The sequence below is a fragment of the Spirulina sp. CCNP1310 genome, from assembly GCF_034932185.1.
GTDB lineage: Bacteria > Cyanobacteriota > Cyanobacteriia > Cyanobacteriales > Spirulinaceae > Spirulina.
Window position 1 is genome coordinate 1 of sequence record NZ_JAYGHW010000039.1, and the last position, 57,523, is coordinate 57,523.

Here is a 57,523-nt window from a genome sequence, read left to right on the forward strand (position 1 = left end):
ACTGGGAGATTGGAGAGAAACGGATGGTGTGAAGAGAGGATAAGTCACAAAAATAGAACTGATTTACTTCTGACAAAGGGTTTTGAACGAGTACTTTGCAAACACAATCTTTTTTTCGAGGTTCCCTAATAAAATATGAGCAAATATGATCGCGTCATTGAAAAAGTTTTCTTTGAAAACTACGTTGAGGGTGCAGCTAAAGTTGGCTTTTCACGAGAAGAGCTAGCACAATCATGCAATGATCTTGGTATGTCTAGGATTAAAAACTTAGGGGATATTCCCTACACCTATAGATTTCGTAAGGAGCTTCCCCAGAGTATTAAAGAAAAATGTCCAAGCCATTCAGAGTGGATAATCATTGGCAAAGGAATTGGTTTTTATGAATTCAGATTAGCATCACCCGGAAAAATTCAACCATCAACCAATAGACAAAGAATAAAAGTACCAGATGCAACTCCTGAAATTGTCAAAAGATATGCTCCTGGTACTGATGAGCAGGCACTCCTTACAAAGGTGAGGTATAATCGTCTGATTGATCTGTTTTCCAGTCTAACCTGTTACTCAGTACAAAATCATCTCAGAACGACAATACCAAATGTTGGACAGATTGAAATTGATGAAATTTATTTAGGCATGAATAAAAGAGGAACTCATTTTGTTATTCCCTGCCAGGCAAAATCACCAGGTGATCAATTTGGAATTGTACAAATTATGCAAGATATTGAATTTTGTAATTTTAAATATCCTAACGAAATTTGTAAGCCAATTGCATTACAATTCTTATCAACAAATGATGTTGCAATTTTAGAATTAATAGTTGAAGAGCGTAACGATATATTTCATCTTTCAGTTGTTGATGAACATCATTACAAGTTGGTTAGTAAAGATGAAATTACTGATGATGAAATCAAATTAATGTCTCAACTTGATGCATGAAATGACACTCGTCTGAATCCTGGATTGAACCATGGTCAACCCCATCGATTTATCCAAATTTGATCGCCTCATCCGGTAGGGGCGAAAATTTTTCGCCCCCACACCCATCTATTCTACAAACGGATTCCCCCTTACAGTTGATCGCGGCGGATGATATGGGCTTCAACAGTAGATCGCTCACGCCAAACCTCCCGCAATTCCCCCCGACGATACAACGCCAATTGATCCCCCCGATGGGGAGAACCCGGCTGCGTCCCATTGCCATAGGCATTTAACACCAAAGCACGAGGGGAATCGCCAAACTCAAGGGCCAGAATAAAGCCATCCCCCCCCACCGCCGTAAACGGTTCCCCCGGTTCCCCCCCCGCCAAATCAATCACCGCAAAACTCCCCAACGATCCCGGCGCACCCTGGCCCGGCTCCTCCACATTCCCCACCCGCAACCGCGTAAATTCCCCCCAAGGCAGATCCAACCGCCCCCAATCCCGCTCCATATCCTGCGCCACCCGCTTTAACGCCCTTAATGCTGCCGCAGGATCGGCTAATCCCTTCGGGGTCGTTAAGGGTTCGCGGGCATTCCAAGGGGTCGCCCATTGCTGACCCGGCGGTAACGACCACCACCATTGCACAAACAGCGCCGCCCCCTTACTTTCGGCGTTGGTGTGGCGATCCCAAGCGGCGAGGACTTGGGCCGCTTTTTGGATCAGGGGATCGCTTTCCCCTTGGGCTAGGGTGAGCAACTCCGGCAGGATGCGATCGCCCAAGGCCAACCGCGTTGAAAACTTCGCCTTGACTAAACTTTCCAAATCCCATTGGTCTTGGGATTGGATCAGTTGGAGCGATCGCTGACTTCGCAATAAATTCAATGCCCCGGTTAAGTCCGGCGGCGTGAGATAGGCGGGGAAATCTTCCGGCTCAAAAACTGGGGGCAACGTCACCGTCCAAGGGGGATCATTACTGTTTTGCAACCATCCACTGGGGGGATTTGCCACCTTGGGCAGATCGGCATAGGGATGGTATTGATGCCAAATTTGATCCGCCCTGTCCCCCGGTTGCGGTTGCTGCTCACTGGCCCAATTCCCCTCAGAACGCACCGGAACCAACGCATTAAAAACATAGAAAATTTCCCCGTGGCGATCAGCGGTGAGGAAATTAAACATTGGCAATTGTTGCTGGGCAATGGCGTTTTCAAAATCCTGACGGTTCTGGGCGTTGGCCATGGCCCAAAGTTGTTCAAAAATGTAGGGACGGTCAAAACCAGCAATCCTTAAAGCTGTGGCGGTTTGCTCCGTTTTACTAATAATGGGGCCATGGGCGGATCTTTCCACCGTGAGCAACTCTTCCCGGAATGTGCCATCCGCCTGCTTGATCTTTATCCGCACCTCCTCCGTTTCAAAAGCCGCCACACCTCCTTCCCAACGGTAGCCCCCCGGTGCGAGGGTCAAACGGTAATCTGTCCAAGCTTTTTGCGGGTTCACCGTTGCTGTCCAGCCTAGATCAGCATTAAACCCAATGGACAATAAAGGCATCCCCACCAACGCCGCCCCGTAGAGATTGACATCCCCCGTATTGAGGTGGGCTTCATACCAGCGGAACAAGCCCCCCCAAGGGAGATGGGTATTGGAAAGCAGGAGGCTATGGCCAGAACGGGAGCGGGAAGGGGCGATCGCCCAACCATTCGACCCCGCCAACGTGGGGCCGACGAGGAATTGTAAATGGATGGCCCGCTGGAGATGGGCGAGAACATCCGTGGGCTGGATGGGTAAGACGACGCGACGACTGGGGGCGATCGCCTCTGGGTGTGCCATTGCATATTCATTCATCCCCGCCACAAAAGCCTCAAGATAGGCCCGCATTTCCGGCGTTTGCGCTTCCGCCCAGGCTTGGGCGCGGGGGGGGATGCCCATGCGATGGAGGAGGCGATCAGTTCCTAAATATTCCTCCCCCCAATATTCCGCCCCCCGACCCCTGGCCAAGCCATAGAGCCGCAGGATCAAATCCCCATGGCTCTCCATCTGGGCATAGCCAAAGGCCCGGCCCAAGGAGACAAAATCCGGTGCATAAATATGGGGAACGCCCCAACGATCCCAAAGGATTTCAGTGGAGGGGTGAGGAGGCATCGTCATGGCGAATCCTAGGGTAGCGAACAATGTACAAAGGGCCAGCAAGGCCCAACGGAACCCTAAGCGTAACCGCCCCCAAAAGTAAGATGAAATCCGCTGAGTCAGATCCTGCAAAGCTGTAGGTGATGTGGGGGCGCAAATTTTAAACCTTTCGCCCCTACGCAGATCAACGCTACAACCACATTTCGGATCATCTCTCATCCACAACTCCCCCATCTTTAAACCGCTCCACCATCCAAAGTCATCACCCGTAATTCAAGTCCTTACTCTACAAGGATCACCGCAGAAATTTAAATGACGATCAGCTTATTACATCCTTAAAAATTACGCAATAATGCCACAAAACCCGCTTGCTCAAAGTGGCGATCATAAGCTAGTGCTTCAAGAATATTTCGTTCTTGCATTAAACAAAAAGACGCACAATCAGTATGGCTCCATGCTTGATCAGGACGCTGACTGTAGAGTTCTAACGCATTTTTAAATAACTCAGTGGTTTGCGGAATAACCTCAACCATTTTATCCTCTAACAAAGAATCAATCAAATCCACTGCGGCTTGTCTCAAATTTTCACCTCTTCGCGAAAAAGCATTAAGAAGTTCCGTTAAAATTAACTCCGTTGTCACAAAATTAGCCGATAAAATTTTATCGGTGATTTGTATAGCGCGATCATGCATATCATCATCAGGGGAAATGAGAGCAATCCAGTAGCCTGTATCTACAAAAACTGTTTTAACTGTTTTCATTCCTCTACTTTTGGCGCACCATATAGGTAATGATCTAAATTTTTAGCAAAGTCAGCGGGCAACTTTTCTGTGTGATGCTCAGATAATTGTTGGCTGATTTTTTGTGCCTTCTGCAAAAAAGTGGGTGTACTGTGAGCAGAAGGCGAACTAACAAATTCATTCAAATTGTTGCGTTCAGATAATCTCAGTTTAAGAAATAGAAAGAAGTTTAACACTTCTTCAAGGAGAAAATCTGGTGCTTGGTCAATTTCTTGAATGAGTTGATCTTTAGTGCTCATTTTTTTAGATCCTCGATTAATTGAGATGAATAACGCTACAGTCCCTATTCCTCCACCATGATTAAAATTAACGGGTTTAAGGGGGCGATCGCCTTCGATCACCCCCTTCCATTCATCAGAATGCGAACCCTATTCGCGGGGACGGGCCGGGTTAACCTTTAACACGCGCCCCATCCATTCCGCCCCATCCAGTTCAGCGATCGCGGAGGCTTCCTCCGTTTCACTCTGCATCTCAACGAAGGCAAAGCCCCGCATCCGCCCGGTTTCCCGGTCTGTGGGAACATGAACCCGTTTGACCGTGCCGTATTCGGCAAAAACTTCAGTAATCTCGTCCTTGGTCACGTTGTAGGCGAGATTACCAACATAAATCGACATTGAGGAACTATCTCCTAGATCAGTAAGTGGAGAGCCAAGATTTCGGAGCGATGCTTATCAAAAATTGAGAAAACCGATCAGGTTGAAAGCTAGCTTGAAATACCGATTCTTATACTCAGCCGCTATTGTAGCACTGCTTTTCGAGATGGCTAGGGGCCAGGTCTAAGGCAGGGGAGATTCTGGCGTGAGGGGGCAATGGCAATGACCCTGGGCTAACCACTGGGAACCCACCTGATGGAGGGCGGCCATCACCGGCTGAAGCTGGCGACCCTTGGGCGTGAGGGCATATTCCACACGGGGCGGAATTTCGGCATAAACGCGACGCAGGACTAAGCCTTCGGCTTCTAACTCCTTGAGGCGGATGGTTAGGGTTTTGGTGCTAATCCCCGGTAGGGCGCGGCGCAGTTCGTGGGTACGGCGATCGCCCCCGAATAACTCCCGCAAAATCAAAATCGCCCATTTACTCCCCAACAGATCCACCACAAACTGAATCGGGCATTGAAATTGAGGATTAACACAGGGGTTTGCGTCGGCCATGGCAAGGGTGAGTAGGGGCTTGAGAAAACTTTAACATTTCTTTAGCAATGGCTAAAGTCACCACCCCACCCTAATGGTTTACTCCGGGTAACTGAGGGGTACAACCAGAAACTACCTTGTGCAAAGCCAGTCTTTCCGGTGCAATGGGACTCATTCAATCTTAGTCTGTCCTAATCCTTTAATATCCTGATGGTTACAGCCCTCCCGAACTCCAACGCTGATCTGTTGCGCCCCGGTATTAAGGCCCCCGTTAAAGAAACCCTGTTAACTCCCCGGTTTTATACGACGGATTTTGAGGCGATCGCCCAGATGGTGCTTGATTCCCAAACCGAGGAATTAGAAGCTTCCCTCAACGAACTTCGGGCGGATTACAATCGCCATCACTTTGTCCGCGATGCCGAATTTGAACAAAGTTGGGCCCACATCGACGGCGAAACCCGCGCCGCCTTTATTGACTTCCTCGAACGGTCTTGCACCTCGGAGTTTTCCGGCTTTCTCCTCTTTAAAGAACTGTCCCGCCGCCTCAAAACCGCCAACCCCACCCTTGCCGAAGCCTTCGCCCTCTTGGCGCGGGATGAAGCCCGCCATGCTGGGTTTATCAATAAAGCGATGGCAGACTTTGGCCTTTGTTTAGATTTGAAATATCTCACCAAAAAACGCACCTATACATTTTTCCCCCCTGAATGGGTGATCTATACGGTTTATCTCTCGGAAAAAATCGGCTATTGGCGCTATATCCTCGTCTTTCGCCATTTAGAAAAACATCCCGAACACCAAATTTATCCCCTGTTTCGTTATTTTGAAAGTTGGTGTCAGGATGAAAACCGCCATGGCGATTTCTTTAAAGTGCTGTTGCGATCGCAGCCCAATTTATGGAAAACCTGGCAATCTCGCCTTTGGAGTCGGTTCTTCTTGCTGACAGTATTTGCGACCCATACCCTAACGGTGTTTGAGCGGGCCAATTTTTACGAATCCATTGGCATCGATGCCAAGGATTACAATACCGAAGTAATTCGCCAAACCAACGCCACCGCCGGCCGCGCCTTCCCCGCCATCCTCAACACCGATCACCCCGACTTTTTCCGCCGCCTCGAAGCCTGCTCCGAAGCCAACGAAACCCTCACTGCCATCAGCAACAATAACGCCCCCAAATGGGTGCAGTTCATCCAAAAAATCCCCTCCATGCTCACCATCCTTTGGCATCTTCTCTGCATCTATTTGATCAAACCCATTGATGCCGAAGCTCAACGGGCCACCGTCCATTAACTCTTGCCAAAACCTAACCGCAACCTTGGGACTATCTCCCCCAATTTCTTCTTTTAAAAACCTCCGATCCTCCTCTCGTGACTCGGCTCTGCCGGGTCACGTCCCCCCGGAGGCTCTGCCTCCACCAGCGGCGGAGCCGCCCATAAACCGCGCCACGGCGGAGCCATGGCACGAGATAACTTCCCACTTCCCACTTCCCACTTCCCACTTCCCACTTCCCACTTCCCACTTCCCACTTCCCACTTCCCACTTTTAAAAAACCCCTATGCAATGCCTCTCCCAATCCGTCGAATTCGACGCAAAACTGCTCCAAAAATATAACCAAGCCCTGCCCCGCTACACCAGTTATCCCCCCGCTACCGAACTGCGCCCTGATTTCTCCCCGGAACAGTTGCAACGGGCGATCGCCCAAGGCAATGCCCAACAAACCCCCCTCTCCCTCTATTGTCATCTGCCTTTCTGCGAACAAGCCTGTTATTTTTGCGGCTGCAATACGATTATCACCCGGCGCAAAGCTGTGATTCAGCCCTATCTAGAGGATTTGATTCGCCATATTAACCAAGTGGCAGATTTAATCACACCAGGGAGCGGCAGTGATGGCATTGTCAATGCCCATCGGCCTGTTGAGCAAATGCATTGGGGCGGCGGCACACCGAACTATCTCAGTATTGAACAGGTGGAATATCTTTGGGATGCTCTCCATCGTCGCTTTGTGTTCAGTCCTGATGCGGAAATTTCCATTGAAATTAATCCCTGTGCTGCGGATCGGGATTATATTTTTGCCCTGAAACGGATTGGGTTTAATCGGATTAGTTTTGGCATTCAAGACTTTGATCCCCAGGTGCAAACGGCGGTGAATCGGATTCAGCCGGAGGCGATGTTATTTGATGTGATGCGCTGGATTCGGGAAGCGGGATTTTTAAGCGTCAATGTGGATTTAATCTATGGGTTGCCTTTTCAAACCTTAGAAACGTTCCGCACCACCGTTGAAAAAACCAAGGCGCTCAATCCCGACCGCGTTGCGGTGTTTAATTTCGCCTATGTGCCTTGGATGAAGCCGATTCAAAAGAAAATGCCAGTGGAGGCCATGCCCTCGGCGGCGGAAAAGTTGGCGATTTTGCAAATGACGATCGCTGAACTCACCGCTGATGGCTATGTGTTTATCGGCATGGATCACTTCGCCAAACCCAATGATGAATTGGCGATCGCCCAACGGGCCGGCGAACTCCATCGCAATTTCCAGGGCTACACCACGAAGCCAGAATCGGATCTCCTCGGGTTTGGGATCACATCGATTAGTATGGTGCAAGATGTCTACTTGCAAAACCACAAACGCCTTAAGGATTTTACGGAGGCGTTAGATCAGGGGGAATTACCCCTGGCGAAAGGCGTGCAACTGAGTCATGATGATCTGATTCGGCGCACCGTGATTATGGAGTTAATGTGTGAATTCCAAGTAACGGCGGCGGATTTAGTGGAGAAATATCATCTTGATGTGGATTTGAATTTTAACGAGTATTTTGCGCAGGAATTGCCGGCCCTCGATGCCCTTGAAGCCGATGGTTTAATTCACCGCTGGCGGGATGGGTTTGTGGTGACACCCATTGGCCGGTTGTTGATTCGCAATGTGGCGGCGGTGTTTGATACCTACCTTGCTCAACGCAATACGCAAGTGTTTTCCCGCTCCATTTAATCCCCAACTTAATGCCCAACCTCTCGTTACTCGGCTCTGCCGAGTAACGTCCCCCCGGCGGGCTTCTGCCTCCCTAACTAACGGCAGAGCCGCTGATCATCCGTGCCACGGCGGAGCCATGGCACGAGTAATTGCCCAATGCCTTGTAGGGGCGAAAAATTTTTCGCCCCAATCTTAAAATTTGTGTGAGGCTTTATGACTGCTCAAACGATTTCCCCCCCGCTACGGAATAACCAACTCAATTGGGTCGCGGTGGGCTTTTTTACCGCTGTTCATGGTTTAGCACTCTTGACCCCTTGGTTTTTTTCCTGGTCAGCCCTGGGCGTGTTTTTGCTCCTCCATTGGCTGTTTGGCAGTATTGGCATCTGCCTGGGCTACCATCGCCTCCTGAGCCATCGGAGTTTTCAGGTTCCCCGCCCCTTGGAATATGCGATCGCCATCATCGGCGCGTTGGCCTTGCAAGGGGGGCCGATCTTCTGGGTGGCGGGCCATCGGCTCCACCATGCCCACACCGAAGATGTCACCCTCGACCCCTATTCTGCCCAACGGGGTTTTTGGTGGAGCCATATGCTTTGGCTCCTCTATCCCCAGCCGGAATTTTTCAAATATGACCAATACGAGCGGTTTGCCCCGGATCTCGCCCGCCAAGGATTTTACCGCTGGCTAAATCGCTATTTCCTCTGGTTACAATTGCCCCTGCTCCTGCTGCTCTATTTAGGCGGTGGCTGGTCTTGGGTACTCTACGGCGGCGTGTTGCGGGCCGTGTGCCTCTGGCATAGCACTTGGTTTATCAACTCCGTCACCCATGTTTGGGGCTATCGCACCTTTGATGTTCCCGATAACTCCCGTAACCTCTGGTGGGCAGCGATCGTCACCTATGGGGAAGGCTGGCACAACAACCACCATGCCTATCCCCATGTGGCCAAAGCCGGTTGGCGGTGGTGGGAAGTGGATGTGACCTGGTGGGCGATCGCCCTCCTCCGTAGCCTCGGCCTCGCCCAAAAGGTGAACCTTCCCCCGGTGTAGTGGGTAGTGAATAGTGGGAAGTGGGAAGTGGAATTTTTCTTCCTACTCCCTACTCCCTATTCCCTACTTCCTACTCCTCTCCCCTAAACAATTGGATGCAGTTCCGCCCCAATCGTCGTCGCCGTCCCATCACTAGGGAACTCCGCCGCTAACGTCCCCTCATAGGCATCTAACAACAACTGTTTGAGGTCGCTAATCAGGGGATAGCGGGGATTAGAGCCAGTGCATTGATCATCAAAGGCCTGATCCGCCAACTCCTCTAAACGACCGTGAAATTCAAGGGCGCGATCGCCTAACACTTCCTTTAAGCTCCCCGGAATTCCCACCTGCCGCTTCAACTGCTCAATGGCTGCAATTAAACTGTTCACCTTTGCCGCTTCATCTTCTCCCGGTAAGCCCAAATAACTGGCAATGCGAGCGTAACGCCATTTAGCATTGGGGTATTTATATTGGGAGAATGCCGCCTGTTTAAAGGGGGCATCGGTGGCATTGTAGCGGATCACATAGGTAATCATCAGGGCATTGGCTAACCCATGGGGAACGCCAAACATTGCCCCCAATTGGTGAGCCATGGAATGGCAAATTCCCAGAAAACCATTGGCAAAGGCCATCCCCGCAATCGTGGCAGCATAGTGCATTTTTTCCCGTGCTTTGGGATTATGGCTCCCTTCGTGATAGGCAGAGGGCAGGTATTTAAAAATGAGGCGAATTGCTTCTAAAGAAAGGCCATTGGTATATTCCGAAGCGAGGACAGAAACGTAAGCCTCTAACGCATGGGTGAGGGCATCCACACCCCCAAAGGCGGTTAAAGATTTGGGCATATTCTGCACCAAATCAGAATCAATAATCGCCATCGTGGGCGTGAGGGCATAGTCTGCCAAGGGGTATTTAATTTGGCGGTGGCGATCAGTCACTACCGCAAAAGGAGTCACCTCTGAGCCGGTTCCCGATGTGGTAGGAATCGCCACCAGCATCGCCTTACTGCCCAAGGGGGGCAACTCATAAACCCGTTTACGGATATCCATAAACCGCATCGCTAAACTTTCAAACTCAATCTCTGGGTGTTCATAGAGCAGCCAAATAATCTTAGCCGCATCCATGGGCGAACCGCCACCAATGGCAATAATCACATCAGGGTTAAAGTTGCGAATCCGACCCAAGCCACGATTCACCGTTTCTAAAGAAGGATCCGGTTCCACATCGTAAAAGATGTCATATTGCAGTTCAATTTCATCAAGAACCTCCTCCAAATTAGCCGTCATCCCCAGATCATAAATGGGCTTATCGGTGATGATAAAGGCCCGCTCTTTCCCGGCCAATTCCCGCAACGCCACCGGCAAAGAACCCGGTTTAAAATAAATCTTGGGGGGAACTCGGAACCAGAGCATATTTTCCCGCCGTTCCGCCACGGTTTTAATATTCAATAAATGGCGGGGTTCGACGTTTTCACTGATGGAATTGCCGCCCCATGTGCCGCACCCTAAGGTGAGGGAGGGATCAAGGCGGAAGTTATAGAGATCACCAATTGCCCCCTGGGAAGAAGGCGTATTAATCAACACCCTTGCGGTTTGTACTTGGTCTTCAAAGTGGCGAATATGGTCGGCATTATCGGGAGAGGTGTAGAGAACGGCGGTATGGCCGCGCCCCCCCAATTGCACCAAGGCTTCAGCGGTTTTTACGCCAGCCTCAAAGTCGGGGACACGATAAAGGGCGAGGATGGGGGAGAGTTTTTCATGGGCAAAGGGTTCATCAAGGCTGACGCTTTCCACTTCGCCAATCAGTACCCGTGCTTCGGGGGGAATTTCTATCTCTGCCAAGGCCGCCAATTTTTCCACCGTTTGCCCAACAATTTCAGCATTAAGGCGGCCATCAATGAGGATTTTAGCTGCGAGGCGATCGCGCTCCTCAGGACTCAAAATATAGGCCCCCCGATGGCGAAATTCTGCCTTCACCGCCTCATAAACGGCATCCACCACCACCACCGCCTGCTCACTAGCGCAGATCATGCCATTATCAAAGGTTTTACTGAGGATAATTGAGGAAACCGAAAGTTTTAAATGGGCAGTTTCATCAATTAACGCGGGGGTATTCCCCGCTCCCACCCCTAAGGAGGGATTGCCGGAAGAATAGGCGGCCCGCACCATGCCGGGGCCACCTGTGGCCAGGATTAAATTAATATCCCGATGTTGCATCAACGCTTGGGAGAGAGCCACCGTCGGCTCATCAATCCAACTGATAATATCCGGAGGCGCACCGGCTTCCACGGCGGCATTGAGGATGATTTTGGCGGCTTCAATGGTGCATTCTTTGGCGCGGGGATGGGGGGAAAAGATAATCGCGTTGCGGGTTTTGAGGGCGATCAGGGCCTTGAAAATGGCCGTTGAAGTGGGGTTGGTGGTGGGGACAATCCCGGCCAAAATTCCCACCGGCTCGGCAATTTTTTGAATGCCAAAGGCTTTATCTTCTTCGATAATGCCGCAGGTTTTTTCCTGTTTGTATTTGTTGTAAATGATTTCAGAGGCAAAGTGATTTTTAATCACTTTATCCTCGGTCACGCCCATGCCGGTTTCCGTGGCCGCGAGTTTGGCCAGGGGAACGCGGGCCGCATTGGCCGCCAGAGCGGCCTGTTTGAAGATCTGATCCACCTGCTCTTGCGTGAAGTTGGCGTATTGCCGTTGGGCGGTCTTGACCCGTTGGATCATCGCTTCGAGTTCCGGCAGGGTGGTAACGGTTGTAGACATAGGGAGAGATGGAGATAGAGCTAACGCCTTGGATCGTGACGCAGCCGGAGGGGTTTCGGCAATATTTTCTAGATGGGCTTAAGGATTGGGGAGATTCGGCCCCTTGGCAGGGGGTGGGGTGATTTTTAGGGCGATCAAGGAGCGATCGATGTCCTCCAATACGGCTAAATCTTCCGGGGGGTATAGGGGATCATGATCGGGATCGAGGAATTGGAACGCTTCCCGCCATTGGTGGGGGGTGGCGGTGAGGGGGGCGGCAAAATGGCAGGGAATGATCCGCTCAAAGGGCCAGAGGGCCACCCGCTGCGCCCAAGTCCGTACCTGATGCGGTTGGCGATTTAAAATCAGGGTTTGCAAAATCGGCGCAACCCGGAGTTTTTCCCCCTGGGAAAGGTGGGCGAAGGTGTCTCGCCAACCCGGTTGCCAGGCGAAGGGGTAGAGGCCGAAGTAGTTGCGAGGGGTGCGATCGCTCCCCCCCTTGGCCGCAGCCCAGGCGGGGCCTAGATCAATCGTGGTGAGGGTTTGGGGGCGGAAATAGAGGGCAAACAGGCTGATGCGTTGCCATCCCTTTTGGCGGTTGCGGGGGGTATCGGTGATCGGGTCGGCGGGGCCGTCTTTGGCGTGGAAAAGGAGGGGGTAGGGGTTGAGTTGGATAACTTCGGGGGGATCGGGGGGAACGGAGAGGATCGTATCGGTGACGAGGAGCGTGCGCGATCGCCGATGATAAAACACCACTTCCCCAAATTTCCCCAACCCCAACCCCAAGGGGCCTAAAATTTCATAGTCAAATTCCGCCGCGAAGGGGGTAGCAGCCCTTTCAATGGGGAGAATTTCCGTGCGGCCGAGGGGATAGCCCAACCAGGAGAGGGGGAGATTGAGGGGAAAACTCCATTGGCCCGGCGCAACCCAGACCTGAGCTTGGGGAAAACGGCGGGCAAAGGGGCCGATAAACACTTTATGCTCAATCCCTGATACGGTGGGCTGGATGATGTAGCGCACAGGGCCATGGCGATCGCTCAATTCTGCCAATAAGCCTAAACATTCCCTGGTTGGGGCAACGGGGGCATAGACCAACAGCCCCCCCGCTTCAAGGCGAATCACCGTCATCCGAATCGGCACAACCACATAAAAAATCCCCTGCACCTGCTCAAACACCCAAATCCAATCGGGGATAATTTCCCGGCGCAGGGTTTGCCGTTGCCCATAGGGATAGATGGGCAAAAGGGGCCAATAGGGCCAGTGGCGATCAGGGGAGGTAGATGCGGTCATGGGGGTCAGATCTTGCTTTACACTAAAATTTAATCGCTGATCAATGGGATTAGCTTGTGGATTGGGGGGAAGTTATGGCAGAAGATCAACAAACACCATCGAATTTATCGAAATCTGAGGCGATCGCCCAGATTCAATCGTTAATCAACCAATTGCAGGGGGTCGCGGCTCAACTGGAAGCCGATCCTGCTGAGGATTGGGGGCAGACGCTCCCCCTGGATGAGCTAACAGAGACAGTGGCTCAACTGACGGCGGCCATGGCCCCGATAGATTCAGCCCCGATAGAACCGGAGGCGGAGCCGCTCCCCCCCACGGAAACCCCTACAGAGCCGGAGGATTGGGGATTAGAACCGGCAGAGGATGATGGCGAATTTACCAATGAATCGGCAGCACAGTCGCAATTACCCCCCGATGAGATCCCCGAACCCAAAGGTTTAGATAAACTGCTCCCCACATTCTCACAATTTTTGCGGATGTGGAATCAGGTTTTAGCCTGGGTGCGCGATCGCCTCCCTGCTGGCCTCAATGAGAAGCTTTCCGATTGGGCATTAACGGGGGTAATTAGTAGCACATTAGTGCTATTTCTCCTCACCACCGTCCTCCTCACCAACGGCCCCAACCCCTCACCCATCGCTCAAACCCCCCCTGCTCCCCAAATTCAACCCAAAGCAACACCAACACCTAAAACTTCCCCCACTCCCACACCGCAACCCAAAACCCCCCCCGCCCCACCTAAACCCCTACGCCTCACCCCAGAACAACGGCTACTCGCCGCCATTCAAGACCAAGTGGCAGAAATCACCAACCAATACGCCGACGGTCTGATCCGCTCCATTCAAGCGGATTTCCTCGGCAGTCGCCTCGTCGTCACCCTCGGAGCCGGTTGGTATGACCTGGCGGCTAATAAACAAAATCAGGTGGCCAATGAAGTTTTAGAGCGATCGCACCGCCTCGATTTCACCAAAGTAGAACTCCTCGATGAAAACGGCGATCTGGTGGCCCGTAATCCCATTGTGGGGAGTGAAATGGTGATTCTTCAGCGGGAAGCGGCGATCGCGCCTATTTTATAGGGGCAATAAAGTCCCTCTCCCCTTTGTGGGAGAGGGATTTAGGGTGAGGGACAAAAGTGGAATTTTAGCCCTGTCGCGGTCGCCCTAACGTCGTAATATAAATCACCGCCTCATCGGTGGGGATGCCCAGCACCTCATTAACCTGATCATCAAAAAAGCCGCCAATGCCACTCACGCCTAAATTGAGGTAAATCGCTGCTAAATTCAGCCGTTGCCCTAGATGACCGGCATCTAAATGGAGGTAACGGTAGGCGCGATCGCCATAGGTTTGTACCGCTCTTTTTAAGTCGGCGGTATGAAACACCACTGCGGCCGCATCCCGGCCTAGATCTTGACCAAGACAGAGGAAATGTAATTCGCGGCGGAAATTTTTAAAGCGAATTTGTCGTAACTCCTGTGCTCTTGGGGCGTAGTAATAACAGCCCGCATCTAACCCTTCCACACCAGAAACAACAATAAATGTTTCTAATAGATTGCAATTGCAATAATCCGGATCGGGATCTAAGCCCAAATCAGCATACTCTTGGGGTTGATAGGTGAAATGGAGGAGCGATCGCACCTCCTCTAAAGTTAAATCTGCCCCCGTATAGGCACGGGTGGAGCGTCTTTTTCCCAAGGTTTGAGCCAACCCCCGTAGGCCTGTATTAAAGGGGATAGGATCCGTCACCATTGAAATTTTCGTACAGAAGGGAAAATTATATTTATCATCTAAATTGGGCGCGGTGGCTGGCTGTGATTGCACCAGGGTTTTAATCATCGTGGCGCGGTGTAAATAATCCAACAATTCACCATCTTCAACAAAGTTATAGGTGGGATGACTCTCTGAGGGTAAAGCGGTAAATCCTGAACGCTGGAGAGGGCGCTGCCGTTCCTGGTCAATGAGGGGCATAATGCTCACAACCCCCTCCTGGGTGGGTTCAAAATACATCAATTCATTGATGCGCTGATCCTGAAATCCGGCAATTAAACAGGGGCGAAAACTGGTTAAGGCTCCCGCAATTTCCAAATTGCCTAATAAATGACCGCTATCGAGGAAGATGCGACGATAGGCGCGGTCTTGGTATCGCCAAGCGGAACGATAAAACACCGCTGAGGCCACGATCGCATAATCCACGACCCCTAAGGCCGGATGTTGAAAACAGCATTGCTCTAGCTCGGGCCAAACATTTTGATCCCAGAAGCGGATCAAGGTGTGGTCTTGGACTTGGTAGTTATAGAGGCCGGCGGGTAAACTTTCCGTTCCCCGCGAGAGTAAATAGACTTCCGCCGGATAGAGTCCTCCGGCGGAGGGGGCAGCCCGCAGAAATACAGGGGGCCCCATCAACGTCACCATTTTGGCAGTTACACCATAGGTACAAAAAAACAGTTGAGAAAGTCGCTGCCACAATCGCCAATCTCTCGACTGAGATTCCTGTTGCTGGGCGTGGAGATAGGGTTTGAGATCGTAGCGCTGACCCACTGGATACTCTTTAAAGGGAACCGGCTGTTGGGCAAAATTCAAACCCTTGCTTTTGGCAGCGATGGTTTCTGGGCTGTATTTGGTGCGCTGGTGGTAGTGGAGAGCGAGGGAATCCATAGTTTGACTCTAAAATCTGAGGCTTGAATAGCTGAAACAGGGAATAAGCACAGTCTGCTGTGAATGACTGAAAGTTTTTGTAGTTCAGAAGTTCTATTTGTATAGGCATAATGCCCGCCATCCTGGGTGAATCCCCATGGATGATTCCAACAGTCGTGAATTCCCGTGATGCTGTTCAGAATGAGCCAGCATTTTGTTAATTTTGGTTACAAGGTGTTGTGATCCCATAGCCTGTTTTTTCAAGCAATGACCAAGATCACGACAAATTACAGGGAAGTATCACGAATCTCCTCCTATGCATATCACTGCTGAATCTTTATCATCGCGCTAAACGTATAATTCCTCACAAATTCGTGAAGAGTCGTAATTTAAAGCAACATTCCTGGATGATGGCGCTTGAGGGAGCGATCGCAAAGTTGGAGATCATCTTGATCCTGATTGATCCTGCTCCCCCCCAACCCATTGATTTTGGGTATAGCGTGGGAGATCTTCGGGATCAAGCTAGGGGGATTCCTCCTCTGCCTTCCTGTGTCGGAAAGGAGAGGGTTAGGGGTTCGGGATATTAACGGATTAATTCTGGTGCAGCCAGTAGGGGCGGGAGACGGCTAAAAGGTGAGAAAGTTGCCGCAGTTGCTCCGCTGTACCCATGCAAATCAGTAAATCTTCAGCATAGAGATAGGTATCCCCCATGGGGCCACCGATGAGCGTGCCATCGGCGCGGCGAATGGCTAAAACGAGAGCGCCGGTTTTGCCCCGTAAATTGGTTTCACTGAGGGTTTTGCCAATGCAGGGGCATAGAGTCTCCTCTAGAAAAAACTCATCCAAATAGAATGACCGATTCGTTCCCGTAATAATGCCATCGACGAAATCCATCACCCGAGGGCGCAGGGCGGCGGCGGCAAGGCGGCGGCCGCCGGTAATGTAGGGGGAAACGACGGCATCGGCTCCGGCGCGGCGTAGTTTTTTGATGGCTTCTTCGTTGTTGGCCCGGGCGATCGCCCGCACCTTAGGGTTCAAGGTTTTAGCAGACAGGACGGTGTAGAGGTTTTCGGCATCGGATTGGAGGGAGGCCAGCAGGCAATTGGCCCGCTCTACACCAGCGGCTAGGAGGCAATCATCCAGGGTGGCATCCCCCTGCATGGCAATAAACCCACTTTCCTCGGCTTCGGCGATCGCCTCCGGTTGCAAATCGACAATCACAAAGGGGATATTTTCCGCTGCAAATTCGAGGGCAATCTGGTGGCCCATCCGTCCGTAACCGCAGAGAATGTAGTGGTGTTTGAGGGTTTCGATCAAGCGTTGGCGTTGGCGGTAGCGAAGTCTATCCTGAAAATACCCTTGAATCAGGGCTTCCGTAAAGCGGTTGACAATATAACCAATGTTGAACACGCCTAAAAAAATCAAGGCGATCGTAAATAACCGTGAAGATTGACCCAAGGGATGGGTTTCCCCAAACCCCACCGTGGCGAGGGTGATCGTCGTCATGTAAGCCGCATCAATCCAAGACCAGCCCTCAAAAGTGGCATACCAAACCGTCCCGAGGAGAAAAACGCCCCCAAGGCCAGCAATCCCCACCAATAATTGTGTCTGGAGACGTTGATAGTTTTGCTCTGTATTCATGCAAGGGTGAATTTTGCGACTACCATCGTTAAATAATCAAAATTTGTGATCATCTTCAGGAGTATGCTTGTGAGTCCAGAAACCCTCCTTCCCCCTTTGTCCACCGTTGAACCCGCTGCTCCCTTTAGTCCTGCGGATTTTGACCGTGTGGTGATGACAACCTATAGCCGCTTTCCTATTACCCTGGAGCGCGGGGCTGGCTGTCGGGTTTGGGATACTGAGGGTAAAGTCTATCTTGACTTTGTGGCGGGGATTGCCACCTGTACCCTGGGTCACGCCCATCCTGTTTTAGTGGAAGCTGTCACTACCCAAATTCAAAAGCTCCATCATGTGTCTAACCTGTACTATATCCGGGAGCAAGGGGAATTAGCACAGTGGATTGTCGATCATTCCTGTGGCGATCGCGTCTTCTTTTGTAACTCCGGCGCAGAAGCCAACGAAGGGGCGATTAAATTGGCTCGCAAATATGCCCACGATGTCCAAGATATTCAATACCCTGTGATTCTGACGGCAAAGGCCAGCTTCCACGGCCGCACGATGGCGACGATCACCGCCACAGGCCAGGAAAAATACCAAAAGGGCTTTGACCCCCTCCTCCCAGGGTTTGAATATGTGGAATATAACGATATTCAGGCGTTGGAAAATGCGATCGGCGATCTCGATGAAGGCAATCGCCGCGTTGGGGCGATCCTCCTCGAACCTTTACAAGGGGAAGGGGGGGTACGGCCCGGAGAGTTAGAGTATTTCCTCCGGGTGCGGAAAATTTGTGATGAGAATAATCTGCTGCTGATGCTCGATGAGGTGCAGGTGGGGATGGGCCGCACCGGCAAGCTCTGGGGTTATGAAAATCTGGGGATTGAGCCGGATGTGTTCACCAGTGCCAAAGGGTTAGCGGGGGGCATCCCCATTGGGGCTTTAGTTTGTAAGGAATCCTGCAATGTGTTTGGGCCGGGGAACCATGCCAGCACCTTTGGGGGGAATCCCTTTGCCTGTGCTGCTGGGTTAGCGGTGGCCCACACCATTGAAAAAGAAGGGCTGTTGCAAAATGTCCAGGCCCGGGGGGAACAATTGCGCAAACAGTTGCGGGCGATCGCCAACCAATTCCCCAACCTATTCACCGAGGTACGGGGCTGGGGCTTGATCAATGGTATTGAACTGAGCGCCGAGACGGCCATCACTTCTATTGATGTGGTTAAGGCCGCCATGGAGCGGGGGCTGTTGTTGGTTCCTGCCGGCCCGAAGGTGGTGCGGTTTGTGCCTCCCTTGATTGTTTCGGCGGCGGAAGTGGATGAAGCGGCGGGGATTTTTGGGGAGGCGATCGGGGCGATCGCTTCCCTGCCTTGATCCGGAAGGGCCGAAATCTTAATTTTTGGATTGTGGCAATCCTGTATCAATTACCCTTAAAATCGATACAAGACTTAACAATTGGGATCTCTTTATGGCACTCAACGTTGAAATCTACACTTGGAGCAGTTGCCCGTTCTGTTTGCGAGCCAAAGCTCTCCTCAATCAAAAAGGGGTGGACTATCAGGAATATGTCATTGATGGGGATGAAACGGCTCGGCAGCAGATGGCACATCGCGCCCATGGCCGTCGTTCTCTGCCGCAAATTTTCATCAATGAGCAACATATTGGTGGCTGTGACGATCTCTACGACCTCGAAGCCAGCGGGGAATTGGATCAATATTTAGATGAACGGGCTGCGGCTTAAACCCCATCCGCCAGCAGAAGGGGCGAAAACCTTAAAGTTTTTGCCCCTTTGATCTAGCATTCCGCAGGTTGCTCAATCCATGGTGCGTCAGCCGTTAAGCTACGCTTTTGCCTCATCGATTAATCGGTCTAAAGCACCCTACGATTCAATTGTAGGGTGCTTTAGACCGGGTTAATGTTGATATTCGTGCTTCAATGGTGTCTGACGCACCGTTCACTCGCATCATTGGCCTTAACCTGCGGAATGTGAGTTAATTACAAAGACAAGATTTACAATTTTCGCCGTTTTCATCGCAACATTGGCAATAGGGAGCCGATGCCACCGCTGTATTGAAGGGCGTTCGGCAATAGTTCACCCCAAAAACAGCCATTAACAATAAAAAATTGCTCACCATTTTGAATTGAATCTTCATCATGCACCCAGACGATTGATTATCGTCTAAGATACTTTGTCCTCAACGTTTGGGGATGGGGGGTGAGACAGGGGGATCCCCCCTGTTTCTACGGTATTTTTAGGCTAGGGAGAGGCGATTCTCCGATGGAGATGCAACACCAACGCTCCCTTTCACCCCCCAAACCTGGACAACACCGTCAAGATTGCCACTGACAATGGCATGATCATTGTGGGCAGCAATCAGGGCAACGACGGACTTTTTCGGCCCCAAGATCGTATGTTGAAGCTTCTTGGTACGAAAATCCCAAATATTAATCGCTCCATCCGCACTACCACTGATCATTGTTTTGCCATCCTGGCTAAAATGGACAGCATTCACCCCCTGAAGATGTCCAATAAAGCGGTGTTCTAGCCTTTGGGTTTTCAAATCCCACAAAATAATCGTTTTATCTGTACTACTACTGATTAAATAGGGTTGCTGGGGATGCCAAGCTAAACCCGTCACCATCTGTAAATGACCCTGTAAGGTAAACACGGGTTGGCCACTGGCCATTTCCCAGATGATCACCACGCCATCGCCGCTACCGCTGGCCACAAAACGGCCATCGGGACTATGGGCTAGGGCTTGGATTACGCTCCGTTGACCTGTTAGGGTTTGTTGAACTTGGCCGGTGGTGAGATCCCAACAGGTTAAACTGCCATCTACGCCGCCACTGATCAGACTGGTTCCGCTGGGGCTGAGGGTGAGGGCTTTGACAAAACTGTGGGGGGTGGTGAGGATGCGTTGCAGTTGGGGACGGGTGAGATCCCAGAGTTTGATGGTGCGATCCATGCTGCCACTGATCAGGATTTTACCATCGGAGCTAAGGGCGATCGCCGATACCCAATCAGAATGTCCTAAAAGCGTATGGCGCAATTCCCCCCCCGGTAAATCCCACAGCTTAATCGTTTTATCTAAACTGCTACTGATCAGGGTGTGGCCGTCGGGACTGAGGGCGAGGGCGGTAATCGGTTGGGGATGGGCGGGAATGGTGAGGAGGGGACTGAACAGGGGCCAGGGATTGAACGATCGCAGGGCATAGAGGGTTTTGACAAAGTTGCGATCGCGCTCTAGGGTATCGTGAATCGTTGCCGCCCAGCGTTGCAACAGTTGGTAGGCTGTCCATTGCACCAGGGGATGATGATCCGATAACCCCTGCACCACCAAGGCTAACCCCTCCTCGCCATAGTTCATCGCTTCGGTGAGGGCGGCACGCCGGATCACTTCCTGGGGACTACAGAGGCGCGTTTTCACCCCAGCTAATCCCCCCAACACTAACCCTGCTGGGGGGAGGCTATGGCCCCCTAAAACCAGATCATGATGTTCAGGTTGATGGTGGGATTGATTCATGACGGGGCTGATGGAGTGGGAAGTGGGGAGTGGGAAGTGGGAAGTGGGGAAGTTTGGGTAACTTAAGGCTGGGGGACTGGGGTTTGATTTATCTTCACACACCTTGCGGCGGGCTGTGTAGGGTTGGCGTTAATCTCGTGAGACTGCAACAATTTTGGCCCTGGGGCCGTCACCATCGGCCTGTGGTGATTGATTTTGGAATTTTGCTATGAAATTGGCTTGGTCGGCATTGTTAATTCCCCTCGGTGTGATTTGCGCTGATCCGGCGATCGCCGAAATCCTGATCACCCCCCAGGAAGATCCTTCGGAAATCACCACTTTGGCCTTGGGGACACCGACGGCATTACCCCCGACGGTGTTTGCGGTGGGGGAACCTTTACCCAGCGCCCCGGAACCCATAGAGGTGACTCAATCCCTTGAGACTGATTCCATCGGGATTGATCCCGATGATGCCCTAGGGACTCCTCCCCTTGCCTTGGAGCTTGAGCCTGTGGCCCCTGCACCCTTGATCGCCCGTGAGCCGGATCTCGTCGTTGATAGCGAGCCAGAACCCCCCGCTCCCACCGTTGCCGAAGAAACAGAAACTGATCCCGAAACACTCAATTTCCCCGATAAAGCCCCCTCTGGTTTTGGTGAAATGGGCTTTGGTCGGCTCCAGTTTACCCCGGAACAGGCGGCGCGAAATGCGTTGTTAATCCAGGGCGATCGCGCCCTTCTCGATGGCGATACCCTCACCGCCATCAGCTTGTATCAGGAAGCGAAAACCCCCTTTGCACTAGAACAGGAAGGGTCAGCCCTACCCCCCGCCCCTCTTTATGATCCGGCAGGCTTGGCCCCCAATGCAGCGGTCTTTTGGCGACATCATCAGGAAGGGGTGGCCAGCAATCTCAACAGTAAAATTTTCGGGCCGCTGGATATGCTGATCGAAACCCAGCCGGAATTTATCCCTGCCTATCTCAGCTATGCCGAGCAACTCCAAACCCGCAACCAAAACGAAAAAGCACTGGAGATTCTCACCCAAGCCGTCAGTCGCTACCCCAATCAACCGGATTTAATCACCACCACCATTGCGGCCCAAAGTGAAGCCAATCAATGGCTAGAGGCTTCCCTCTTGGCGCGACAGTTTGCCCTGTTAAACCCGGAACATCCCGAAGCCGCCGCTTTCAACGTTCAGGCTGATGAACTGTTTGAGCGCTATGAACGCCGGTTGCGGGGGCAAATTCGGGGGAATGCGATCGCCAATATCCTCACCGGCATTGCGGGGTTTGCCCTGTTCGGCAATATTTTCGGCCCCATCTCAGCGGTGGAAACGACGATCATGATGTTGGAGGGGGAAGAGCGGATCGGGACGCGCATTGCGGATCGGGTGAAAGAAGCTGCGCCCATGGTAGAAGATGCAATGCTGCTGAGTTATGTGGATGAAATGGGGCAGCGGTTAGCCCGTACCACCGGCCGGGATGAGTTTACCTATGAATTCAATATCATCATGGATGATAGTTTGAATGCCTTTGCTCTACCGGGGGGCAAAATTTTCATTAATGCGGGGGCGATTGTGGAAACCAATTCTGAGGCGGAATTAGCGGGGTTAATTGCCCATGAAATTGCCCATTCTGCCCTTTCCCACGGCTTCCAATTGGTGACGCGGGGGCAGTTCACCGCTAACTTAGCCCAGTATGTCCCCTTTGGCGGTTTGGCGACGAATTTATTGGTGTTTAGTTATAGTCGGGGCATGGAGCGGGAAGCCGATCGCTTTGGAACACGGATGCTGGCCACCAATGGTTATGCGGCGGATGGGGTGCGCAATTTAATGCAAACATTGGCGGATCAGAAAAAGCGCAGCGGCCCCCCGGCTTGGCTTTCAACGCACCCGGATACGAGCGATCGCGTTCAATATTTAGAGGGCTATATCCTTGAAAATGGCTTTAACCGCTACAACTTTGAAGGGGTGGAACGTCATACGCGAATGCGGGAAAGGGCGCAGGAGTTAATTAACATCTATCGCCGCAGTGCGGATTATCAAGAACGCCGCCGTCGTCGTCTTTAAGGGGATTTTGCCCCCTCACCCTAAATCCCTCTCCCAGGGAGGGAGAGGGACTTTAAACAAGATTCCCCTTCAGAAAAATTTTTCGCCCCTACGGGTTTTGATGTTGCCAAAATTCAACAATGCTATGACCCAATTCGTTGAGCATTTCATGGAGCAGAGGCAAACTTAAACCAATCACATTACTATGGCAGCCTTCTAACCTTTCCACAAATAGCCCCCCCTGGCCATCGATGGCAAAACAACCGGCACAATTCATCGGCTCCCCGGTATCCACATAGGCTTCAATAATTTGATCACTAATCGGGGCAAACTTCACCCCCGTGATCCCACAACGGATCACGGATTTACCCGTTGCGGTATCAAAGAGGGCATGGCCGGTATAAAGCTGGCCCACTTGGCCGCGCATTTGTTGCCAACGGGCGATCGCCTCTTCCCGATTGGCCGGTTTGCCATGGATTTCTCCCCCCAAGGCCAGCACTGAATCACAGCCCAACACCAAGGCCTGGGGATAACGGGGAAGCACCTGCTCCGCCTTACAGCGGGCCAAGGTATTCACCAACGCCACCGGGTCGTTCAATGGCACCAAAGATTCATCAAAACCACTCTTAACGGCGATCGCCTCAATCCCCGCCTGAGCTAACAATTGTTTCCGAGCTATCGAAGCCGAAGCCAAAATAAAATCCATCTTCCTACTTCCTACTTCCTACTTTCTACTTCTTACTTCTTACTTCCTACTTTCTACTCCCCCAACTCCACCCCATAGGTGCGCCCCGCAAACGTAACGCGATCGCCCGTCACCAACTTTTTCCCCCTGCGTGTTTCCACCTCCCCATTCACCAACACCTCCCCATTTTGAATGATCAGCTTGGCCTCGCCGCCGGTTTGGGTGATGCCTTGCCATTTGAGGAATTGATCGAGCTTAATGGTGGGGACGGGGGGGGTCATGGGCGATCGCCAAACATTCAAAAACATTCCCCATTGTGCCATAGGGGATCAACGCAAGGGCCACCAAGCCACCTTATCCCGCGTTGCGCTGTAAACTTCCTTTAAGCCGTTGGGATTCACCACATACACCCCATCCTCACTGGTGGCATTTTTCGGCGGTTTCGCCAAATAACCCTGTTGCAATAATCCCTTAAGCACCTGCTCCACGGTGCGGGGGTTGAGTTGGCAGGCGCGGGCGATCACATCAATGGGCAGGTCGAAATGATAGAGGCCGTCCCCTTGGGGTTGGTTGCCCAGTTCCCGCTCTTGGTAGATTAGGCCCCGCAAGAGGGCGGCGACGGCTTGGGGGGGGTAGGTGCTGCAATTGAGCAGATGGTATTGAAATTTGGTGCGTAATTCAAATAGAAACTGATAGCGATCGCGCCAGGCCGCATCCTCCTGATAGAGAGCTTCTAGGGCCGCCAAGGGCAATTTGACAACTTGGGTGGTTTTATAGGCTTCCACCAAACTCGGAAAGGCCCGTGCTGCTTGGCCATGGCCTAACAGGAGGTTCCGCATCCCAAAACAGCTACCGGGATAAGTGAGGGCCACAATGCGATCAAGGGGCGCACTGCGGGCAATGACCAGGCCCTCATTAAGGATGACGTAGAGGGCATCTAGATATTCATCGGGGAGAAAGGCGGTATAGACGGGGCGGTTGGAAAAGAGGGTTTCCAAGGTGAGGGAATCCGGCGGGAAATAACGGGCTAGGGTATCGACGGCCATGCCCCGAAAGAGAAAGGTTTGTTCACAGAGGGCGGTGAGGAGATTGGGGGGGGGAGTTTTCGGCATGGGGATTCCTCCAGGGGCGATCGCTCTTTCCATGATCCCACAGCCGTCCAGAGGGTCGAAAAAAATTAAATTCGATTTGTATTTACATTTAGTCTGTATTCAAATACAATCAGAATACAGACCCAAAGAATTCAGGATTTCAGCCATGACTATGATCCGCCGCCGTTCCCTTGCCCTCGGTTTTGCCGCCCTCTGCCTGAGTGCGATCGCCGCCTGCGCCTCCACATCCACCCCCCCCACATCCAACGCCAGCGATAGCGACAGCGCCACCCCCGAAACCGTCGAATTAACCCTCGTTTCCTACGCCGTCACCGAGGGAGCCTACCAAAACATCATTCCCAAGTTCGCTGAATACTGGAAAGAAAAAACGGGTCAAACGGTAATTTTTGACCAAAGCTACGGCGGTTCCGGCTCCCAAACCCGCGCCGTCATTGATGGCTTAGAAGCGGATGTGGTGGCGCTGGCGATCGCCCTCGATACCCAAGAAATTGAAAAGGCCGGCCTGATCGAACCCGGTTGGGAAAAAGAAGTCCCCACGGGCGACGGCATCGTTCACCGCTCCGTTGCAGCCCTCGTCACCCGTGAAGGCGGCCCCACGGTGAAAGGTTGGGAAGATTTAGCCAAAGGCGATGTAGAAATCATCACCGCCAACCCCAAAACCTCCGGTGGCGCGAGATGGAATTACCTCGTTCTCTGGGGAGCCTTAACCGAATCTGGTCGCACGGATGCAGAAGCAGAAAAATTCGTCACCGATGTCTTCCGCCATGTACCAATTTTGCCGAAAAATGCCCGTGAAGCCACGGATGTTTTCTATCAACAGCAACAAGGCGATGTATTAATTAACTATGAAAACGAGGTGATTTTAGCCGCCCAACAGGGCAAAGTTCAACCCTACGTTATCCCCACAGATTACAATATTTCTATTGATAATCCTGTAGCTGTTGTTGATAAAAATGTCGATGCAAAAGGGACAAGAGAAGTAGCAGAAGCATTCGTTGAATTTTTATTCACACCGGCAGCCCAAGAGGAATTTGCTAAAGTGGGTTTCCGTCCCGTTGATCCCGATGTTGCCGCTAAATATGCCTCGCAATTCCCTGAAATTGACAACCTGTTTACCGTTGATGATTTAGGGGGCTGGGCAGCAATTCAAGCCAAGTTCTTCGATGATGGCGCAGCTTTTGATAAAATGCTTGCCAAAATTGGCCAGGGTCAATAAGTTTTGAATGAGAAACCGGGTTGTTGAAGGTTTTAGACTAACGGCTAAATTCTTACCAAAAACCCGGTTTCTAAGCTGAAATCAGAAACCGGGTTTTTAATCAAACTTAATCCAACAAGCTAATGTCTCTCGCAACCCGGTTTCTTAGCTCACTTATCAATTTTTACTCACCATGAACGCTTTTCTAACCCCCCCCAAATGGCCCTCCATCCTCAGTCGGATCAGAGCGGGATTGTCTTTCCCCTGGGCCTTCACTTTTTTCTACCTGGGCATCATGCTTTTGCTGCCTGCGGCGGCGGTGTTTACAAAGGCGATCGCCCTTGGCCCCGCCGAATTTTGGCGCATCGCCACCGCCCCCATGGCCCTTTCCGCCTATAACGTCACTTTCATCACTGCCTTTGCTGCTGCCGCCCTCAATGGCGTAATGGGAACCCTCATCGCTTGGGTATTAGTGCGTTATCAATTTCCTGGCCGCAAAATCGTCGATGCAGTGGTAGATTTACCCTTTGCCCTCCCGACCGCTGTCGCCGGTTTAGCCCTCGCCACCGTTTACAACGATAAAGGTTGGGTGGGACAATGGTTTGCACCCTTTGGCATTCGCATCGCCTTCACCCGCCTAGGGGTTTTTGTGGCAATGGTGTTTATTTCTTTACCCTTTATCATTCGTACCTTACAACCCGTTTTGCAAGAATTAGAACCGGAAGTGGAAGAGGCAGCCCGTTCCCTCGGTGCAACACCGCAGCAAATTTTTAGACGGGTGATTTTGCCCCCTTTAATACCTCCCATTCTCACCGGCGTAGCCCTCGGTTTTTCACGAGCAGTAGGGGAATATGGCTCGGTCGTGTTAATTTCTTCTAGCATTCCCTTTCGAGATTTAATCGCCCCAGTTTTAGTGTTTCAACGCTTAGAGCAATACGATTACGGTGGTGCAACGGTGATCGGAGCAGTGCTACTGGTGGTTTCCTTAGTTTTGTTATTCATGATCAACCAACTGCAACAATGGGGGCGACGTTATGCAATCCGCTAATTTTGGAAAATCACAAAAATGGCTATTAATTAGCATTGCTCTTGTTTACCTTGCTCTTGTCCTCGTAATTCCCGCTTTAGTGGTCTTTGTGGAAGCTTTTCGCGATGGCATTGGTGGTTTTTTCACCGCTTTGCAAAGTCGCAATTTTCAAAAAGCGATGGAATTAACGCTGATTGCCACGGCGATTACGATTCCCATTAATACATTATTTGGCCTCTGTGCCGCTTGGGTGATCGCCCGCAATCGTTTCCCTGGTCGCGCTCTGTTAATTAGCATCATTGATGTACCCTTTTCGATTTCGCCAGTGGTAGCGGGTTTGATGTTGGTGCTGCTTTATGGGGAGCGGATGGGTTGGTTGGGGCCATTGTTTGCAAGTATGGGGATTAAAATTATCTTTGCATTACCGGGGATTGTGTTAGCCACCATTTTTGTAACGCTGCCCTTTGTAGCGCGGGAAGTGATCCCGGTGTTGGAAGATTTAGGGCCGGAGCCGGAGGAAGCGGCCCGCACGTTGGGGGCCAATGATTGGCAAACGTTTTATCGGGTAATTTTGCCGAATATTCGCTGGGGTTTAATTTATGGTATTTTGCTCACCAATGCGCGGGCATTAGGGGAGTTTGGCGCGGTGGCAGTGGTCTCTGGGAGTATCCTAGGCCGCACTTCCACTTTACCGATTTTCGTTGAGCAATCCTATCAAAATTATCAATCGGTGGCGGCATTTAGTGCGGCGTTGGTTTTGGCAGGGTTTGGAGTGTTAATGTTAATTGGTAAGGCGATTTTAGAGAGCTATTACCTGAAAAAATCTCCATCCCATTAATCCCTCACCCTAAATCCCTCTCCCAAGGAGGGAGAGGGACTTTGAGAGTCCATCACGATTGCGATCAAAACGTAAACTTTCACTTTTTGCACGGAGCATTATGGGTATTGTTGTTGAAAACATTTCTAAACAGTTTGGTAAATTTCAAGCCCTCGATAATGTAGGCCTAGTCGTTCCTGATGGTAAATTGGTGGCTTTGTTGGGGCCTTCGGGGTCGGGAAAATCGACATTGCTGCGGGCGATCGCCGGTTTGGAATCCCCCGATCAGGGCAAAATCTGGATCAATGGTCAAGAAATGACTAATCTCAATGTTCAAGAGCGGCAAATTGGTTTTGTATTCCAACATTACGCCCTGTTTAAACATCTAACGGTGCGGCAAAATATCGCCTTTGGCCTGGAAATTCGCAAAGTTAAAGCCCCTGAAGTCCGTCATCGGGTCAATGAATTACTGGAGTTAATTCAATTGGAGGGGTTGGGCGATCGCTACCCCGCTCAACTTTCTGGTGGACAACGGCAACGGGTCGCTTTAGCGCGGGCATTGGCAGTACAGCCGCAAGTTTTGCTATTAGATGAACCCTTTGGGGCGTTAGATGCCCAAGTGCGCAAAGATCTACGTCGGTGGTTGCGAGATTTACACCATCGAGTCAATTTAACCAGTGTCTTTGTCACCCATGATCAAGAAGAAGCGATGGAGGTAGCAGATGAAATTGTGATTATGAATGAGGGGCGCATTGAACAGGTGGGTACACCCCAAGCCGTTTATGATCAACCCGCAACGCCTTTTGTGATGAAGTTTGTGGGGGAAGTGAATATTTTACCCAGTTTCTTAGATCGGAGGCAACGTCAATCGGGTTCCTCGGTGTTTGTCCGTCCCCATGCGGTCAAAATTCAAGAAAAACCAACTCCCACCAGTTTAGCGGCTACGATTTCCCATGTGGTTTATCGCGGCTGGGGGGTTCATGTGGAACTGATGTTGCCGGATCGCATTTCCCTAACGGCGCAGTTAGATCGCCCAGAATGGGAAAAATTAGGGGTGCAAACAGGGGAAACAGTACAGGTAGAGTTAAGTGAGGCGGTTTCCTTTACCGATGCCCATGAATTGGAATACTACCACCCCAATCATATTTTGCAGTAAAAAGACTCCCTTCCAAAAGGGGAAACTTTGGAGAAGAGGAAAATGACTATTTCACGCACAGTTGAAAAACAAATTCGGCTCCGGATTCCTCAGGAATACCATCAAGAACCAGTTATTTCTAATTTGGTTTCTAAATATCAAGTGACAGTAAATATTTCCGCCGCAATTTTAGGAGCAAATGCCAAGGGTGATGGCTGGTTTCACTTAGTCCTGAGTGGGAACAGTGAACAGGTAAAGGATGCTTTAGGGTATTTGAATGATTTGAATTTGGAGATTTTAAAGCAATCTGAAACGGACGGCTGGTGAAGTACGGGCCAAAATTTGCAGTGGCAAAAAACTGGTAGGGGCGAAAAATGTTTCGCCCCTATTTTTTCTCAAAATATTTACATTTCATTTGCAAATGTTTTGCAAATGTATCACAATAAAGGAGACGGACTAAACACATCCATACATCCCCATGGCCTTATTTTCCCTTCTTAACCTCAAAAGCACTAACCCACAGCCGACTGCGCCCATCTCCATGAGGCAACGACTGTGGGGATCAACCCTTGTGGTCATTGGTTATTTACTGTCGCCCTTGTGCTGGTGGAACGATTTGATCATTAATCTACCGTTGGCTTTGGGGTTCGGCTACCTTTTCAGCCGTCCCTATCCGGATGCCTTCATTCCCCTAACGGCCTTGGGTTACTGGTTATCTAATGTAATTGGGTTTATGTTGATTCAACAGGGGTCGTTGACGGCCTTAAGTCATCAGTCTCAGAATTTTCGCCAAGGATTACGGAATGGTTTGCTGACTGCAACACTCTACACAGCGGCGATCGCGCTCTTACTGCAATGTCATCTCCTAGAAACGCCGACCGCTCTCCTTGATGGGGATCTGTGGCAAAGCCTAAGTGCCATCCTCCCGATTCATGGGGGAACCGAATTACCAACCCAAAGCTAACGCATAGAACAATTCATGACTGCGATTTTCCCAGACAATTGAGGAACCCAACCAAATCAGCACAAAAGGAAACGCCTTACGTACATAGCGGGACATCACTATTGTTAATTGGGGACGACTGGTTAACTGATAAGAGAGAAAACACCAGAGGGCGATCGCCCCATAACACACCGCCAGAATAATTCCTAAACGAGGGAGGGTACAACTGGCAAACAATGGAATGTAAATAGCGATGTTATTGCCGCCGTTGGCAATGGTGACAGCAGAAACACGGTAGGTTTGAGGGTCAAACAGCGTTGTCTGGAGGGAAGTATTTTGGGAGCGAGTCTTGCGTGGGGCGGGACGAGTGGAACCCGTCTGGATTTTTTCTTCTTCATCATTACCGGCACGACTGAGCAGGTGGTTCACACCAATGGCAATGGGGAGAAAGCCCAGTAAACCAATCCAAGCATGGGAAACCATCAGACCTCCCAAAAACCCCAGTAAACTGATACTCACTAAGACCGTGAAACCGATGAACTCACCCACAACAATATGGCGTGGGCGAAACCGACTGTTAATCTTACTGAAGAAGAGGGTGAGATAAAGATTATCGTCGAAGGTAGTGGCGATCGCTGTCATAAGCCCAAGCATTACAGTCGTTGCAATCCAGTCCATAATCTGATTTTGTGTGTGATGAGAGAACACTTTCAGCTTATAGACTGATCAAAATACATTCAAACGTTCTTTTGAATCGAATTTATAAATAGATTTTATGTGGTCGTTTAGCCTAAAATTACACCCCAAAATCGAATCCGTAAATTTGAATAATCAGCCCTTTCTGGAGATCATTTATGATGTTTTGATGACAAATATTAAAAACCCCCACAACGGGGGGCGGCAAAATTGCACTCAAGATTGATTCCGAAAATGCTTAATCGACAGGAGCGGTAGTCGGTTGGAGGGCAACATCTGCCTGAGTTAAAGCAGGCAGTGTGACATCAGGAGCTTGAAGGAGGCCATAAAGCGGTGCATCAAAAGTAATCGCTCCTGTGATGGGATCTTGACTAATCGTCAGGCGAGTGCCATCAACAATGGTGGCAATGGCTGCTGACCCTTGTAGATCCAGTCCCGTTGTTACTGCATCGGTGGGCAAATAAACCCCCGTGCAAGCCCAATCATCATCGGTGGTTTGTCCGGCTCCTAAATAGGCTAAAACTGGTGTGGCATTTTTCGTATCCGGATCATAACCGTAGACCCCAATCGTAGCCGCCGTTGCATTCTTGCAAATGCCCAAATCTTCGGTTGATTCCATGATCAGTTTTTGTAAACGCAGATCACTGATCTTCTGATTGAGACTTTCGAGCGTATAGCCAGCGGCCTCAGGATCAGCTTGAGCGGCTTCCAGGGTGGTCAGGGTTTGGGTGATTTCGCCATATTGGGGACTTTTTTCAGCAATGGGATCAGCGAAAGCCGTCGGGGCGATCGCCATCGTTAGCCAAAGCATTGCAACCCATAGGAGTGAAAAGAATCGTTTTTGCATGGTACTTTTTGAGTGTTTAGTGAGTGAATTAACGGGTGAAAAGACGATAGGTTTCGTTTTCCCACAAAATGAACAGCCCTAGGCCGATCAAGAGCGGCGGCACAAATCGGTGTCCAATATCCCGGACTTTTTGACCAATCACAGGGTGTTGCACTAGAAGATGGGCAATACCGCACCAGATCCCTACAAAGACAAAAAAGGTGAATAAGGTTAAAAACAATCCTGGGATCGTTTGCCCGGCAAAAAGAGAGACATAAATTGCAATATTGTCACCGCCGTTGGCAATCGTCAAAGCTGCAATGCTGACAATTTTAGGATCAAGAAACAAGAAAGTTTTTCGGTTTGCTCCTGTTAATTCTAACGCAGATTCTTCCTCAGATTCAACTAGGGCATGAATTCCCAATAAGATCGGAATAATCCCCAACAATCCTAGCCAAGGTTTTGGTAAGAGTAACCCACCGAAAAAACCGGGTAAGCTTAAAAGGATCAGCACCACAAAGCTTAAATAACGGCCCCAGAGAATTTGAGTAATGGAAAAACGCTGGGGAACCTGAGCAAAGAGCCAAATGAGCAGGAGAATGTCATCAAGGTTAGTGGCAATAAAGGCGATCGCCGCTGTGGTCAGGGTGGGAAAGATCCAAGTCATCGGGTTTAAAAACTCTACCCCTTTAGATTCTCAGTTCCTGGGGCCAATGGTGCAACCGCCGCATTTCGCATCAGGTGAATTAGGCAAATGCCGATGATGCTCAAAGCCAGAGCCGTTAAGCCTCGGTATTCCAGTGTGTGACTATCGATCAGAATTAAAACGCCTAAACCAATGAGCACAAAGGGAACGAGCAAATCACCATAACGGGTGAGCAACTTGGCGATCGCCTCTAACCGCGCCAAGCGGTAGGCCCCATAACACCATAAGCCGACTAAACTCAAAAAGACTGCTAAAATAACCACTAATTTTACCCCATTGACGCTGGCAAATAAGGGTAAATAAATGCCCACATTATCCCCACCATTGGCAATGGTAATCGCTGCTATACTTAAGGTCTGGGGAGCAAAAAAACCTGAACTTCTGGATTGATTAATCTGGGCAGGTTCTGAATCATTGTCCCCATCGGGGCTGAACCATTGACTGAAACCAATCACAATGGGCAAAATCCCTAACAAACCAATCCAAGGCCGAGGCAATAAACTGGCTCCTAAAAACCCCGGTAGGCTGATTAAGATTAAAGCTACAATTCCCAGATATTGACCTGCCACAATTTGCCGGCCATGTAAACTTACCCCAACTTGGGAAAAGAGCAACATTAAAATCACAATATCATCGAGATTTGTCGCTGTAAAAGCAGTGATTCCTTGAATCAAGGCTGTGAATAATTCAATCATAGGTTGAGTTATCTCTTAAATACAGTGGGTTAATACGGAGAACTTGAATCTGACCCATTCCGAAGATTGGCGATCGCATCCTGTCGCTGTAGCCCTATCCTAGGGTTTAAAGCATAAATAAATCAAATGTCCTTTTCTATCGAATTAATAACCAAAATTTATTAAAATAGAATGCAACTACTCACTTACCCCATTCAACTCTTAATTCAATCTTAAGAAATTGCCTAGAGATGAAAATTGACCAACTCCGTATTTTTCTGGCAGTTGCCGAACATTTGCACTTTACAAAAGCAGCGGATTCTCTGTATTTGAGTCAACCGGCTGTGAGTTCAGCCATTCAGAGCTTGGAGAAAAAATATGCAGTTAAATTATTTCACCGTATTGGTCAACGTATTGAGCCAACCGATGCAGGAAATTTGCTTCAAGTTGAAGCTCAAAAAATCCTTAATCAGGTGGAATTGACAGAGCAGGGTTTACGGGAACTGAATAATCTTCAGCGTGGTGAGTTGAAAATTGGCAGTAGCTTAACCGTGGGTAACTATTGGCTACCACAAAAAATTAGTCAGTTTAAACAAACCTATCCCGGTATTTCTATTCAATGCACGTTAGCGAATACGGAAGAAATTTTAACCGGCACAGCAGGGGGAATGTTTGATTTAGGTTTGGTGACAGGTAATATTAAACCAGTATTGAGTAAAAGCTTGGATATTTCTGTGATTGGTCATGATATGGTTTCGATTGTGGTGGGACGATCGCACCTGTGGTTTGATCGAGATCACATTGCGCTACAAGAATTGACGAATTCAACTTGGGTGATGCGTGAACCCGGTTCAGGATCTCGCGATATCGTTGAACAGTCAATGCAAACGTGGGGGATCAACCCTCAAGATTTAAAAGTTGGTTTGGTGTTAATGAGTAGTGAAATGATTAAATCTGTGGTAGAGGAAGGTATTGGTGCAACGGCTTTGCCCCGTTCGATTGTACGACGAGAGTTAGAATTAGGTACATTAAAGGCCATTCCAGTGGTAGATGTAATCGCCGCTCCAAAACGAATTTATAAAATCACTCAACCCGTTATTTTATTGCGCCATCAAAAACGATTTATCACGAAGATTTCTAAAGTTTTTGAAGAGTTGTTGATTGATAAAAGTTCCTAAGGTCAAACAAGCTGTAGTCAGTTTAAAAATCATCGCTTCGCTTCGATTAAATCATCTAACTCCACGAAACTATTGTGATTATTATCGGTAATTAAGGGCAAACTGCCATCCCAGCGTTGAATGGTTTGGTAGTGCAAAATATTGGGGGTGAGGGTTGATTGTAAAATTCGGTGGGATTCCGCTTCTCCTTTGGCTAAATTAATCTGAAACTCTGCTAGTTGAATCGCTTTTTTTGCCATAAATTCTGCTTGTTTTTCTTCTTGTTGGGCAATTTGTTTGCTTTCCACTGCCTCCCGAAATCGAGGAGAAAACTGTAGATCTATCAGGGCAAGATCGTCAATTATTATAAAATAAGGGGCAAGACGTAGGTTGATTTCCTGTTCAATGGTGGCTTTCAGTTGATCTCGATGGATGATTGTCTCTTCAGCCGTGTAACGAGAAATGACTGCTTTGACAACTTCGGTAATCGCTGGATCAATAATGCACTCTACAATTGCTGACTGGGAGCCAATTTTTTGAAAAATACGGTTAACTTTTTCAGGCAAAATATGCCAATTAACGACGATATTGGTAAAAATAGATTGCAAATCTTGGGATGCGGCTTCTGTGGTAGTTTCCTGTTTTTGGATGCGAATACTCAAATTTGTGACCCGATCAACCAACGGAATTATAAAATGTAGTCCCTCATCCAAAATGAGGGGTTGAACTCGCCCAAATCTTGTCCAAACACCGCGATCGCCCACAGGAATGAGCACCCAAAAACTGGCGATGAGCATCAGTGCTAACAACAGCAAAATTGCCAAGGGTGCGGCACGGAGGCGATCGCCCATCATAACCCTAGTCCCCCTTTCACATTAGCCGGGGCGGAAAAGAGTACATACAATACTCCTGTTCCCATTAGCAACACCACTAAACTAAATAGGATGACCCAGCGGCTGTTGGGTTCATAGGTGTTGGCTTCAATGGCTTTGAGGACAGAAAAATAATGCCAAGTCGAGAGCAACACCGTCATTAAACCAATGCAAGCCAGCATTAACCCTAAAGCCCAACCTTGGCCCGTCCCCATCACATTGGGGGAAACGAGATAACGGAGACGGGCAATCAGTACCCCAAACCCAATTAGGGCGATCGCTGTACGCATCCATGCTAAATAGGTGCGTTCATTAGCCAGGTGATCGCGGGTGCGAGAAACAGGTTTAAATTTGGCCTCAGGCGGAGTTTGGGCTGGAGCGATCGCTCCCTCTGGATGGGCCACAGAATTAGAGGTTTGGCTCACAACGGTTATGGATGAAGAGTGTTTTGTCAGTATTGAGAGTCAGACCTAAACCCCGATCAAGTTGTAGTCTTTGTAACTGAGCGGGGTTGTATCGCAGGTTGTGAATCGCTTCGGTGTGATACATGGGATGGCGTTGAGGATTGATCATGGCGATTTAGGAGAGAGTGGCAGAAAGGGCAAAATGCCCTCTCCACCACGGAAAAACAGCACTTTTAGCGATGTTATTGTATGCTCCAGTATTGTATATGTATTTTAAATAATTTTCAATACATCCAAAATCATAGACGATAAATCTGCCCTCTCCAGATCTGCTGGCGGGTTGATTAACCCCGCACCACGGTGATTTTTCGGCCTGTGGCGGTGACGGCCTCTTCGCGGGTGGTGCGCTCCTCAATATCCGGCAAACCGGAGCGGCGATCGAAAATCACTAACCATCCCCAATCCAATCCCAAACCCGCTAAATAATCATCAATCTGCTCTAACCCTTCTGGTAAAGGATCACGCCGTCCATCCCGCCAGACCTTGAGTTCAATGGCGATCGCCACCTCCCCATAGCGCAGATATAAATCCATCCGCCGGGAGGCAATGGCATATTCCCGTTCCAACGTCCCCCCACCATTCACCACCCGATGCAAAAACGCCATCATCACCAAATGGGGGGCAATTTCATGATAAGGCGCACTTTTAAGCAAGGGCTGACCATGTTGTCGCCAAAACTTTAAAAATGCCGTTAACAATGCCTCTGGAATTAACCTGCCCTGTTCATCTAACCAAGTGGGGGCGATCAGGGGCAAACTATCCCTTGGGCCGCCTGCTAACATTCGGGGCATGACTTCCCGATAAATCGGATTCGCAATCACCAAACCCCCCGCCGGATGGCGACGCACTAACCCTAAATCAACGGCAAACTGACGATCATCAGGGGGGATTTCGCCCAAATCTTCCCCCGCTAACATCGGTTCTAAAATGCGTCGAATACGTGGCTCTCGCAACCGTTCCGCCAAACTATCTAAATGGGTATCATTGCGTTGAATCAGATTTTCTTTGGCTTGGAATAAATCAGCAACGGTAATGGCTTGACTGGGATCTTTAATCAACTTTTGGGTCATTTCCCGCGCTAAGGCATTGACTAACCAAGGTTGACCATTGGTTAATTCAAATACAGATGTTAAAACATTTGGTTCAAAGATTTGCCCGGTTAAATCTGTATGTTGTTGATAAAGTTCTGCCACTTCTTCAGCGGTAAAATTCCGCATTGTGAAGGATTCAACTTTGATATTAAAGGGGCTAGCTGTTCCTAGTCGTTCACTCCCCCCTGAGGCCACTTTATAATCTCGGACATCCCGCAAACCAATTAAGGCTAAGGATTGCGGAAAGGCTTGGGGGCGACTGGGATAGCCATCCCGCAGTTGTCGTAAAACGCCGATTAAGACTTCATTTTGGAGGGCATCAATTTCATCGATAAAGACCACAAGGGGGCGGGGGGATGCTTTGGCCCAAGCACTGAGGGCAGCACCCAAACGGCGACCGGCATCGGCTTCGGGCCAGGGAGGAGGCTGAAGTTCTGAAGGAAGGAATGCCTCGGCAGAACCTCGCCAAGCATTAAGCATTGCTTTTTCGGCTTTGCCTAAATCATCGGGGAAGGCGGCTCCGACTTCAGCGGAAACCATAACGGCGGTATAGGCTCCGCTGGCGGTGAGTTCTTCGCCAAGGGCAATCATGGCGGTGGTTTTGCCTACTTGTCGAGGGGCATGAATGATGAAGTAGCCTCGCTGATCAATCAGTTGCATCACTTCAGGGAGTCGCGCTGTGGGGGAGAGCATATAGTGAATATCTGCTTGGCAGGGGCCGGCGGTGTTGAACCATTTGGGCATGGTGGCGATGAGGAGGGGGGACAACTCTTAGGATAGAGGGTTATAAGAAACAAATGAACGGCTGGGTAACAGAAACCGGGTTTCTGTGAGGATGCTAGGGCAGAATGAGCCAATGCAAGAAACCCGGTTTCTAGGTTTGCGCTGAGTGGGGATGAAACAGTTGTAGGGGCGAAAAATCTTTCGCCCCTACAGATCTTTGTGCCTCTGGCAGGCTTACGCCAACACCCCTACAGTTTGATGGGTTTTATGGGAAGGTTGGGTTATTGATAGAGGGAGAGGGTGGGGAAGATGCGGGAGACGATGCCGTTGGGTCGGAGGTTGGCGTTGGGGGAAGGGGTGGGAACGAGGGGGGTGCGTTCTTCCCAGTCTTGGGTGGTGAAGGTGGTGGTGGTGATGCCGGTGGTGTTGGGTTCAAGGTTGAACACGGGAGCGGGGAAGGGGTCGGTGAAGTGGAAGCTACCCGGTGCGAGGCTGACGGTTTGGGATGCACCGCCAATTGTGCCGCTAATGCTGCCACTGGTTCCAAACTGACCGCTAGTGACGGTTTGGCGATCAACATAATTGAAAGTAAAACCAGCCACATTTTGAGGGCCAACGCTCACGTCAACTATACCTGTCAAGTTGAGAGCAACCGGAATATTCGTGAATAAAACAGGGCCATTGGGGGTAAATGCCGAACCGGTAGCCAGTAGATTTTTTGTGTTGCTGTTCCAGTTTGGGGTTCCATTAATCCGTAAAAGCACCGGCACAGCCCCCGCTGTGATATTGCCAAATAAAGCGGGGTTAGCCACCAATTCAGCATGAGTATAATTCCCCGATTGAATCCGTCCTTGGGCCGTTTCCAGATAGCCTGCCACTGGAGAGAGATTGGGAGCATTATTTCCATTCTCCACGAAAAAAATTTCGCCGCCGGTGATGGTGATTTGGGCGTGGGCGGTGGTGGTGAGGAGGGTTGCGCCCAAGGTGAGGGCGAGGGTTGTGGTGAGGTTGGGTTTCATTGCGTTGTTTGTGTAAAGGTATCAGGTGAATGAATCGGGGGGACACAGGCCCCCCAGAAGGTTTAAAACGTTAGTGTTGTCCGCAGCGCACCGATCCAAATCGTGTCACTGCTGGCGGCGTGGTTGGGGTTAAACACACCGATAATCCCTGGCGTGAGCGTGATACTTGGCGTGAGTTGCCAACGGTAGAAGGCTTCGAGGTGGAGGGAGCGATCGCCCCTCCCCTCATTCGTTGCCCCCAAACTGCCTGCAAATAAACTCGGCACATTCCCCGTCAGCACGCCATTTTGCCGGAGATTACTCCCCGTAATCCGGGGGGGTTGACCAAAGAAGATCGCCCCTAAATTCCCCTCCTGAAAGAGATCGGGAAACTGGGCGGAGAACATCCAGTTCACCGTTTCCACACCCCCAGAGGTTCCCGTTGCCACCGCATTAGAGCGCGTCCAGCCCCCCCAAGTGCCTAACGTCACCTTTGGCGAAACCTGCCAATTGACCGTCGCCCCGACCCCATGGGTGCTAAAACGACCATCAGGAATCGCCCCAATCTGGTCATCCCCCGACCCTGTGGCCAGGAAACCCCCCAACGCACCCCCATAGGAATGGAGATAATACAACGCTGTATCAACGGTTTCCGTCGGCGTTAACAACACCTGAACCCCAGCGGTGTAAGCATTGCCCACCAAACCCAGAGCCGGATTGCCACTATCAAAGGCACTATAAACCGCCTGCACACTCGCCCGGCGGCCCACCTGCCAATCCAACCCGACCCCACCACTGGGGGAACCCAGTTGAATCACGGGGTTGCGTTGGGCAAAGCGGGAAATCGGCCCAAACCCGGCACTTTCCACCCGGCTCGGCCCCCGGAACACATTCACCGGATTCACCCCCCGCGGCCCCGCAATCACCGCGAGGCGATTCGTCACCAATTGCCGCAGATTCACATCCGTAAGGATCAAACTACTACCACTGTTGAATTCATAGCCCAACGTCGTGAAACTATTGTTAAAGCCGAAAAGCGTCAGATCGCGGGTGCTCAGGTTGCCCCCAGCCAACCCCGTCAACAACCGCGTCCGAGGGGAAAAGGTCGTCATTAGGGAAAGCTGGGCATTGTAACCAAAATTAAGTTCATTGGTGCGATCGCTCGTTTCCGCAATGCCATCCCGACCAATAAACAGAGCATTATTGAGGAGGGGAAGGGGTGCGAGTAAATCCGACTGAGAATCAAGCCGACCCTGCAAGCCCGCCACAACTTGACCAAATAACTGTGTAGTTGTGGAAAATTGATTATCTTCTAGGAAGCTAACCCGACTTTCCAAACCATCCACCCGTTGGCCCAAGTTGGTTAACTCAGACTCAAACTCCGCCATTAATTGCTCCATCACCGCCAAGGTTTCGGTGGGGACACCATCCACCTCAGCAATTAACCGCTCCATCGCCTGTAAACAGGCATTCAGACCGGCGGCAAACTCATAGCGACTGAGGGAGCGATTACCCCGAAACGTGCCATCGGGATAGCCCGCGATGCAGTTATAACGACTGATCAAATCGCTCAACGCCTGATAGGCCCAATCACTGGGGGCAACATCCCGCAACTGATTCACCCCCGTCACTTGCGCCATGGGGGCAGCGTTAAGGGTGGTTGAGCTATGGAATAGGGGGCTAGATTGGCCAAAGCCCCCAGCGTTAAAAGTTGGTGTATTGTTGGCGGAACCGGGTGCAAACTGTGATGGGTGGTTGAGATCAGAAGTTTCTGTGGTTAGGTCTGAAGTAGAAACAGAAAGGCGATGAACTTCCTGAGCGTGAGCAGGAAGATCCGCCAGCAAATGCAGACCAGTAGCTGTGACTAAGGGTATGAAAAAATCCGCATTAAAGCTATATAGTTTTAGGGTAAAGATACCCGCAAGCAAGAAAAACGAGGTGTATTTGCACTGACATCGAGCAAAACTACTGACTCAACTTAAGGTCAGACGTTTGAGAGTAGAAGACTGCAATAAATAGTCTCTACATGGATATATTCTTTGTCAATAATTTTCTCAGTAAAAAATAATGTGGAGGTGCAAGCTTTCTCGCCCCTAGGGTTTTGAGCATTTCAACCCCGGATGACGGTGATTTTTCGGCCTGTGGCCGTCACAGCCTCCTCACAGGTGGTACGTTCCTCAATATCCGGCAACCCAGAGCGGCGATCAAAGATCACCAACCATCCCCAATCTAAGCCCAACCCCGCTAAATAATCATCAATCTGCTCTAACCCTTCTGGCAAGGGATCACGCCGTCCATCCCGCCAGACCTTGAGTTCAATGGCAATGGTGACTTCCCCATAACGCAGATATAAATCCATCCGCCGGGAAGCAATGGCATATTCCCGCTCCAACGTTCCCCCGCCATTCACAACCCGATGGAGAAACGCCATCATCACCAAATGGGGGGCAATTTCATGGTAGGGCGCACTCTTGAGTAAAGGCTGACCATGCTGCCGCCAAAACTTTAAAAATGCCGTTAACAATGCTTCTGGGATTAACCTGCCCTGTTCATCTAACCAAGTGGGAGCAATCAAGGGCAAACTATCTCTAGGGCCACCGGCTAACATTCGGGGCATCACTTCCCGATAAATCGGATTCGCAATCACCAACCCCCCCGCCGGATGGCGACGCACCAACCCTAAATCAACGGCAAACTGACGATCATCAGGGGGGATTTCGCCCAGATCTTCCCCCGCTAACATCGGCTCTAAAATTTGACGAATGCGGGGTTCTCGCAATCGTTCTGCTAAACTATCGAGGTGGGTATCATTGCGTTGAATGAGGATTTCTTTTGCCTGATAAAAATGTTCAACGGTAATAGTTTCAACGATTTTCATATCTTCAATAATGACCTTAACCAAGGCATTCACCAGCCAAGGCTGGCCATTGGTTAATTCATAGGCATAATCAAAGGCTTCCGGCGTAAATTCTTGCTCGGTTGTTTCAGTATGCTGTTGATAGAGTTCCACCATTTCTGCAATGGTAAAATTTCGCATGGTGATCGAACGAACTTTGATATTAAAGGGGCTAGATGTTCCCAATTTTTCACTCCCTCCCGAAGCCACTTTATAATCTCGGACATCGCGCAAACCGATCAAGGCGATGGATTGGGGAAACTCTTGAGGGCGATTGGGATAGCCGTCGCGGATTTGGCGCAGGACGCTAATTAACACCTCATTTTGCAGAGCATCAATTTCATCAATGAAGAGAACCACAGGGCGAGGGGATGCAGCGGCCCAGGCTTTTAATGCTGTGCTAATCCGTTCTCCCGGTTTGGCTTCGGGCCAGGGGGGCGGCAATAATTCCTTGGGTAAGCGGGCTTCACAGGCGGATCGCCACACGCCAAGCATGGCATCTTCAGCCATACCAACATCTTTGGGGAAGGCGGCCCCCACTTCAGCGGATACCATGACGGCGGTATAGTTGCCGCTGGCGGTGAGTTCTTGACCGAGGGCGATCATGGCGGTGGTTTTGCCCACTTGTCGGGGGGCATGGAGGATGAAGTAGCCGCGCTGATCAATCATTTGCACGACTTCAGGGAGGCGCGCTGTGGGGGAAAGCATATAGTGAATATCTGCTTGGCAGGGGCCAGCAGTGTTGAACCATTTGGGCATGGTGGTAATGGGAGGTGAGGACATTTCTACTATAGAGGGTTTCTCTACTCCAGTAGGGGCAAAAATCTTTCGCCCTCCCCCCTAGAACAGTGGCGCGATCGCCCGCCTTGCCGCTACAATAGACCCTACCCCATCTCACCGGTGGGTGTTTTAGCTTGCTCTGGTAGCTCAAAGGATAGAGCAAACGCCTTCTAAGCGTTCGGTTACAGGTTCGACCCCTGTCCAGAGCGTTGTTGTAGTTGGATGCGATCGGGGGAAAATGTCCCTGGGCTAAAATGTGCCTGTAATTCCCTGCGCACTTCCCCCGTTAAACTATAGAGGCCGCAGAGATTGGGAACCGCCATCAACAAGAGGGCGAGATCGCTGATCTCCACCACCAACTCCGGGCGAATCACCGTACCCATAAACACGAGGCTCAGTTGCAAACTGTGGTAAATGCCCCGATGGCGTTGACCGAACAGATAGCCCCAAGCCTGTTGGCCGTAATAACCCCAGGCGAGGATCGTCGAAAAGGCAAAACAGAAAGTGGCGATCGCCAATACCCAAGGAAACCAAGCGATCGCCCGACCAAAGGCCGCACTGGTTAACTCTGCCCCCGCAAACTGGGCATATTGGGGGGCCTGATAGGCTCCCGTGAGAATGATCACCAACGCCGTTAAATTGCAAATCACCACCGTATCCACCAACGGCTCCAACGTGGAAATAATCCCCTCCTGTACCGGCGTGGTTCCTTCCGTCGCGGCATGGGCGATCGCCGCCGTGCCAATATTGCCCTCATTGGAAAAAGCCGCCCGCTGGAACCCCAACACCATCATCCCCATTGCCCCCCCAAGACCCGCTTTCGGATGCCAAGCATCCTGCCAAATCAGGGCGATCGCCCCCGGCACAGCCTGGCCATGGCTCACCACAATCACCAACGCCGCCCCCACATAGAGGCCACACATCACCGGCACGAGCCAAGCCGTCACCTGGCCAATGCGGTGAATTCCCCCCCAAGTCACCAAACCCACGCCCAAAGCCAAGGCCAGGCCATAATGGGCAGGCTCAAGGGTGGGGAACACATGGGCAAGGGCGCGGTAGGATTGCCCCGCCTGGAACATCCCACTGGAACCCAAGGATGCCCCCACACAACAGAGGGCAAAACCAGCGGCCAAAATCTTGCCCCAGCGGTGTTTCCCTTGGGCCGCTAAACCATGGCGCAGGTAATACATCGGGCCGCCGGATACTGTACCATCGCTGCGGGTTTCGCGATAGATCCGCCCTAAGGTGCATTCAATCAGCCGCGTATTCATCGTTAACAGCCCCGCCACCGTCATCCAGAAACAAGCCCCCGGCCCGCCCACCGTAATGGCGATCGCCACCCCGGCAATATTCCCTAACCCCACCGTCCCCGATAGTGCTGTCGTAAAGGCTTGGAACGAACTCACCCCTTGGGGGGATTGGTTATGCACCCGCAACAGTGTCACCGCTTCAGCGAAACAACGCAGATTGACAAACCGCAGGCGGAGGCTGAGGAGCACCGTCCCGGCGATCGACCAGAGGACAATGGCCGGCAGGCCGAAAATGGGAAAAAAGAGCCAAGCGGTGAGGTGATGGAGCAACTCAGTCAGGGCGGTTTCGAGGGCATTGAACCAATGGCTCACGGTTTTTCAGGGGGAAAGGGCTTAATTCTCGCCATTGTAGAGGATGGGGCAAGGGGGGGCGATAGGTACGCGATCGCCCATTGCTCTCTTCTCGTTAAAATGGGGGCAAGCGTGGCATAACGATCATCATGGATTCAACGTTGGCTTGTCGGTTGGGGACGTTTGGGGCGGCGGGAGGGGCGATCGCCCTAATCATCGCAAAAGAGGTGAAAACTGGGCAGCAGAGCGATCTCGCTTCTGTGTGTTCCGTTTTTGATTTGATTTAGTCCTCAAAGCAATATACTAAATGTCAGAGATTAAACGAAGTACCTATGTCTGCTGATCGCCTCCAAACATTTCAGAAAGCTTATCAAAATACGGATCTCACGCCACTGATTGAGCAGCAGGAACTTGAGCAATTTTGGGTGCAGTACGGTGTTGCCCCCCTTGAAGAATTGGTGCAGCTCATTGAGGATAATGCTGCACGCAATGCGAAAATTGTTTTTTCGGGTCATCGGGGCTGTGGCAAATCGACATTGCTTGCAAAATTAGGGCGACAGCTCAACGATCGCTACTTTGTTTCGGTCTTTTCTATTGCCGACACAATCGAAATGTCAGATGTGAACCACATCAATATTCTGTTTGCGATCGCGATCAACCTAATGAGGAAAGCGGAACAGGAAAATATCAAGATTTCTCAGGCTATTAAAGAGTCGTTTTACAAGTGGTTTGCAAAACGAACAAAGACTGAAACAGAACTTCTTCATGCCGAAATATCAGGCGGATTTAACTTCTGGAATTGGTTTGTGGGTAAGCTCAAAACTGAAGCCTCTGTCCGCAACGAAATCAAACAAGAATTTGAGCGCAACATCACAGATTTGGTCGCGAAACTGAACGAAATTGCAGCAGTAGTACAGCGCGGTAGTACAAAGGAAGTTTTGGTGATCATTGACGATCTCGACAAGCTTGATTTATCTGTGGTTAAACCCATTTTTCAAGATCACATCAAAGCTTTATTTCTGCCAGGTTTCAACATTGTCTACACCATTCCAATTTCGTCCCTACGAAATACGTCGCTACGGGCTTCCTTACAGAGTGAATCGGATGATCAAATTGTGGTGATGCCTGTCTCTAAACTTTTGGGCAAAGAAGATCGTCGCAACGCCAACCCTGTTTACCGAGAAGACGCGGTCGATACCCTCGTTAAAATTTTAAACAAACGTATTCCGTCTCAGCTATTGTCGGCTGAGATGACTCGTGAAATTGCCCTAGCCAGCGGTGGTGTACTGCGGGAGCTAATCCGTATTTCTAATCGCTGTTGTCGGATTTGTCTACGGGAGTTGCGCCGCGATCCCAGCCGCCACGACCTCCAAATTAGTTCAGATATTCTGGAGCAGGCTATCAACGATTTACGGCTTGATTTTGAAATCACTCTCGGCAAGGCCGATTATGACATTCTTAGCTCAACCTATGCCAATTTTTTACCCAATGATCCCAAGGATCAAGCCTTCTTAGATTTACTTCATGGCTTGCATATCTTGGAATATCGCAACAGTGCGGTGTGGTATGACGTGCATCCCATTGTAACGGACTTGTTGCAGCGCAAGGGGTTGATCCATGGCAGCAGTTGATTTCGCCCACATTGAAGCCCAAAACATGGATGCCTATGATGATCTGATCGTCACGGTATCAGCTAGTGATGGTGTGTTGAGCCTCTTTCTAGCGGTGTGTGATGATGCAGCCTTTCGGGAAGAAATTATTCAGCGGTACGAGGCAGAGTTGGCTCCCGACATCCCGGCCTATCGGGCTATAATTTCTCAGAATGAGCCAAGTTTATGGAAAGCTTTGGCAACGGTGGTGCAACGGGAACCTTGTTTACAAGCTGGGGCGAGGGGCGTAATTACGGTGTTGGGGGCGGATTCGTTGTTGCCGTTAATTTTGGGTGATGAATCTCGTTCTCAGCAGTCGCAGTTTTTGGGGTATCTGCAATGGACACGAGAAAGTTTACGGGAGTTTAAATATCCCATCATCCTGTGGGTTTCATCACGGCTATTGGCAGTGGTGGGGCAGAAGGCTCCGGATTTTTGGGGCTGGCGCAAGGATGTATTCCGGTTTAAAGCATTGCCGAGGATAGTGCCGGTTAGGGGTACAATGTTCGAGCGTTTGGATGAGCGGCAATTTAGCCTTGAAGATGATGACGATGAGTTGCCGATTGAGGAATTACTGAAGTTAGTTGAGGAGCGAGAGCACCTGAAAAATGCGAAGGATGATCCAATCCTTGCCACGCTCTATGTTGGGTTAGGGAAGGCTTATGAGCATCAGTCAGAGCGCAGGGGAGCCGCAGCGTATAAAAGTTCTGTGGCAGAGGCGATCGCATGGTACAACAAAGCGATACAACTCCAAAAGTTGCAGGATTCTGATCCGGTAGCATTGGCAACAACCCTCAATAACCTGGCAAATTTATATCGATTACAAGGGAAATATGGGGAAGCTGAACCCCTCTATCTTGAAGCCTTGTCCATCGCTCGCGCCAGCCTCTCCCCCAACCATCCCAACTTAGCAACCCACCTCAACAACCTGGCGGAGTTATACGAGTCGCAAGGGAAATATGGGGAAGCCGAACCCCTCTACATTGAAGCCTTGTCCATCGTTCGCGCCAGCATCCCCCCCAACCATCCCCACTTAGCCACGCACCTTAATAACTTGGCGGGGTTATAGCGATCACAAGGGAAATATGGGGAAGCCGAACCCCTCTTCCTTGAAGCCTTGGCGATTGATCGCGCCAGCCTCCCCCCCAACCATCCCAGCTTAGGCATGAGTTGTGGGAATTTTGGGCGTTTGAAGTTTGCTCAAGAACTGTATGAAGAAGCCGAACCACTCTTTTTAGAAGCATTTACCATCTTTTCGGAGAGTCTAGATGAGAGTCATCCATATATCAATACAGCATTAAATGATTGCATCAACTTCTATCGCACCGCCCTCGCTGCCGGACTGCCCGACATCCGCCTCCGCTCCCACCCCTTGGGTGACGCGATTCGCTCCCGGTTATGGAACCACCTTCGCCATTGAAACATTGCCCTGTGAAACCGTGCTAATCCTTCATTATGAACCGCTGCAAACAGCATAAATATTGTCCGACCCGATGCCCTCAAAATCAACCGCGATCGCCAGAAAACTGTAAAATTATCCCCACGACATCATTGCCAAACGTGACCCTCAAAACGCCATGGATGAACAACAGCAAAACCAAGCATTCGCCGATCTGATCCAAACCTTTTACCACCAAGGCAAAGCGCCCGCCACCTCAACCAATTATTCTTGGCGCAATCCGGCGGGGGAAATTATCATTTCCCGCAGTGGCGTAGATAAAGCGAAATTTAGCCCGGAAGATTGGATGAAGGTGGATTTAAACGGGTTGCCTTTGCCGGAATATGCCCATTGCAAACCTTCAGCGGAAACGCTGATCCATTGCTTTTTATACGCCCAATTTCCTGATACAAAATGTATTTTGCATAGTCATTCGGTGGCGGCGACGGTGTTGTCGGGGTTGTATTGCCGAGAGGGAACAAATCGAGAGCGGGGGGAAATAGTCTTTCAAGACTATGAAGTTATTAAAGGGATTCGTGGCTACCATACCCATGATTGCCAGCTTAGACTCCCCATTGTGGCGAATAGTCAGGATATGGGGGAACTGTGCGATCGCCTCTCCATTGCATCCTTGCAAAACTTTGGTTTTCTCATTGCCCGCCATGGCCTCTATGCCTGGGGGGATAGTCTGGGGGAAGCGAAACGCCATTTAGATGTGTGGGAGTTTTTGCTAGAATGTGAACTCGCACTCCTCCAAATCCAGCATCCATGACCACTGTTTTTAAAACCGTCAGCCAAGAAACCCTCACCGACCCCGCCCACATCCAAGCCTTCCTCAACAGCCACGGGATTATTTTTGAACAGTGGCCAACCCCCGCCCATTTAGCCCCCGATGCTGAACCGGCGGCAATCTTGGCCGCCTATGCCGAGCCGGTCAACGCCTACATGGCCACCCACGGCTATCAATCGGTGGATGTGGTCAATATTCACCCGGCGATCGAAAACTACCCCGCCATTCGGGCCAAATTCCTGGCGGAACATACCCACGCTGAAGATGAAATCCGCTTTTTTGTGGAGGGGGAGGGCTTATTTTGGTTCAATCTTGAGGGTGAGCCGGTGTTTAATATCCGCTGTTGTGCGGGGGATTTTATTTCCGTTCCCCAAGGGACAAAGCATTGGTTTGATGCGGGGGAAGTTCCCAACGTCAAAGCGATCCGCATTTTCTCCACCACCGAAGGCTGGACTCCCCTCTATACCGGCTCCGGCATCAGCGAACAATATATGTATTGATCATTTTTTAAGGTCAAAATGGCAGATCAGTCTGATGAAGACAAGCTCATTCAAGTTCTCCAAGATCATCGTAATTTAAAGTACTGGGTAATGCAGCAACTTCGCGCTCGAATGATTGAATGTCAAGAAACCTATGGTAACAATTCCAAAGGAGACATTGTGCTTGAGGATAGCAATGATGCTTTAGCTGTTCAGGACTGGGCCCATGAAATGCATCATTTTTTTAATCCTGATGAACCGCTGACTCAACAGGCTTCAGGCAAGCTATCTGATGCAAGCTATCTCGAAATCAAAACGACTTATTTATGTGGTCAAGAGGCTGAATACATTATTACCAAAGGCACTGTTGTCGTTGTGGTGAGCGCTGCTAAAATTTCTCGTCCTAGTCAAAAAAAGCTAGCGGGTGCGGGAATTAGTTTTGTGGCTAATGTGTCAAGGTCGCAATTTAGATAATTGTGTTCTAGGAGGATTAAAATGCTCAGTTTTAATTTCTATGGAAAGTCAAATCAAAAAGCACATTCGATTCAATTTTCTGAAGATTTTTATCAGTGGTTAATTGAATCAGATTTTGGTTGGGTTGGGCGTTCTCGTTTGATGAAAATTATGATTGATGGTGAATGGGAAGAGTTGCCGGTTATTACCTTGGAAAATCCAACGCGGGCAATGTTGGTTACTTATTTGAATGAAATGGTTTTGAGGGAGACAGGCAATTTTTTGCAAGATTTGGATGAAAATTTACCCCGCGAGCGACTAGAGCCACGGCACTATCGGATGAAAAAGTTATTAGAATTGCTCAGTTGTATGAAAGATGTAGATTGGATGTATTTTCAACGGGTTTAGAGCGATTTTAAAAGGGCTTGACGCATGGCCTCGACGGGGGCGGGTTCCCCTAGCCAGCGGGTGAGGGCGATCGCCCCCTGTTGCACTAACATTTCTGTACCATCGATGGTTAACACCCCCTGGCTTTGGGCCAGTTGTAAAAAGCGACTGGGGCGGGGGGTGTAGATCAAGTCGTAGGCGATCGCCCCTGGGGACAACGTTGCCAATAATTCCACCGGAACCGGGGAATCCTCGGTGTGGGGTTCCATGCCGATGGGAGTCGTGTTGATGAGTAGCCGGGTTTCGGGGATGAGGCGGGGCAGGGCATCCCAGGTATAAACCTGGAGACGCTCCCCCAAGGCCGTCGTCTGCCAACTGGCATGGAACCGCGCCACCCGCTCCGCATCCCGCCCCACCACATGAATCTCCCGACAACCCAATTCAGCACAGCCCGCCACCACCGCCCGACAGGCTCCCCCATTCCCCAACACCACCGGAGCCACCCCCGACCAATCCCAATCGAGGGCTTGCAAAGGGGCGATAAACCCGGCGGCATCGGTATTCGTGCCATGCCAAGCCTGATCGACGCGCCACACCGTATTCACAGCCCCAATTTGCTGGGCAATGGGGGTGATTTCCTGGAGCAAGGGGATAATCGTCTGCTTGTGGGGAATCGTGACGCTAAACCCCACCACGCCCAGGGCCGCAAGACCTTCCAAACCCGTTGTTAAATCCGCCGGAGCGATGGGGAAAGGGAGATAGACGAAATTGCGGTGTAGTTGGGCGATCGCCGCATTGTGCATCGCCGGAGAGCGGGAATGCTCCACGGGATAGCCGATCACACCGAGCAATTGCGTTTTACCGTTAATTTTCGTCATGGGAGAGGACGGGAACTGTGCCATAATTGGGGTGAGCATTAACCCTACATTGTATCCATCTTCATGACTTCCACCCCTTCATCCCCACAGGTACGTGGGCCACGCCGCCTTCTCGTTACCGGAGGAGCAGGTTTCATTGGTAGTAACTTCGTTCACCATTGGGCCAAGACCTACCCCCAGGATCGAATTGTGGTGCTGGATGCCTTGACCTATGCGGGCAACCGGAAGAGTCTTGCAGACCTAGAAGGGAGTGAGAATTTCCGCTTTGTGGAAGGGAATATTGGCGATCGCCCCCTCCTGGATGAACTGTTAGCCACAGAAGCGATCAACACCGTGGCCCACTTCGCCGCTGAATCCCACGTTGACCGCTCCATCCTCGCCCCCGATGCCTTCATTCAAACCAATATTGTCGGAACATTCACCCTCCTCGAAGCCTTCCGCCACTATTGGCAACAGGCGGATTTTAGCGAACTCCCCCCTAAAAAATGGGCCTTTTTGCATATTTCCACTGACGAAGTTTACGGAAGTTTAGGCGATCATGACCCTGCCTTTGCCGAAACCACCCCCTACGCCCCCAACAGCCCCTATTCCGCCTCAAAAGCCGCCAGCGATCATTTGGTACGCGCCTACTATCACACCTACGGCATCCCCATCCTGATCAGCCATTGCTCCAACAACTACGGCCCCTATCAATTCCCCGAAAAACTGATCCCCCTCACCTGTATCAATATCCTCATGGGTAAACCCATCCCCGTCTATGGTGATGGCAAACACATCCGGGATTGGCTCTATGTGAGGGATCATTGCCGCGCCCTTGATGTGTTAATTCATAAAGGCAACCGTGGCCAACGCTACAACATCGGCGGCAACAATGAAGTGCGCAATATTGAATTGGTGCATATTATTTGCCAACTCATGGATGATCTGGCGGTGGATCTGCCCACCAGGCCCGCAAGGGATTTGATTACCTATGTGGACGATCGCCTCGGCCATGATCGCCGCTATGCCATCAACGCCCGCAAAATGTCGATCCATTTGGGTTGGAATCCTTCCACTGGCATTGAGGAAGGGTTACGGGAAACGGTGCGCTGGTATTTAGATCATCGGGACTGGTGGGAACCGCTACTCACGGGGGAATATCACCAGTTCTATCAAAAAATGTACGGTGTCGTCTAACTCCGAGGGAAGCCGTTGCGGATCAACGTAGGGGCGTTGGCGTAAGCCTGCCGGAGGCACAAAAATTTTTCGCCCCAGACTTCGCGACAAATCTAAAGGGTTTGCCCCCATTAAAAACCCCCATTGTCATCAATGGGGGCTTTTAATCAATGCGGAACGCGAGACTTGAACTCGCACAGGAAAACTCCCACTAGAACCTGAATCTAGCGCGTCTACCAATTCCGCCAGTTCCGCAACTGAACTTGAACGCAATTACCTAATTTACTGAATCTTTTGGCCATTGTCAAGGGGTTTCACGCCAATCATCAGGGCCATCTCTAGCCATTTCCAATAACAGTCCACATCCTCAAAGCCAATATCTGTTAACCAAGTGAGTTGGGTGTGGAGGTCGAGGAGTTGATTGGAGGGGTCATCGGGTTGATCGCCATAGCCGATGGACTCCATGAAATGACGATGGAGGGCGGGGGAAGGGGAGGCAACCTGTTCAAGATTGGCGAAAATGCCCCCCGGTTGGAGCCGGGCGAAAATTTCCCCGTAGAGACTGCGTTTGCGTTCGTGGCTGAGGTGGTGGATGGCAAAGCTGGAGACGATCGCCTCAAAATTCCCCAAATCCGGCAAGGGTTGATCCAAATTATGGGCTACCACCGTCACTGTGGGATCCTCCCGGAAGCGATCGCTCGCCTGGGCTAACATCGTCGGCGAAAAATCGAGGGCGATGCTTTCCATTGGGGGGCGATCGCCCTTCAACAGCCCCAACAGCCGCCCGTCCCCCGTCCCCAGATCCAACACCCGCCCGACATTTAACGGGATGTGGTCGAGCAAAACCTGCTCCCCCTCCCGGCGGTGGGGAATGTGATCGGCACGGTTTAAATATTGCCAAGCATGATCTGGCGTAGTCCAGCGATTGATCGCATCATCATTAAGCATCACAGATACAATTAAGTTGGTCGTTAAGTTATCCGTAAAATTACGGCGATTAACCATCAATCTACCATATTTGATAACTCTGATTAAAGAAGAGATTAAGACCTGTTTAAGGATTTTATGATCTTCACTAAACTTGCCAAAAAACTGTATTAATTCTGACGAATGATAAAAAAATCAGGATAGAGTAGAAGCACAAAAATTCCCCAGTCGGCCATGATCCAGCTTGATCGCCCTAAACCTCCTCGTTCTATGCCATTGTTTTCTCAACCCAGCGCTTCCCCGATGGCGGCAATTGAAACAAAAACCTTAGCCCTAGATTCAACCCTAGGGGATCTTTCCCTCTATCAGGTGGAAGTTGCCGCCCATCAATTGGTGATGGATGTGGCAAAATTGTTTGATCAAAATCCCCTCTTTCCGGGGGTCGTTTTAAAGGCAGACTCGGAATTTGTGGGGATGATTTCCCGCCGCCGGTTTTTAGAGCGGATGAGTCGCCCCTATGCTTTGGAGTTATTTTTAAAGCGGCCGGTGCGATCGCTCTATGAATTCACCCAAGTTCCCTGTGATATTTTCAACGAGACGACGCTGATTGTTGAAGCGGCTAGACGGTCGTTAGAGCGATCGCCAGAACTCATCTATGAGCCGATCCTCGTCCATGCGGAAGAGCGGGGAACCTACTACCTCGTTGATGTCCATCAACTGCTCCTCGCTCAATCCCGCATCCATCAACTCACCAGCCAACTCCTCGATCAAACCAGTTATGCCGAACGGATGCAGACGGAAAAAATGGTCAGCTTAGGGCGCATGGTAGCAGGGGTTGCCCATGAGATTAAAAATCCGGTGAACTCGATTAATGGTAACGTTGAATTTCTCACCGATTACTATACGAATCTGCTCGAACTGATTACCTGTTTTGAAGAAGAGGTCAAAAATCCGAGCCAAAAAATCAAAGATTTAAAAGATGAAATCGATTTAGAATTTATCCTCGAAGATGCGCCGAAAATCCTCAAAAGCATTCAACTGGGATCGGAACGCTTGGTACATATCGTCACCAGCTTAAGGAACTTTTCCCGCATTGATGATCAGAAAAAACAGCTTATTAATGTCCATGAATGCGTTGATGGCACATTGTTAATTCTTGAAAATAAAACCAAGCATGATATTATCATCCAGAAGGACTATGATAATTTGCCGGAAATTGCCTGTTATTCTGGGCAACTGAGTCAAGTCTTTATGAATTTACTGGCCAATGCTATTGATGCCTTAATGGAAAAGAAAGAGCAAAATCCCGATCTGGATTGGCAGCCGGAAATTAAAATTGTCAGCCGCTATCTAGAGCAGTATAAAGCCGGTCAAGGGATTAGTATTAAAATTATTGACAATGGGCCAGGGATTCCCCTCGAAAATCAACAGAAAATCTTTAATGATTTTTTCACCACGAAACCTGTGGGCAAAGGCACGGGCTTAGGGTTGGCCATTAGTTATCAGGTGGTGGTGGAAAAGCATCAAGGGGAATTGAAATTGGTTTCTACCCTGGGGGAGGGGACGGCCTTTGAAGTGTTGTTGCCGTTTTAGGGAATGGGGAATGGGGATTGAGGGGATTGGTTTTTTAGATCTTTTAGATCCTTATAGATTTTCTGGATGGAAGAGAGGACTGAAGTCCCCACGACAAACGCGACGCAGGTTCGTAGTCACGACTGAAGTCGCTATCCCCCTCTAGAGGGGGATTTTTCGCCATTGGAGGGAGTTGGGGCGGGGCGATCGCCCCCTGTCTTTTCTCCACCCCAAGGGCAAACCCATAAACAGCCGATGAAGGAGAGCAAGGATTATTATAATGGGGTCACTCTTGCCCCCTTCCTTTGCGCTAATGTCCTCCCAGCCCTTTCAAGCCGCCTACGACAGTTTGCATAATCTGGGCATACTCTTGGTACAGTTTTTGCAAAACCTGCGGGCCAAACAGGTGGCCCCCGAAGAGGATCGCTCAACCCTCCAGGATTTAGAACTGGAAATTCAACAGGCCTTGATGGCACTGAAGGAGCAACGCTACCAAGTGGCGGTGATTGCGGCCATGAAGGCGGGAAAAAGTACATTCCTCAATGCGCTGATTGGTGCGGATGTGCTCGCATCGGAAACAGAATCCTGTACGGTGTGCCGGACGGAAATTAAGGCGATCGCCCCTGGTGAAATCCCCTACCTCCTCGAATACCGGGAAAACGAACGTCACCCCGTCACCCTCGCCCAGGGGGATTCCCACCTCATTCGTCAACAATTTTTGCAACGCACCCATTGGATCCGCGCCACAGGGAACCGCGATCGCACCACCCGCTTTGAACTCTATCACCCCATCACCGCCCTCACCCCCTACACCGCCCTCCATGGCTTCACCCTCGTCGATACCCCCGGCCCCAACGAATGGCGCGATGCTGCCCTCGACACCCTCGATCTGCGGGAAACCACCCTCGCCGCCCTCCGCAACTGTGATGTGATCCTCTTCATCCTTGACTACTCCTCCTTTAAAGAAAGCACCAACTCCGAACTATTGCGGCAACTCACCCAAGAACGCGGCGAATTCCTCAATCGTAGCCAGCGGGCCATTTATTTCATCCTCAATAAAATTGATCGCAAAACCGAAGAAGACCGCCCCATTGCCCATGTTATCGACGATTTGCGCCGCAGTCTGCAAGCATTCGGCATTCATAATCCGATTGTTTATCCCGCTAGTGCTTGGCAAGGATTACTCGCTAAACTGATTCAAAATAACACCGCCACCGATATCCATTTAAAAGACTTTAAACGGTTTTTTAGTGGTCGTTATGCCCAAGAAACCCCCAACGGCGATCTGATCCTCCCTTCCCCGCAAAAACTTGCCCATCAAGCCCTCAAAGATAGCCTGATCCCCAATATTGAGCGGTCAATTTTATCAGATATTGTCCGTAATTCCGGTTGGAACCTATTGCGAGATATCACCGCCCGCCTCGATCGCTCCGCCCATGCCGTCGAAGACATCCTCAACACGCGCATCCAAGGCTGGAGCATGGAAATCAAACCCCTGCGGCAAAAAATGGAGGAATATAAACGGCTGGCGAAAAACGCCATTGTTCAGATTCGCGGTGTGAAGCGGTTAGTCGAAGATCAAGAGCAAAAATTAGTGGCGCAATTTCGTTGGCAAATTACTGATTTTGCCACCCGTGCGAAACTGGCAATTCAGCAGGAATTTGAATTGTTTGTCCAATATCGCTTTTCAGACTTTAACCCCTATGCCAGTCCTGAACCCCCAGAGCCGACCGAAGAAAGTGCAGAGCCGGAACCGCTGAATTTTTCCGTACCGCAAAAACTCGCGGATTCCTTTAAAAAAGTGGTGCGCAATTTTGTCGTTGAAGATGCGGAAGATCCCTATGTGATTCAATGCCAAAGTGAGGCAGAGGTGGAGCAGGTCAAGGCGGATATTAATCGCTTTTGCTCAATTTTGATTAAAGATTGGTGGACGAATACCCAGGATCATCTTTCTCGCTATGGGACACAAATTCGGCGGGAGTTGGTGGATGAGATGCAGCGTAATATTCAGCCGATTTCCGATGAGCTTTCCCAATATCTCGGCGATGCCCTGCAAATTTCGATGAATATTAACCCGATCCAAATGCTGATCTTTGATTTCCAAGGCATTGATACCCAGGTGCAACGCCAGACGGAAAATTATAGTCGCTGGACGCGGGAAAAAAAAACCGCCCTCTGTCGGGATTATGAGGTGGATATTCAGGTGGATGATCACCGCTCCTATTATGAAATTGATCTGCGCCAAACAATTCAGGCGATTCAGCGGGAAATCGATGCTCAGACGCGGGGGAGTTTGATTGTAGTGGAGCGGGTGATTAAGCAACAGGTGGGGGAAGATTTTGCCGTGGTGGAAAAACAAATTAATGACTATATTAATCGGTTTTTATTAGAGTTTGAGCGGTTGGTGAAGGAGCGGGAAACGCGGGAAGCCCAAGTCGATCAAATTTTGGCGTTTCTCGAACTGCAAAAACAAGGGTTAGACCGCTATTTGGTCAAGCTCAGTGAGTTACAGCGATTACTCGACAGTTGGCGATCGCCTTCGGTATAATCACCCTTGATCAGCGCATTGCTATTGGTTCAAGCAGGATAAAACACTGTGACATTTCAAGACATCATTGATAAAGGTGGGGTAGCCATCTGGCCCCTCCTGTTCCTCTCGATCCTGGCCATGGGGGCCATTTTTGATCGCCTCTGGTTTTGGTCACGGGTGCTGCTCCAAGAGCGGCAGATCCTGATGAGCATCATGGACACCGCCTATCGCAACTGGGATGCAGCGGTGGAAGTGGCACGGGACTATCGGGATCACCCCATGGGTCGCTTTTTTTTCACACCCCTTAACCTCCAAGAACCGGAGCCGGAGGTCTTTCACCTAGCCCTCGAAGCCGCCGCCGATGATGAATTGGCGATGATGCGGCGGGGCGATAAGGTGCTGGAAGCGGTGATCGCCCTTTCGCCCTTACTGGGGTTATTGGGGACGGTGTTGGGTCTGATTAATTCCCTCGGTTCGATTAGCATCAGTGACTTGGGAACCGCTTCCACGGCCGGTGTCACCTTGGGGATCGGGGAATCACTGATCTCCACAGCAGCGGGTTTGGTGGTGGCGATTATCAGCCTTGCCTTTTATCGCCTGTTTCAAGCCTTCCTCTTTGGCCAAATCCGGGTTTTTCGCAAGGCGGGCAGTGATTTAGAGCTACTCTATCGCCAACGTTGGGCGGATGTGGAACTGTCCAAAAATCCCACCCCTAAGAAAATTTTAGAGATTTAGCCCTATGACCCCATCCACACCGCAAAAACCCCGCAAACGCGCCCCCACTCCCGCCACCCATCCCCTCACCCTCTGGCAGGATACCCACAAACAGCAGGAGGAAGTGCGCATTGAGATCATTCCCCTCATTGACGTGATTTTCTGTATTTTGACGTTCTTTATCTTGGCGGCGGTGGGGGTTTCGCGGCAGCAGGCGATTAGCTTGAACCTCCCCAAGGCCTCCACAGGATCAGCCCAGATGCAGGATATGCTGATCATCAGTTTGGATGATTTTGGCCAGGTCTATGTGGAGCAAAGCCCCGTTTCCACAAGGAATCAACTCTCCCAAGCGGTGAGCAATTATATGCTCACCAGCCCCAATGGTTTGATGGTGCTCTATGCCTCGAAGGAAGCCCGTTATGATGAGGTGATTCAGGTGTTGGATATTTTGCGGGAAGTGGGGGGCGATCGCATCGCCCTCGCCACATTGCCCGGTGGCCAAGCCATCCCAGAAACCCAACCCAACCCCCTTGATCCCCCTCAACCCATCGAACCCAATCCCTTAGCACCGGAGTTAGCCCCCCTCGATCCCTACGGTGTGCCGGCCCCTGAACTAGAAACCCCCAATGAGCTAGAACCGCCTGGGGGCGTTGAGTTACCCCTCGCCCCCTAAATGCGGCCATCCCCACGAACGCGGCTCAGGGAACGGGCCGCCAACACACCGCCAATAAAGCCAAACAGATGCCCCTGCCAAGAAATCCCCGGTTGGCCGGGAAGCACGCCCCAGATCACGCTGCCATAGAGGAAGAAAACGAGGAGGGAGAGGGCAATGGAAGGAATATTCCGCTCAAAATAGCCCCGGAAGAGGAGAAAGCCAAAATAGCCGTAGATCAAGCCACTGGCTCCAATGTGAACGGAGCCGGGAGAGCCAAGCAGCCAGGTTCCTAAACCCGCCACAACCATTGTCCAAGCGGTGACGGTGAAAAAATCCCTTGTCTGTTGCACCATCACCAGCCAACCGAGGATCAGAAAAGGAACCGTATTGGCGATGAGATGGCCCCAGCCGCCATGGAGGAAGGGGGCGAAGAGAATACCCCGTAGCCCAATCAGGTTATAGGGGACAATGCCGAAGCGATCCAACCCTCCCCGCATCAGGTGCTGAAAAATAAATTGGTCGAGAATTTCTAAAACCCAGAATGTGGTGACAAAAAAGCCAAGAATTTGAATCTGGGTTTGGAGTTCTTCGCGAACAGACTCTTTATCCGGGTGGCGCATGATTTTTGAAAAAGGCAACTTCATCTAGTATGGCATTCTCGCTTTGGGGATCAAGCCGGGGAGAGGGGAGGATATAGTGGGAGTACAAGGCAGTGATGAAGGGGGAAA

The 57,523-nt window shown here is 50.5% G+C and carries 54 protein-coding genes, 2 tRNA genes and 1 pseudogene; 28 read left to right on the forward strand and 29 right to left on the reverse strand.

What is annotated here, in order from left to right; genetic code table 11:
- Positions 1–135: 135 nt before the first annotated feature.
- Positions 136–936, forward strand: a complete 801-nt coding sequence (locus VB712_RS08055) for a hypothetical protein (protein ID WP_323253924.1) — start codon at positions 136–138, stop codon at positions 934–936.
- A gap of 131 nt (positions 937–1,067) precedes the next feature.
- Here VB712_RS08055 and VB712_RS08060 read toward each other — a convergent pair whose 3' ends face one another.
- The 5 genes from VB712_RS08060 to VB712_RS08080 form a co-directional block, all read right to left on the reverse strand.
- Positions 1,068–3,062, reverse strand: a complete 1,995-nt coding sequence (locus VB712_RS08060; protein WP_323253926.1) for an acylase — start codon at positions 3,060–3,062, stop codon at positions 1,068–1,070.
- 314 nt (positions 3,063–3,376) lie between these two features.
- A complete protein-coding gene (locus VB712_RS08065; protein ID WP_323253928.1) occupies positions 3,377–3,802 on the reverse strand; it encodes a type II toxin-antitoxin system VapC family toxin in 426 nt (141 codons plus the stop codon).
- Positions 3,799–4,182, reverse strand: a complete 384-nt coding sequence (locus VB712_RS08070) for a hypothetical protein (RefSeq protein ID WP_323253931.1) — start codon at positions 4,180–4,182, stop codon at positions 3,799–3,801. Before VB712_RS08070 ends, VB712_RS08065 begins: the two co-directional genes overlap by 4 nt.
- Positions 4,183–4,209: 27 nt before the next feature.
- The gene (locus VB712_RS08075) at positions 4,210–4,455 is read right to left on the reverse strand and encodes an RNA-binding protein (RefSeq protein ID WP_323253933.1); all 246 of its coding nucleotides are present in this window, start codon (positions 4,453–4,455) and stop codon (positions 4,210–4,212) included.
- A gap of 162 nt (positions 4,456–4,617) precedes the next feature.
- Positions 4,618–4,992 (reverse strand): helix-turn-helix domain-containing protein, encoded by a 375-nt coding sequence (locus VB712_RS08080; RefSeq protein WP_323253935.1) that lies wholly within the window; start codon positions 4,990–4,992, stop codon positions 4,618–4,620.
- A 189-nt stretch (positions 4,993–5,181) separates the two neighbouring features.
- Between VB712_RS08080 and acsF the strand changes: the two genes are divergently transcribed.
- From acsF to VB712_RS08095, 3 genes are all read left to right on the forward strand, one after another.
- Positions 5,182–6,258: a magnesium-protoporphyrin IX monomethyl ester (oxidative) cyclase gene (acsF, locus tag VB712_RS08085; protein WP_323253937.1), complete on the forward strand. Its 1,077-nt coding sequence runs from the start codon at positions 5,182–5,184 to the stop codon at positions 6,256–6,258.
- A 265-nt stretch (positions 6,259–6,523) separates the two neighbouring features.
- Positions 6,524–7,951 (forward strand): oxygen-independent coproporphyrinogen III oxidase, encoded by a 1,428-nt coding sequence (gene hemN, locus VB712_RS08090; RefSeq protein ID WP_323253939.1) that lies wholly within the window; start codon positions 6,524–6,526, stop codon positions 7,949–7,951.
- 195 nt (positions 7,952–8,146) lie between these two features.
- The gene (locus VB712_RS08095) at positions 8,147–8,977 is read left to right on the forward strand and encodes an acyl-CoA desaturase (protein ID WP_323253941.1); all 831 of its coding nucleotides are present in this window, start codon (positions 8,147–8,149) and stop codon (positions 8,975–8,977) included.
- 83 nt (positions 8,978–9,060) lie between these two features.
- Here VB712_RS08095 and adhE read toward each other — a convergent pair whose 3' ends face one another.
- Together adhE and VB712_RS08105 are read right to left on the reverse strand one after the other, a co-directional pair.
- The gene (adhE, locus tag VB712_RS08100; RefSeq protein WP_323253943.1) at positions 9,061–11,718 is read right to left on the reverse strand and encodes a bifunctional acetaldehyde-CoA/alcohol dehydrogenase; all 2,658 of its coding nucleotides are present in this window, start codon (positions 11,716–11,718) and stop codon (positions 9,061–9,063) included.
- Between the two features lie 78 nt (positions 11,719–11,796).
- Positions 11,797–12,987, reverse strand: coding sequence for a DUF4336 domain-containing protein (locus VB712_RS08105; RefSeq protein WP_323253945.1), 1,191 nt, complete (start codon positions 12,985–12,987; stop codon positions 11,797–11,799).
- A gap of 74 nt (positions 12,988–13,061) precedes the next feature.
- Here VB712_RS08105 and VB712_RS08110 point away from each other — a divergent pair, with 74 nt between their 5' ends.
- Positions 13,062–14,057 (forward strand): hypothetical protein, encoded by a 996-nt coding sequence (locus VB712_RS08110; RefSeq protein ID WP_323253947.1) that lies wholly within the window; start codon positions 13,062–13,064, stop codon positions 14,055–14,057.
- A 64-nt stretch (positions 14,058–14,121) separates the two neighbouring features.
- Here the strand turns inward: VB712_RS08110 and VB712_RS08115 are convergent, their stop codons facing one another.
- Both VB712_RS08115 and VB712_RS08120 read right to left on the reverse strand, forming a co-directional pair.
- Entirely contained in the window at positions 14,122–15,633 is a 1,512-nt protein-coding gene (locus VB712_RS08115; protein WP_323253948.1) for a SagB/ThcOx family dehydrogenase, read from the reverse strand.
- Positions 15,634–16,203: 570 nt separating this feature from the next.
- Entirely contained in the window at positions 16,204–17,253 is a 1,050-nt protein-coding gene (locus VB712_RS08120; RefSeq protein ID WP_323253950.1) for a potassium channel protein, read from the reverse strand.
- A 69-nt stretch (positions 17,254–17,322) separates the two neighbouring features.
- Between VB712_RS08120 and VB712_RS08125 the strand changes: the two genes are divergently transcribed.
- Positions 17,323–18,597, forward strand: coding sequence for an aspartate aminotransferase family protein (locus tag VB712_RS08125; protein ID WP_323253952.1), 1,275 nt, complete (start codon positions 17,323–17,325; stop codon positions 18,595–18,597).
- Between the two features lie 94 nt (positions 18,598–18,691).
- Positions 18,692–18,964 (forward strand): glutaredoxin 3, encoded by a 273-nt coding sequence (grxC, locus tag VB712_RS08130; RefSeq protein ID WP_323253954.1) that lies wholly within the window; start codon positions 18,692–18,694, stop codon positions 18,962–18,964.
- A 511-nt stretch (positions 18,965–19,475) separates the two neighbouring features.
- Here grxC and VB712_RS08135 read toward each other — a convergent pair.
- A complete protein-coding gene (locus VB712_RS08135; RefSeq protein ID WP_323253956.1) occupies positions 19,476–20,747 on the reverse strand; it encodes a WD40 repeat domain-containing protein in 1,272 nt (423 codons plus the stop codon).
- A 208-nt stretch (positions 20,748–20,955) separates the two neighbouring features.
- On the opposite strand from VB712_RS08135, the gene VB712_RS08140 reads away from it, so the two are divergent.
- Positions 20,956–22,791 carry a M48 family metalloprotease gene (locus tag VB712_RS08140; protein WP_323253957.1) on the forward strand — a complete coding sequence of 612 codons (1,836 nt, stop codon included), beginning with the start codon at positions 20,956–20,958 and terminating at the stop codon, positions 22,789–22,791.
- An 88-nt stretch (positions 22,792–22,879) separates the two neighbouring features.
- Here the strand turns inward: VB712_RS08140 and VB712_RS08145 are convergent, their stop codons facing one another.
- From VB712_RS08145 to VB712_RS08155, 3 genes are read right to left on the reverse strand one after another with little or no spacing between them, the layout of a single operon-like run.
- Positions 22,880–23,476: a nucleoside triphosphate pyrophosphatase gene (locus tag VB712_RS08145; RefSeq protein WP_323253959.1), complete on the reverse strand. Its 597-nt coding sequence runs from the start codon at positions 23,474–23,476 to the stop codon at positions 22,880–22,882.
- A 53-nt stretch (positions 23,477–23,529) separates the two neighbouring features.
- Positions 23,530–23,736 (reverse strand): RNA-binding S4 domain-containing protein, encoded by a 207-nt coding sequence (locus VB712_RS08150; protein WP_416236292.1) that lies wholly within the window; start codon positions 23,734–23,736, stop codon positions 23,530–23,532.
- Between the two features lie 48 nt (positions 23,737–23,784).
- Positions 23,785–24,567, reverse strand: coding sequence for a Crp/Fnr family transcriptional regulator (locus VB712_RS08155; RefSeq protein WP_323253963.1), 783 nt, complete (start codon positions 24,565–24,567; stop codon positions 23,785–23,787).
- Positions 24,568–24,712: 145 nt separating this feature from the next.
- Between VB712_RS08155 and VB712_RS08160 the strand changes: the two genes are divergently transcribed.
- The 6 genes from VB712_RS08160 (at position 24,713) to VB712_RS08185 (ending at position 29,705) form a co-directional block, all read left to right on the forward strand.
- On the forward strand, positions 24,713–25,783 hold the full coding sequence (locus tag VB712_RS08160) for a sulfate ABC transporter substrate-binding protein (protein WP_323253965.1): 1,071 nt from the start codon (positions 24,713–24,715) through the stop codon (positions 25,781–25,783).
- A 172-nt stretch (positions 25,784–25,955) separates the two neighbouring features.
- Positions 25,956–26,810: a sulfate ABC transporter permease subunit CysT gene (gene cysT / locus VB712_RS08165; RefSeq protein WP_323253967.1), complete on the forward strand. Its 855-nt coding sequence runs from the start codon at positions 25,956–25,958 to the stop codon at positions 26,808–26,810.
- On the forward strand, positions 26,797–27,627 hold the full coding sequence (gene cysW / locus VB712_RS08170; protein ID WP_323253969.1) for a sulfate ABC transporter permease subunit CysW: 831 nt from the start codon (positions 26,797–26,799) through the stop codon (positions 27,625–27,627). Before cysT ends, cysW begins: the two co-directional genes overlap by 14 nt.
- Before the next feature lie 100 nt (positions 27,628–27,727).
- The gene (locus tag VB712_RS08175; RefSeq protein WP_323253971.1) at positions 27,728–28,762 is read left to right on the forward strand and encodes a sulfate ABC transporter ATP-binding protein; all 1,035 of its coding nucleotides are present in this window, start codon (positions 27,728–27,730) and stop codon (positions 28,760–28,762) included.
- Between the two features lie 42 nt (positions 28,763–28,804).
- Positions 28,805–29,068: an NIL domain-containing protein gene (locus VB712_RS08180; protein ID WP_323253973.1), complete on the forward strand. Its 264-nt coding sequence runs from the start codon at positions 28,805–28,807 to the stop codon at positions 29,066–29,068.
- 151 nt (positions 29,069–29,219) lie between these two features.
- On the forward strand, positions 29,220–29,705 hold the full coding sequence (locus VB712_RS08185) for a hypothetical protein (RefSeq protein WP_323253975.1): 486 nt from the start codon (positions 29,220–29,222) through the stop codon (positions 29,703–29,705).
- Here VB712_RS08185 and VB712_RS08190 read toward each other — a convergent pair.
- The 4 genes from VB712_RS08190 to VB712_RS08205 form a co-directional block, all read right to left on the reverse strand.
- Positions 29,688–30,362 carry a cadmium resistance transporter gene (locus tag VB712_RS08190; protein WP_416236291.1) on the reverse strand — a complete coding sequence of 225 codons (675 nt, stop codon included), beginning with the start codon at positions 30,360–30,362 and terminating at the stop codon, positions 29,688–29,690. The genes VB712_RS08185 and VB712_RS08190 overlap by 18 nt on opposite strands.
- 256 nt (positions 30,363–30,618) lie before the next feature.
- Complete coding sequence (locus tag VB712_RS08195) at positions 30,619–31,191, reverse strand: hypothetical protein (RefSeq protein ID WP_323253978.1); 573 nt, start codon at positions 31,189–31,191, stop codon at positions 30,619–30,621.
- A 64-nt stretch (positions 31,192–31,255) separates the two neighbouring features.
- Positions 31,256–31,873 carry a cadmium resistance transporter gene (locus VB712_RS08200; RefSeq protein WP_323253980.1) on the reverse strand — a complete coding sequence of 206 codons (618 nt, stop codon included), beginning with the start codon at positions 31,871–31,873 and terminating at the stop codon, positions 31,256–31,258.
- 14 nt (positions 31,874–31,887) lie between these two features.
- Positions 31,888–32,607, reverse strand: a complete 720-nt coding sequence (locus VB712_RS08205) for a cadmium resistance transporter (RefSeq protein ID WP_323253982.1) — start codon at positions 32,605–32,607, stop codon at positions 31,888–31,890.
- Positions 32,608–32,837: 230 nt separating this feature from the next.
- Here VB712_RS08205 and VB712_RS08210 point away from each other — a divergent pair, with 230 nt between their 5' ends.
- Positions 32,838–33,764, forward strand: coding sequence for a LysR family transcriptional regulator (locus tag VB712_RS08210; RefSeq protein ID WP_323253984.1), 927 nt, complete (start codon positions 32,838–32,840; stop codon positions 33,762–33,764).
- Between the two features lie 29 nt (positions 33,765–33,793).
- On the opposite strand, the gene VB712_RS08215 is transcribed toward VB712_RS08210, so the two are convergent.
- The 7 genes from VB712_RS08215 to VB712_RS08245 all read right to left on the reverse strand — a co-directional run bounded on the left by VB712_RS08215 (position 33,794) and on the right by VB712_RS08245 (position 41,546).
- A complete protein-coding gene (locus tag VB712_RS08215; protein ID WP_323253986.1) occupies positions 33,794–34,594 on the reverse strand; it encodes a prohibitin family protein in 801 nt (266 codons plus the stop codon).
- Entirely contained in the window at positions 34,594–34,998 is a 405-nt protein-coding gene (locus tag VB712_RS08220; RefSeq protein WP_416236293.1) for a YidH family protein, read from the reverse strand. The genes VB712_RS08215 and VB712_RS08220 overlap by 1 nt, the downstream gene beginning before the upstream one ends.
- A gap of 25 nt (positions 34,999–35,023) precedes the next feature.
- A complete protein-coding gene (locus VB712_RS08225; protein WP_323253990.1) occupies positions 35,024–35,188 on the reverse strand; it encodes a hypothetical protein in 165 nt (54 codons plus the stop codon).
- Between the two features lie 175 nt (positions 35,189–35,363).
- The gene (locus tag VB712_RS08230) at positions 35,364–36,914 is read right to left on the reverse strand and encodes a hypothetical protein (protein WP_323253992.1); all 1,551 of its coding nucleotides are present in this window, start codon (positions 36,912–36,914) and stop codon (positions 35,364–35,366) included.
- A gap of 260 nt (positions 36,915–37,174) precedes the next feature.
- The gene (locus VB712_RS08235) at positions 37,175–37,912 is read right to left on the reverse strand and encodes a hypothetical protein (RefSeq protein WP_323253994.1); all 738 of its coding nucleotides are present in this window, start codon (positions 37,910–37,912) and stop codon (positions 37,175–37,177) included.
- A 62-nt stretch (positions 37,913–37,974) separates the two neighbouring features.
- Positions 37,975–39,819: an iron uptake porin gene (locus VB712_RS08240; protein WP_323253996.1), complete on the reverse strand. Its 1,845-nt coding sequence runs from the start codon at positions 39,817–39,819 to the stop codon at positions 37,975–37,977.
- Positions 39,820–40,001: 182 nt separating this feature from the next.
- Positions 40,002–41,546 (reverse strand): hypothetical protein, encoded by a 1,545-nt coding sequence (locus VB712_RS08245; RefSeq protein ID WP_323253998.1) that lies wholly within the window; start codon positions 41,544–41,546, stop codon positions 40,002–40,004.
- Between the two features lie 157 nt (positions 41,547–41,703).
- Between VB712_RS08245 and VB712_RS08250 the strand changes: the two genes are divergently transcribed.
- Positions 41,704–41,776 (forward strand) — tRNA-Arg (locus VB712_RS08250).
- Here VB712_RS08250 and VB712_RS08255 read toward each other — a convergent pair.
- Positions 41,750–43,189, reverse strand: coding sequence for an alanine/glycine:cation symporter family protein (locus VB712_RS08255; RefSeq protein ID WP_323254000.1), 1,440 nt, complete (start codon positions 43,187–43,189; stop codon positions 41,750–41,752). The genes VB712_RS08250 and VB712_RS08255 overlap by 27 nt on opposite strands.
- A gap of 128 nt (positions 43,190–43,317) precedes the next feature.
- On the opposite strand from VB712_RS08255, the gene VB712_RS08260 reads away from it, so the two are divergent.
- From VB712_RS08260 to VB712_RS08290, 7 genes and pseudogenes are all read left to right on the forward strand, one after another.
- A complete protein-coding gene (locus tag VB712_RS08260) occupies positions 43,318–43,455 on the forward strand; it encodes a hypothetical protein (protein ID WP_323254002.1) in 138 nt (45 codons plus the stop codon).
- A 45-nt stretch (positions 43,456–43,500) separates the two neighbouring features.
- Complete coding sequence (locus tag VB712_RS08265; protein ID WP_323254004.1) at positions 43,501–44,799, forward strand: P-loop NTPase fold protein; 1,299 nt, start codon at positions 43,501–43,503, stop codon at positions 44,797–44,799.
- 520 nt (positions 44,800–45,319) lie between these two features.
- Positions 45,320–46,237, forward strand: a pseudogene (locus tag VB712_RS08270) (tetratricopeptide repeat protein).
- A 157-nt stretch (positions 46,238–46,394) separates the two neighbouring features.
- Positions 46,395–47,027, forward strand: coding sequence for a methylthioribulose 1-phosphate dehydratase (gene mtnB, locus VB712_RS08275; protein WP_323254006.1), 633 nt, complete (start codon positions 46,395–46,397; stop codon positions 47,025–47,027).
- Entirely contained in the window at positions 47,024–47,545 is a 522-nt protein-coding gene (locus VB712_RS08280; protein WP_323254007.1) for a 1,2-dihydroxy-3-keto-5-methylthiopentene dioxygenase, read from the forward strand. Before mtnB ends, VB712_RS08280 begins: the two co-directional genes overlap by 4 nt.
- An 18-nt stretch (positions 47,546–47,563) precedes the next feature.
- A complete protein-coding gene (locus VB712_RS08285; RefSeq protein WP_323254009.1) occupies positions 47,564–47,998 on the forward strand; it encodes a hypothetical protein in 435 nt (144 codons plus the stop codon).
- Between the two features lie 21 nt (positions 47,999–48,019).
- Positions 48,020–48,385 carry a hypothetical protein gene (locus VB712_RS08290; RefSeq protein ID WP_323254010.1) on the forward strand — a complete coding sequence of 122 codons (366 nt, stop codon included), beginning with the start codon at positions 48,020–48,022 and terminating at the stop codon, positions 48,383–48,385.
- On the opposite strand, the gene VB712_RS08295 is transcribed toward VB712_RS08290, so the two are convergent.
- Positions 48,382–49,242 carry a shikimate dehydrogenase gene (locus tag VB712_RS08295; RefSeq protein ID WP_323254012.1) on the reverse strand — a complete coding sequence of 287 codons (861 nt, stop codon included), beginning with the start codon at positions 49,240–49,242 and terminating at the stop codon, positions 48,382–48,384. The two genes, VB712_RS08290 and VB712_RS08295, sit on opposite strands and share 4 nt — an antisense overlap.
- Positions 49,243–49,305: 63 nt before the next feature.
- On the opposite strand from VB712_RS08295, the gene rfbB reads away from it, so the two are divergent.
- Positions 49,306–50,418, forward strand: coding sequence for a dTDP-glucose 4,6-dehydratase (gene rfbB, locus VB712_RS08300; RefSeq protein ID WP_323254014.1), 1,113 nt, complete (start codon positions 49,306–49,308; stop codon positions 50,416–50,418).
- 150 nt (positions 50,419–50,568) lie between these two features.
- On the opposite strand, the gene VB712_RS08305 is transcribed toward rfbB, so the two are convergent.
- Positions 50,569–50,652, reverse strand: a tRNA-Leu gene (locus VB712_RS08305).
- 27 nt (positions 50,653–50,679) lie between these two features.
- Positions 50,680–51,345, reverse strand: a complete 666-nt coding sequence (locus VB712_RS08310; protein ID WP_416236294.1) for a class I SAM-dependent methyltransferase — start codon at positions 51,343–51,345, stop codon at positions 50,680–50,682.
- 249 nt (positions 51,346–51,594) lie between these two features.
- Here VB712_RS08310 and VB712_RS08315 point away from each other — a divergent pair, with 249 nt between their 5' ends.
- The 4 genes from VB712_RS08315 (at position 51,595) to VB712_RS08330 (ending at position 56,813) form a co-directional block, all read left to right on the forward strand.
- The gene (locus tag VB712_RS08315) at positions 51,595–52,917 is read left to right on the forward strand and encodes a sensor histidine kinase (protein ID WP_323254018.1); all 1,323 of its coding nucleotides are present in this window, start codon (positions 51,595–51,597) and stop codon (positions 52,915–52,917) included.
- 292 nt (positions 52,918–53,209) lie between these two features.
- On the forward strand, positions 53,210–55,444 hold the full coding sequence (locus VB712_RS08320; RefSeq protein WP_323254019.1) for a dynamin family protein: 2,235 nt from the start codon (positions 53,210–53,212) through the stop codon (positions 55,442–55,444).
- Positions 55,445–55,492: 48 nt separating this feature from the next.
- Positions 55,493–56,161, forward strand: a complete 669-nt coding sequence (locus tag VB712_RS08325; RefSeq protein WP_323254021.1) for a MotA/TolQ/ExbB proton channel family protein — start codon at positions 55,493–55,495, stop codon at positions 56,159–56,161.
- A gap of 4 nt (positions 56,162–56,165) precedes the next feature.
- Positions 56,166–56,813: an ExbD/TolR family protein gene (locus tag VB712_RS08330; protein WP_323254023.1), complete on the forward strand. Its 648-nt coding sequence runs from the start codon at positions 56,166–56,168 to the stop codon at positions 56,811–56,813.
- Here the strand turns inward: VB712_RS08330 and VB712_RS08335 are convergent.
- Entirely contained in the window at positions 56,810–57,415 is a 606-nt protein-coding gene (locus tag VB712_RS08335) for a rhomboid family intramembrane serine protease (RefSeq protein ID WP_323254024.1), read from the reverse strand. The genes VB712_RS08330 and VB712_RS08335 overlap by 4 nt on opposite strands.
- Positions 57,416–57,523 lie beyond the last annotated feature (108 nt).

What these genes read in the sequence shown, in the direction of transcription:
- VB712_RS08055 (WP_323253924.1), top strand. Translation starts at nt 136, where the DNA reads ATGAGCAAATATGATCGCGTCATTGAAAAAGTTTTCTTTGAAAACTAC.
- VB712_RS08060 (WP_323253926.1), bottom strand. Translation starts at nt 3,062, where the DNA reads ATGACGATGCCTCCTCACCCCTCCACTGAAATCCTTTGGGATCGTTGG.
- VB712_RS08065 (WP_323253928.1), bottom strand. Translation starts at nt 3,802, where the DNA reads ATGAAAACAGTTAAAACAGTTTTTGTAGATACAGGCTACTGGATTGCT.
- VB712_RS08075 (WP_323253933.1), bottom strand. Translation starts at nt 4,455, where the DNA reads ATGTCGATTTATGTTGGTAATCTCGCCTACAACGTGACCAAGGACGAG.
- VB712_RS08080 (WP_323253935.1), bottom strand. Translation starts at nt 4,992, where the DNA reads ATGGCCGACGCAAACCCCTGTGTTAATCCTCAATTTCAATGCCCGATT.
- acsF (WP_323253937.1), top strand. Translation starts at nt 5,182, where the DNA reads ATGGTTACAGCCCTCCCGAACTCCAACGCTGATCTGTTGCGCCCCGGT.
- hemN (WP_323253939.1), top strand. Translation starts at nt 6,524, where the DNA reads ATGCAATGCCTCTCCCAATCCGTCGAATTCGACGCAAAACTGCTCCAA.
- VB712_RS08095 (WP_323253941.1), top strand. Translation starts at nt 8,147, where the DNA reads ATGACTGCTCAAACGATTTCCCCCCCGCTACGGAATAACCAACTCAAT.
- adhE (WP_323253943.1), bottom strand. Translation starts at nt 11,718, where the DNA reads ATGTCTACAACCGTTACCACCCTGCCGGAACTCGAAGCGATGATCCAA.
- VB712_RS08105 (WP_323253945.1), bottom strand. Translation starts at nt 12,987, where the DNA reads ATGACCGCATCTACCTCCCCTGATCGCCACTGGCCCTATTGGCCCCTT.
- VB712_RS08110 (WP_323253947.1), top strand. Translation starts at nt 13,062, where the DNA reads ATGGCAGAAGATCAACAAACACCATCGAATTTATCGAAATCTGAGGCG.
- VB712_RS08115 (WP_323253948.1), bottom strand. Translation starts at nt 15,633, where the DNA reads ATGGATTCCCTCGCTCTCCACTACCACCAGCGCACCAAATACAGCCCA.
- VB712_RS08120 (WP_323253950.1), bottom strand. Translation starts at nt 17,253, where the DNA reads ATGAATACAGAGCAAAACTATCAACGTCTCCAGACACAATTATTGGTG.
- grxC (WP_323253954.1), top strand. Translation starts at nt 18,692, where the DNA reads ATGGCACTCAACGTTGAAATCTACACTTGGAGCAGTTGCCCGTTCTGT.
- VB712_RS08135 (WP_323253956.1), bottom strand. Translation starts at nt 20,747, where the DNA reads ATGAATCAATCCCACCATCAACCTGAACATCATGATCTGGTTTTAGGG.
- VB712_RS08140 (WP_323253957.1), top strand. Translation starts at nt 20,956, where the DNA reads ATGAAATTGGCTTGGTCGGCATTGTTAATTCCCCTCGGTGTGATTTGC.
- VB712_RS08145 (WP_323253959.1), bottom strand. Translation starts at nt 23,476, where the DNA reads ATGGATTTTATTTTGGCTTCGGCTTCGATAGCTCGGAAACAATTGTTA.
- VB712_RS08150 (WP_416236292.1), bottom strand. Translation starts at nt 23,736, where the DNA reads ATGACCCCCCCCGTCCCCACCATTAAGCTCGATCAATTCCTCAAATGG.
- VB712_RS08155 (WP_323253963.1), bottom strand. Translation starts at nt 24,567, where the DNA reads ATGCCGAAAACTCCCCCCCCCAATCTCCTCACCGCCCTCTGTGAACAA.
- VB712_RS08160 (WP_323253965.1), top strand. Translation starts at nt 24,713, where the DNA reads ATGACTATGATCCGCCGCCGTTCCCTTGCCCTCGGTTTTGCCGCCCTC.
- cysT (WP_323253967.1), top strand. Translation starts at nt 25,956, where the DNA reads ATGAACGCTTTTCTAACCCCCCCCAAATGGCCCTCCATCCTCAGTCGG.
- cysW (WP_323253969.1), top strand. Translation starts at nt 26,797, where the DNA reads ATGCAATCCGCTAATTTTGGAAAATCACAAAAATGGCTATTAATTAGC.
- VB712_RS08175 (WP_323253971.1), top strand. Translation starts at nt 27,728, where the DNA reads ATGGGTATTGTTGTTGAAAACATTTCTAAACAGTTTGGTAAATTTCAA.
- VB712_RS08180 (WP_323253973.1), top strand. Translation starts at nt 28,805, where the DNA reads ATGACTATTTCACGCACAGTTGAAAAACAAATTCGGCTCCGGATTCCT.
- VB712_RS08185 (WP_323253975.1), top strand. Translation starts at nt 29,220, where the DNA reads ATGGCCTTATTTTCCCTTCTTAACCTCAAAAGCACTAACCCACAGCCG.
- VB712_RS08190 (WP_416236291.1), bottom strand. Translation starts at nt 30,362, where the DNA reads ATGGACTGGATTGCAACGACTGTAATGCTTGGGCTTATGACAGCGATC.
- VB712_RS08195 (WP_323253978.1), bottom strand. Translation starts at nt 31,191, where the DNA reads ATGCTTTGGCTAACGATGGCGATCGCCCCGACGGCTTTCGCTGATCCC.
- VB712_RS08200 (WP_323253980.1), bottom strand. Translation starts at nt 31,873, where the DNA reads ATGACTTGGATCTTTCCCACCCTGACCACAGCGGCGATCGCCTTTATT.
- VB712_RS08205 (WP_323253982.1), bottom strand. Translation starts at nt 32,607, where the DNA reads ATGATTGAATTATTCACAGCCTTGATTCAAGGAATCACTGCTTTTACA.
- VB712_RS08210 (WP_323253984.1), top strand. Translation starts at nt 32,838, where the DNA reads ATGAAAATTGACCAACTCCGTATTTTTCTGGCAGTTGCCGAACATTTG.
- VB712_RS08215 (WP_323253986.1), bottom strand. Translation starts at nt 34,594, where the DNA reads ATGGGCGATCGCCTCCGTGCCGCACCCTTGGCAATTTTGCTGTTGTTA.
- VB712_RS08225 (WP_323253990.1), bottom strand. Translation starts at nt 35,188, where the DNA reads ATGATCAATCCTCAACGCCATCCCATGTATCACACCGAAGCGATTCAC.
- VB712_RS08230 (WP_323253992.1), bottom strand. Translation starts at nt 36,914, where the DNA reads ATGCCCAAATGGTTCAACACCGCCGGCCCCTGCCAAGCAGATATTCAC.
- VB712_RS08235 (WP_323253994.1), bottom strand. Translation starts at nt 37,912, where the DNA reads ATGAAACCCAACCTCACCACAACCCTCGCCCTCACCTTGGGCGCAACC.
- VB712_RS08245 (WP_323253998.1), bottom strand. Translation starts at nt 41,546, where the DNA reads ATGCCCAAATGGTTCAACACTGCTGGCCCCTGCCAAGCAGATATTCAC.
- VB712_RS08260 (WP_323254002.1), top strand. Translation starts at nt 43,318, where the DNA reads ATGGATTCAACGTTGGCTTGTCGGTTGGGGACGTTTGGGGCGGCGGGA.
- VB712_RS08265 (WP_323254004.1), top strand. Translation starts at nt 43,501, where the DNA reads ATGTCTGCTGATCGCCTCCAAACATTTCAGAAAGCTTATCAAAATACG.
- mtnB (WP_323254006.1), top strand. Translation starts at nt 46,395, where the DNA reads ATGGATGAACAACAGCAAAACCAAGCATTCGCCGATCTGATCCAAACC.
- VB712_RS08280 (WP_323254007.1), top strand. Translation starts at nt 47,024, where the DNA reads ATGACCACTGTTTTTAAAACCGTCAGCCAAGAAACCCTCACCGACCCC.
- VB712_RS08285 (WP_323254009.1), top strand. Translation starts at nt 47,564, where the DNA reads ATGGCAGATCAGTCTGATGAAGACAAGCTCATTCAAGTTCTCCAAGAT.
- VB712_RS08290 (WP_323254010.1), top strand. Translation starts at nt 48,020, where the DNA reads ATGCTCAGTTTTAATTTCTATGGAAAGTCAAATCAAAAAGCACATTCG.
- VB712_RS08295 (WP_323254012.1), bottom strand. Translation starts at nt 49,242, where the DNA reads ATGACGAAAATTAACGGTAAAACGCAATTGCTCGGTGTGATCGGCTAT.
- rfbB (WP_323254014.1), top strand. Translation starts at nt 49,306, where the DNA reads ATGACTTCCACCCCTTCATCCCCACAGGTACGTGGGCCACGCCGCCTT.
- VB712_RS08310 (WP_416236294.1), bottom strand. Translation starts at nt 51,345, where the DNA reads ATGCTTAATGATGATGCGATCAATCGCTGGACTACGCCAGATCATGCT.
- VB712_RS08315 (WP_323254018.1), top strand. Translation starts at nt 51,595, where the DNA reads ATGCCATTGTTTTCTCAACCCAGCGCTTCCCCGATGGCGGCAATTGAA.
- VB712_RS08320 (WP_323254019.1), top strand. Translation starts at nt 53,210, where the DNA reads ATGTCCTCCCAGCCCTTTCAAGCCGCCTACGACAGTTTGCATAATCTG.
- VB712_RS08330 (WP_323254023.1), top strand. Translation starts at nt 56,166, where the DNA reads ATGACCCCATCCACACCGCAAAAACCCCGCAAACGCGCCCCCACTCCC.
- VB712_RS08335 (WP_323254024.1), bottom strand. Translation starts at nt 57,415, where the DNA reads ATGCGCCACCCGGATAAAGAGTCTGTTCGCGAAGAACTCCAAACCCAG.